A 57,671-nucleotide genomic window follows, 5' to 3' on the forward strand; every position below is an offset into this window, starting at 1 on the left:
AAAGCCTCGATCGCGAGTGCGGTCAGCGGGCCGACCCCCGGCATTGTCTGCAGCCGCTGCGCCGTGACCGTCCGCGTCGCCAACTTCTTGAGCTGCTCTGCCTTGGCATCGATCCGCTCCGTCTTGTAGGCGATCTGATCAATGAGACTCCGACATTCCTCGCGGACCAGTTCTGGTAGATCGCTGTTCGGATCTTCGAGGATTGCGTCAATGCGTTTAAGTTGTTCGATTCCTTGCGGGATGATATGGCCGAATTCGTAGAGAACAGAACGCAGCGCATTCACCAGATCGGTGCGCTGATGAACAAGGCGCTTCCGAGCCCGAAAGAGCACTGCCCTGGCCTGCTGTTCTTCCGATTTCGGCTCGACGAAGCGCATCTCGGGGCGCTGTGCCGCGATCACGATTGCTTCGGCATCAGCCGCGTCGTTCTTTTGGCGTTTCACAAAAGGCTTCACATATTGCGGAGCGATCAGTTTCACTTCATGGCCGAGCTTGACCATCTCCCGTGCCCAATAGTGGGCGCTGCCACAGGCTTCCATCACCACCACTGCCGATGGGTGGCCCGCCATGAACTTCCGAAACTGAAGCCGCGACAGTTTCTTTCGAAATTTCAAGTGTCCCGCCATTGACGCCCCGTGGAGCTGAAACACATTCTTGGCTAGATCCACTCCGATCACCGTATCCATCAATTTGCCGTCCTCTTCGCTTCGGGGTTCAAACACTGCGTTCTTGGCACATTACGATGCCGTCTGGGGAGGGCGGCAACCATCCCATCTCAATTGATGGACGGTTATGTGGCGGCCGGGCACAAAAGTGATTCCTCCGAATCGGAAAAACCACCGGCATACCGGCCGACCGCGACCACCTGAGGCCTCGAAAAGGCCGCCGCCGCTGGACGGAAACTCCGGTCGGGCTACGCCCTCCCGACGTTCCCGTCCAGTGGCGGCATTCTCATCTGGATTGACGCTGCACTCTCACTTTGATCGCCGCGCCGCACTTATAGCGCGACAATCAGGATGAGAGCGCGTATTGCCTCATGTATTGATGCTCCCGGGTGCGATCGGTTGCCTCATTTATTTTGCTCCCGGCTTGGGTTGAGGAGGAGGCCGGGTGCGGAGATGGCCGGGGTTTCGGAGCGCCCGGCCTCCTCCGCTGGCGTCTGCCACATCATTGGGTTGTTGTGACCTCATGCCCCAGCAGCGTTTCCTCCGTAGGAACGAACAACAACGCGTTCGCTTGCTCGCTGCGCCAGGATTTAAGCCTACGCTGAAGCGTTCGAAGAAGCTTGTTCGGATAGGCTCCAGGATATTCCGCCTGCAACCGGGAGAGCAGTTCGCTACCAGTCCGCCAAGGCTCGGCTTCAAACCATTTTCGCAAATCTAGCGTTGCCCGGATGAGCGGGTCGGGACGCCGCCGGCCTCTTTTCGCTTTCACGATTGGCCGATCCGTCGGTCGCATAGCTCCGTCTTTCCAGGCGGTTCGTAGGCTTGCCAGGAAGAGATCGATCGGTTGCGATGCCGCAGCAGGATGGGCGATTGGCTGCGTATCAGCGAGCGCCGCGAGGCGTTCCTGCGCGCCGCGGATGTCGCGCAACAACGCGACCGGGTCGAGAGCGGCATAGATTTCTTGGAGATGGTGACGAATCGCATCGGGCGTGCGGGCGTCGGCGGCCAAGCGCTGGTGTGGCGTTGCCGGTGCGCTGTATGTCTTACGCACACGAGCACCGTCGCGCTGCTTGGCCATCAGTTTGAATGAGGGTTGGAAGAAGTTCACGAACAGCCGCGCCGATCGATAGAGTTCAGCCAGCAGCTTGGCCGCTTCCAGGCCCTCGAGCCGACGATAGCCGACCATCCTGCGCACGACGGCACCGTTCTTCTGCTCGACGAACGCCTGGTCGTTCTTCCGGTAGGGCCGGCAACGCGTGAAGACGATGTTGGCCGCATCGCAGTAGGCTTTCAGCGTCTCATTCATGAACACCGTATCATTGTCCGTATCGAGGCCGACCAGCGCAAAAGGCAATTGTTTGCGCAATTCCGTCAACACCGTGCTCAACAGTGTTTGTTCGCGCACGATCAGAGGAGCGCACTCCGTCCAGCCGGTAGCAATGTCGGTGAGCACGAGGGTCTGGATGAAGCTGCCGCGCGCCGATAGACCGCTATGCGCTACAAGGTCAGCCTCGACGAACCCCGGCGCCGGATCGTTCCAATCTGCCGACGTCCGTATTGGAATACTGCGACGCAACGAGTGCGTCGCGTGCCGTCGGCGCTTGCGACCTAATCCTTCTCGGACCCGTGCCAACGCGCGGTCGATCGTCGCAGCACTCATTGCCAAAAGTTTGTCGCGGATCTCGGGAGCAAGGTCGAGGTGGCCGTGCCGTTCCATCGCTTCAATCAGCGCAGGCATTAACGCCTTCAGCCGCTTCCCGCAGATCCGGTCTGACGCCTCCCAAAGCAGCACGAGCGCGTTGTGTTCCGCCTCATTATAGATCCGACGTCGCGCCCGTCGGCCTGCGCTTACGTCTTCCTGGCCTCGAAGTAGACGCATCGCATGTTTGCGATGGAATCCGGTGATGTCGACGAACTCGCCTGGAAGCGGCCGAGCTGCTGGCCGCACTCTGTCGATCAGCGCGGCTGTTCGTAAACTTCTTCCAACCCTCGTTCAAACTGTTAGCCAAGCAGCGCGACAGTGCTCGTGTACGCAAGACATACAGCGCGCCGGCAACGCCTCACCAGCGCCTGGCAGCGGACGTCCGCACGCCTGAAGGGTCAGATCGCCGCGGAAAGCCTTGAGCCGGGTGCGATTGCAATCGATATCGCCCGCCGCCATGGCTGCCGGACACAGCAGGTACATGACTGGCGACGCCGGGCGCGTTCAACAACTGGTGCTGCCGGCTTCGGCAGATGCAATATCGTTCGTGCCTTTGGTGTCGGAATCGTCGCCACCGGCGGCTGCGGAGCCTCCGCCAGCATACACTTCGATACGCGGCGACAATGGTCCTCTTATGTCGTCCGAATGGTCTCCACTATGAGCACCCTTGCCGCCAATCCCAATTCGTGCGCGCTGCGCGACGTCGTCGATGCCGAGCAAATCCTCACTGCAATGCGTCGACTCATAAGTCAGCACCGCCACCTTTGCAGACGGGGGAGCTGGCGCAGCCGTTGCGAGCATCGATGCAGACGTCGCTAAGTGCTTGAGCGCCTGCGCTCGGCGTGCGAGAAATCGCTGTGATCCTACTCGAGTGGGCTAAATTTCCATTGTCGCACCCGCAATCCGCCGAATGAGCAAACTTCCGGTTTTTGACATCGTGGTCCTGTACCGGGGTCGTGGTCGAGTAACTCAGCCATTCGGCTTCGCCCTCACAGATCCGGGCGGGCAGACTTCCCGCACCCGGCTCTTCCCGAGCGTAACCCGCGTCATATGCGCGCCTGCGCCCTCGAGTGATGCGTGGAACGGAAAGACGGAAGCGAGCCGTCAGGGTCTCGAACTCCGGCCATCTCTTGCGCGAGATGATCGGCTTTGCTGCCCAGCGGCTGATGGAGCTGGAAGTCGAAGGCCAGGTCGGTGCAGCCTACGGCGAGAAGAACCCCGAGCGTCTGGCCCAGCGCAACGGTGAGCTTCGACCGGACCTGGGAGACCTGGCCGGCACGGTCGAGCTTCGCATCCCAAGCTGCGCAAGGGCTCCTACTTCCCGGGTTTCCTGGAGCCGCGCCGGATGGCCGAGAAGGCGCTCACCGCCGTGGTCTGTCGATTCCGAGGTCATCGCGCGCACCGTACCGATTTGATGGCGCGCGGAGTTCCGAAATGATCGCGCGCTTCGTTGCGGTCATGGGCGCATCCAGCTTGTCATTCCCGCTAGCGACGTGGACCGAGCAGCTCGGCGACTGGATCGCGGGAAACGACGCGGCCTACAGCTTTTTTGGTGACGCGACGCAACTGCTGGTGCCCACAACGCCAAGATCGCGGTGATCGAGGCCTGCCTCTGTGACCCCATAGTCGACCGCAGCTACAGCGATATGGCGCAGCATTCCGGCACGGCCGCCTCGCCCGAGAGATAAGGCAAAGGTCGAGGCCTGCGGTGGGAATCATCGAGCGTTGGCTGCTGCGGCGGTTGCGCAACCGAACTTTTTACAGCCTGGCCGAACTCAACCGCGCGATCGCCTAGTGGCTGGCCAAGCTCAATGACGAACGGGTACTGCGTCAGTATGGCCGCATACGGCGCCAGCTTTCGAGGAAATTGATGCGCCAATTCTCAAACCGCTTCCGGGCCAGCCGTGGGTCCATGCCGAATGGCGGGTCGGGCTCGACTATCACGTCGAGATCGAACAACACCATATTCGGTGCCCTATCGCTTCGCCCGCCGCTGAGTTAGACTAGAAGCGCGGATCAGCGCACGAACGATTGAACCCTCCTTGGAGGCGAGCGTGCATATGCGTGGCAGTGGCAACGGGCGGCACACGACGATCAGCGCCACATGCCCTCCAGCCACCGGCGCTATGCGAGTGGACGCCGGCAAAGATCTGCAGGGAGGGAGGCCGGTCCGGCCCGATACTGCGCTAGTCGACCGGATCATCGAGGACCTGAAGCGAAAGATCTTAACCATGCCCGCCAACAGTTATACTGGCTGACTCGTTCTGCTCGCTACGAATTCATGAGAATCTCCGCAGCCAGCTCGCCGAGCGCCACGTCAGTCGTGGGCCGTAGCGGAGCGCTTTTGGTACAGCCAGCATACCCTGAGCGGAAAGCAGCGGATCGATGTAGGCTAGCGCACCTCCTATTGCGACATCCCGCACGATGAGGGTAAACGAGGTCACCGCGTAGATGCCCTCGCACGCGACGACCGTTCCAATGGCGTCCCGGATTTCCGCGCCTCATGTGCTCGGCTGTCCACAATACCGGCCGATGCCTCGCCTTGCGTGAAAGCCTGGAGCTGGGGTACGGAGCTGCGACGTGTCGCAATGATATTGTCATTTGCAGCCGCAATTATTTTGAAGGCCGGCGCCATATTTGCCCAAAGACCCACCATTTCCTTCGGCAGAGGCGCGAACGAGCAGCGCTGGAGCGGCCGATCGACTGGAGAGCATTCAGGGAGCAGGGCGCAGGCCTCGGATAGAGGATGACCAAAGAGCTGAGAAGCTGACGGCTCCGGGGCCGTGATGGTAGTCCCGATCGACAGGCGCGCCGTTAGCTTGTTTTGGTTGTGCAGGGCCTCTTCCGAGGCCCTGCGATCCGGCGCCCGCCAGGATCAGATGCTCTCAGATTGTGCGCATCGGACGACAACCTTGCAGCATTGCTGCGCGATAGCCACGCTAGTCGCTGCTCCCCGCCTACCCGACCTGCTACATTGACTCAAGCGTCAACTGGAAGGCCGCGAAGATGAAGAGGACTACAAACACAAGCGCAAACAATCTGCTTTCCAGTTCCGAAAAGGACGTGGTGATCGAAATGCGGCATGCTATGCATCGCGAGCCGGAGCTTTCCAACAACGAGTGGAAAACTCAACAGCGGATCCGCGAAACGCTTGAACGGTTTGGGCTGTTCGATGCGAAGACCTTTCACAAAACCGGCCTTTACGTCGACATCCACGGTTTAGCCTCCGGGCCGCAGCGCTCCGTCGCCATACGGGGCGACATCGATGCCTTGCCGATCCAGGAAACCCGGGACGACTTGTCCTATCAGTCCCGGGTCCCAGGTCATATGCATGCGTGCGGTCATGACCTGCATGCGTCGATCGCTATGGGTACCGCACTTGCGTTTCATCGGATGCGAGAGAGCTTTTCTGGCAAGCTTCGCGTGTTTTTCCAGCCCGCCGAGGAGGCGGAGCCACTCGGCGGACGATCAGTGGCTGAGCAGGGCCTGCTTAGCGGCTTCCACGCTGCTGTTGGGTTCCACGTCAAAACTGATTTGCCCGCGGGGATGTTCGGCGCACGCCCAGGCGCTGTGACACAATCCGCCGATCAGTTCGCGATCACACTTATCGGGACCATGGCCCACGGCGCGAGGCCGCATGCGGGCGTGGATGCAATTGCGATGGCCGGGGCATTCATCAATGAGGTCCAAAAGGTCGTGTCGCGGGAAATGCCCTTCGATGACGGGGCGATCGTCACAATCGGGACGATTGCAGGTGGCGAAGCCACAAATATCATTTGCCCGTCAGTTACGATGACCGGAACTATCAGAACAAGCCGTTGTGAGCGGAGAGAGCTCCTGGTTCAGCGCGTGCGAGAAATAGCTGAAGGGGTCGCGACGATGCACCGCGGGAAAGCGGAGTTCTCCCACAAATTCGGTGAACCGCCGGTCATTAACAACGACGTGATGGTTGACAGGTTTCGGCGGCTGGTGGTCGAGACCGTGGGCAAAGACAAGTTTTCCGACCTGAAGTCGTCGAGCGCAGGCGGCGGCAGCGACGATTTCGGATTCTACTCCGCGTGCGTGCCCTCGATCTACTTCTGGTTTGGCAGCAAGGAGCAAGGCAACGAGTCCGGCGTGCACACGCCAACTTTCGGAGCCTCGGACGATCTGCTCGTTCCGACAGCTGAGCTCGCGATCAGGTACTGCTTGGAGATGCTGAATTCGTAGCGGCGCCGATGTACGATCCCGCCACAAATGACACGAAAAGATCCGCCGGCCCGCCCTCGATCCACGCGAGAGAACGACCCACTCTTTCCAGAAGGAGTTTGCACATGGCAATGCCTAAGGCTTCGCAAGCATTCGCCCGCGGCGGGTATCTGCGGAGATTATCCGCCGTCAAGTCGGAGATAGAGCGGCGAAGGTCGAAGCGGTGGTCACGGCTCCGGCTAACATCATATATCTCTCCGGATACACTTCGAGGTCGGGCTATGTTCCGCGGGGGCTGGTCGTGACTTTAACGGATGAGTAGCCGACCTTCCTGACGCGCAGAATGGTCTGGCCGGCGGCGATCCATCAGATGTTTGTCGATCGCAGTCGTGTCACTGGTTATTCGGAGGCGCTCATCGCTACCCCGAACGGGAGGAGACCATCGACTTCATCTTGGACGATGGCGTCGGCCGCAAATGGACCGGTCTGGAAGAACGGCTCTTGCCCGCTGACAGTTAAGAAGTTCAAATCTCGCTCGACAGGCGCGAACATCGTCTACTGCACTAACGCCGTGACCCGGATCCGCGGCGTGAAATCGGACTCGGAATTCGCGATGATGCGGGAAGCTACCGCTATTTCCGACGCCGGCATGCTCAAAGCGAGAGACGTTATCCGCTCAGGCGCGCGCGAGGCCAATGAATCCGCCGAGGTCATTGCAACATTGGTGCGCAGCGCTAACGGCAAGCCCAGCACGGATTTTGCGGGCCTCTTCTTTGCGCTGCGCACGCATCTCCACGTGTCACATTCGCTGGACCGAAGACGTCTTCCAGACGGGCTCGCAGAGCAATTTCGAGTTCAGCGGCGGGCGTCATGGCTAGACCTCTCCGCTGATGCGCACGATGTCGCGATCGGTAAGCCGTCGGATCACATACGCCGGTTGCATGAAGGGAACGTTGCCAGGTTGGAAGCTGCACTTGCCGCCGCCAAACCCGGCAGGACCTGCAGCGACGTCGCCATAGCTTTCAACTCCAACTTGAAAACGCGATGGCTTGGTGAAGGAGTCTCGGTGCGGCTACGCCGTCGCGATAGATTGGACGGAACCTACAGCTAGCTTGAAGGACGGCGATAACACGGTCCTCAAGCCGAATACGACATTTCACCTCATGCTTGAAAACTGGATCGATGAAGACGTGGTTATGTGATCAGCGAAACCTTCCGCATACCGACGTTGCAGGTGAACCATTCACGAAGTTGCCGCGCGAGCTATTCGAACTCTGACGCGCAATCCGCTGCGGCCTCAGCGATTCCAGGCCTGCCGCTAGTGCGTTAAGGTCTCTCAAAGGAGAACAATGGGCCACTCTCGCTCGCAGCACTCGCCTTCTTGCACGAGGACACCGGTTTTCAACACTAGGCGTCCGCAGATAGGTGGCCCGGTCGCGGTGCTGATTGCGCCGAGCCGTAGTCCATCGCAATATCCCGGGCTCGCGCCTGCGCTCGTCATCACCAAGACCGAAGGTGGACGCGATCGTCACAATCGGAAAGGCCGCTTTCGAGCGATCATTGACAGCCGCTCCATGATGCTCACAATCTCTGAGCGTATCGTTGCCATTCGATCGGCGAGCCCTGGCGGCATGCGCGCGTTGCTGGGCAACTGTTCCGCCATAAATATCCGCCGGGATTCATGCAGCTTTTGCGTGGAGCGGGACAGAGGGGATGTTTCGCCCAGAGCCCCGTGGAGGAACCGAAGGCCGTTAAATACGTGAAAATCGCTGTGCGAAACTTCCTTTGGATCGATGTGTCGGCTGCCACTGTGCCGATTGCGGCGCCAGGAATAGCAAACCATCACCATCTCGCGCACTCTGCTGGAATTGTGCGCAAGAACGCCGAGGTTGCTGAATTTCTGCGTCGTTCGCCGGTCCCTTCTCAATTTCACCGCGTGGTTCCGATTAGAAGTGGTTCAGCAAAAGCGGAGATTGCAAGATGCAAGTCGGTGTTCCCAAGGAAATCAAAACACACGAATATCGCGTGGGCCTGACCCCTGGAGCTGTCCGGGAATATGTGGCTGCCGGCCACCAAGTATTGGTGGAGGCCAATGCCGGCGCTGGCATCGGGGCAAGCGACGAGGAATACCGGAAGGCCGGTGCAACAATCGCCGCGGCTGCTCGGGAGGTGTTTGCATCGAGCGAGATGGTAGTCAAGGTCAAGGAGCCGCAGCCGTCCGAATGGGTCCAGCTCCGAGAGAATCAGATCCTCTTCACCTATCTGCATCTGGCGCCCGATCCGGAGCAGGCAAAAGGACTGCTGAAATCGGGTTGCACAGCGATCGCCTATGAAACCGTCACCGACTCGAACGGGGGCTTGCCGTTGCTTGCGCCAATGAGCGAAGTCGCGGGCCGGCTCACGATCGAGGCTGCCGGCGCGGCCCTAAAACGGTACAGCGGCGGGCGGGGGTTATTGATCGGCGGCGTGCCTGGCGTTCAGCCCGCTCGTATCGTTGTCATCGGTGGCGGTGTCGTCGGTACGCATGCCGCCCGAATGGCAGCCGGTTTGGGTGCGGAAGTCACCGTCATCGACCGTTCGATCAACCGCCTTCGCGAACTGGACGAGCTATTCGAGGGCCGCGTCCGCACCAGGTACTCGACCATCGACAGCGTTGAAGAGGAAGTCTCTGCCGCAGACGTCGTTATTGGCGCCGTGCTCGTCCCAGGAGCCAGTGCACCGAAGCTGGTGTCGCGCAAGATGCTGAGCTCGATGAAGCAAGGCTCTGTGGTCGTTGACGTCGCGATCGATCAAGGCGGTTGCTTTGAGACGTCGCGTGCCACCACCCATGCTGATCCAACCTACGAAGTCGACGGCGTGATCCACTATTGCGTTGCCAACATGCCCGGTGCAGTCCCGCTTACCTCAAGTCAGGCCCTCAACAACGCAACTTTGCCTTTTGGCTTGGCTTTGGCAAACAAGGGCTTTGCGGCCGTGCTTGAAAATCCGCACTTGCGCGCTGGCCTGAACGTCTATCGGGGCCGGTTGACCTACAAGGCAGTGGCAGAGAGTCTCGGCCTACCATTTTCACCGATCGAACAGGCTGCGGCCTGATCTCCCAGGCCCCCTAGGGGCGTTTCCTCCCTAACTTGAAGGGGCCACCCTTGGAGTGGCCCCTCCTTTTTTTGCTTTCAAGCACCATTCTGGCACGTAATTCGACCAAGCCCACTGGGGCGAGTTCGTTAGGCCTGTTTTGGGTTGAAGAGGATTGTGAGAAGTCAGAATTGTCAGAGCTTTCGGTATGGTTCTCATTCTTTCACGAGTGCTCAAAACAGCTGGACCGTCGGGACGTCGCGATCAAAGATCGCTTATCTGTCCGGTGGCATTTCGATTGGAACTGCAAACCCCGATTTTACGCGGTCCATGATGACCATGGTTTTGAACCCCTTAATATCGGGGTTCTCGTAAAAGAAGCGTCTGGTGAAAAGCTCGTAGTCCTCCATCGTGCGAGCCGTTATGTACAGAACGAAGTCTGCATCGCCCGTGACATAGAAGCCATTTACGACTTCACTCGACGTTTTGATGGCCTTCTTGAATTTGTCGATGATATCGGAGCGCTCCCGCTCGAGATTCACGAGGACAAGCATCTGAATCGGCCTTCCCACTGCTCTTGCCGAGACGATGGACACATCCGACTCAATGATTCCTTCCGAACGGAGCCTCTTCAACCTTCTCTGACACGCCGTGGGGGAAAGCCCCGCCATTTCGCCAATGACCTCGGACGTGAGGCGATTGTTTTTTTGCACGATCTCCAGGATGCGTGCATCTATCCGATCGTAACGCATAGCGGTTGTCTCCAGCCCTAAGCTGCGTTTCGTCGCAAGGCATCAATGCTTTGCAGGAATTCATCCCGCGCACCGAAAATGCGACGCAAATCTGTTTGCGTCACTAGTATCCTGATTACTCCAGCAATTTCAATAAGTGACGGCGCGGGAGTTTCAAAATGGGTGTTCAAGGCTTTCGGCACAGACGCCCGGAGTGGGGTGGCCTCGCTATGCGGCACCTTCGAACTCTCAGACGACGAGACTTTTTAGCGGGGGCAGCGTTCATCGACGGCAAGTGGACGGACGGCGGGCAGAAGGACGCGGTTGTCGACCCCGCGACGGGGGAGGAAATCGCGGAAGCTGCCCGTTGCTCGGCGGCCGACATGGAGCTGGCAATCGGAGCAGCAGAGAAGTCGTTTGTTGCATGGAGGCGTCTGCTGCCCACCGAGCGAGGAGTGATCCTCAAATCTTGGGCGTCCCTGATCCGCGGCCATTCAGAGGATCTCGCCGTTCTTATGACCAGCGAGCAAGGAAAGCCTCTGGCGGAGGCACGCTACGAGATCACATATGGCGCGGGCTTTCTGGAATGGTTTGCCGCTGAAGGCGAGCGCACCTATGGCGAGACCATTCCGAGTCACAAAGCGGGAAGCCTGCTTCATGTGCGAATGCAGCCAATCGGTGTTGCGGCGGCGATCACGCCATGGAATTTTCCAATCGCGATGATCACGAGAAAGGCGGGAGCTGCTCTTGCCGCGGGCTGCCCGATCGTCGTGAAGCCGGCTCCCGAGACGCCATTGTCGGCCCTTGCCCTGGCTAGGTTGGCCGAAGAAGCTGGTATTCCGCGTGGCGTATTTCAGGTGCTTGTCGGTGATTCAATCGAGCTTTCGAAACCACTGTTGCGCGATACGAGGGTGCGAGCTCTTTCGTTTACTGGTTCTACCGAAGTTGGGCGCCTGCTTCTGGCAGAGGCGGCACAAACCGTGAAGAAAGTGTCGCTTGAGCTGGGGGGCCACGCTCCGTGCATCATCTTTGACGACGTCGATGTCGACAAGGCGGTTAAGGGAGCGATGGACGCAAAGTTCACCACTTCGGGCCAGGACTGTCTCGCCGCCAATCGCATCTACGTGCATAGAAAGATCTACCGCGCCTTCGTCGAGGCGTTTGCCACCCCTATTTCTCAGCTCAGAGTCGGGCACGGCCTGGAAACGACAACTGATATAGGGCCGATGACAAAGCTGTCGGTTGCCAACAAATGCAGGGCCCACATCGACGACGCCGCAAAAAAGGGGGCGCGGGTGTTTTGCGCCGACAAGGGCGCAAGTTTGGGTGCAAACTTCGTTCCTCCGACGTTGCTCAGCGATGTCACCGACCACATGCTGATCACGCATGAAGAAACCTTCGGGCCGGTTGCTGCCGTGCTCCCGTTCGATTCTGAGGCGGAGGTTGTATCCAGGGCGAACGCCAGCGAAATGGGGCTGGCTGGATACATCTACACAAACAACCTTCGCCGGGCGCTCCGCCTTTCTGAGCAGATCGAGTGCGGCATGCTCGGAATCAATACAGCTTCCTTTACTGGACCGCCCATTCCGTTCGGAGGCTGGAAGCAGTCCGGACTCGGACGAGAAGGGTCGAAGCACGGTTTAGCAGAGTACATGGAACACAAATACGTCTGTTTCGGCGATTTGGCGGCATAGGAGAACTATATGATTGATATCAAGACCATCGCTGAGCGAGATCGTTCCAGTGTTCTGCATCCCTTCACGCAGCTGAAGGATTTCGCGAGCGGCAAGCTTGGCGATCCCACAATCGTCACAGGTGGTAAAGGGATATCCATTCGGGATGCGGAGGGCCGAACATACATCGATGGCTTTGCCGGTCTCTACTGTGTCAATATCGGCTATGGGCGTACCGAAGTTGCCGAGGCCATCGCAAGGCAGGCCTATCAGCTCGCATATTACCACACGTACGCTGCTCACACGACCGAAGAGCTCGCAAAGCTTTCGCATCGCCTCGTGCAAATGGCACCGGGAAACGCCAGCAAAGTCTTCTACGGACTTTCCGGATCGGATGCCAACGAAACTCAGGCCAAGCTCGTCTGGTATTACAACAATCTGCGTGGTCAGCCGAAGAAGAAGAAGATCATCTCTCGCGAGCGCGGTTATCACGGGTGCTCGGTCATTTCTGGATCAATGACGGGAATGTCGTTCTATCACGATCAAATGGACCTTCCGTTTCCGGGTATTCTGCACACAGGCACTCCCCACCATTATTGGGGCGCTGAGCACGGGGAATCGGAGGAGGCCTTTTCTCGTCGGCGTGCGGCCGAACTCGAAGAGCTAATTGTGCGGGAGGGCGCGGAAACGGTCGGCGCGTTTATTGCCGAGCCTGTCCTTGGTACCGGAGGCATCACACCGCCGCCCAGCGGGTATTGGCGGGAGATTCAGGCCGTACTCAGGCGGTATGACGTTCTTCTCATCGCCGATGAGGTGATCTGTGGATTCGGGCGAACCGGGGCCGACTTTGGCAGTACTCTATACGGGATGGAGCCGGATCTCGTAACGGTCGCCAAGGGGCTCACCTCGGGCTACATGCCGCTCTCGGCAGCCATCGTGGGGGAGAAGGTTTACTCTGTTATGGAGGGGGCCGCCGATCGCGTTGGCGCATTCTCACACGGTTACACCTACTCGGGTCATCCGATCGCTGCCGCCGCCGCCAACGCAGTGCTCGATATCGTTGAAAAGGAGCAGCTCAGCAATCGCGCCAGGGTGGTCGGCGCGCACTTTCAAAAGCGGCTTAAGGAAAGGTTCGCTCAATTGGAGATCGCTGGCGAAGTTCGCGGCGTCGGCTTGCTCGGCGCTATCGAGTTTGTCGCGGACCGTCACACGAAGCGACGGTTCGACGCCCAGCTCAAAGTCGGCGCCCGCATCTCGAAGGCTGCTCGCGAGCGGGGACTTATTGCTCGGGCAATGCCGCATGGCGATATTCTGGGTTTTGCTCCGCCTCTTGTCGTCTCGGAAGGCGAGATTGATGAGATTGTCGAGCTTGCCTATCAGGCAACCAGGCAAGTCATTGACGAACTCGCCAGGGAGCCCGCAAGCGTTTAGAAACTCCGCATTCCACGCCCGGCACGTGTCGCACATCGGGCGCGCTTCATGAGTGAAGGTCATCCTCACCGTGAGGCGACCCGATCCGTTCTGAGCTAACTCAAGTAGCACCGGGCCGCCGCGGCAAATGCCCAGTTACACGGACTTTGTCAATCCTAGGAACTACGTCCGAATGGGGCAGGTCGCGCGCCCTAACGACCCAATGGTGGTGCGGAAGGTGCTGGCAAACGCGAGCGGAGAGATCTTCTCGCCCTTCGACTGGGCGCAAGCCATTTATCGCACCTCTGGCGGCGGTGGCCCTTCAGTTCATCTGAAGAAGGAGAGCAGGTGACTCTGTGGTATTCCTCCGTTGCGGGCCGTCTTGTTTGACGGACGCGAACGCTGCAGGTCCTACGGGTAATCCTGGGAGAAGCACTATGCCGATTTCGAGGGGCGGAGGTGATCACATCGGCCGAGCGGCGGCGCCGGTGGTCGCAGGATGAGAAGGAACGGCTTGTTGCAGCACTGGGCGAGGATGTGACCGAGACGTTGGGAGATCCCGCGCCGGTTCAAGGTCATCGAGACCGTGCGAGAGAAGTTCACTTGCCGCGATTGCGAGAAGATCAGCCAGCCGCCGGCACCGTTCCATGCCACGCCGCGCGGCTTCATCGGTCCGCAATTGCTGGCGACGATCCTGTTCGACAGTGGGGTCGAGGACTGGCGCGCCGCTTAACCAGTTTTCCCGGTCATGCACGTTTCCAGCCCCCGCCACATCGCACGCAGCATGCAGATTTCCCGCACTACGCGCTCCCATTTGCTTCATGACAAGGCTTATGGACCTATCATGTTGGAGCAGCTTTTACTTCGGCGGCACTCGCCCGGTAGCCGTTGAACAGCTTCAAGGTGTCGTACAGCCACGAGTTACTCCACTGCTTCCAGCCGAAGCCCTTTTGTTTCCGTGCCTTCGCCAGATGGCGTCTGACCTTCCTCTCTACCCAGTCTCTGATGTAGGGAAGCATTTACTGGAATCGCCTATCCGGAAGTAGTTTACCCATCCTCGGAGCTTTGGATTGATCAGGCTTATCACCCGACTAATCGGTTGCGACCGATAGCTGCCAAACACTTCCTTGAGCCCCCGCAGAAGCGCCGTCCGCTTTTTGAGCTTGGGCGTGTAATACGGCCGCATCACTCCGCGCAGACTGCGGAGATAGCGGAAGTCGATTCCCAGGAAGCCGAAGCTCTCGCCTCGGGCCAGGTCAACTATGCGACTCTTCTCATCATTCACCTCAACCTGTAACTTGGCGAACTCCTCCCGCAAGCGCTTGTTTATAGCGCCGAGCAGCCAGTCATGTCGCTGGTGGGCATAGATCAAGACAACCATATCGTCAGCAAAACGTGCATATTCGATATTGGTGTACTTGCCGCGACGTGTAACTTCACGTGCTCGCTCCAGCATCTTGTCCACCTCATTGAGGTAGAGGTTACTGAGCAAGGGTGAAAATTACGCCGCCTTGCGGAACGCCTTTCTTGCCAGAAGCTTTCAGCACAAGCCGCAGAAGATGCATGACGTCCCCATCATCAACCCGCAGGGCTACCTTCTCCAGAATCCGATCATGCCGGACGTTGTCGAAGTAGGCCCGCAAATCAAGATCGAGAACCCGCGTCTTCCGCTCAGCTATTGCTTTAGCAACTCGCTTGATCGCTTCATGTGTTGTCCGCTTGGGAACGATCCCGGTTGGAAATCCGCCTCGAATACAGGTTCGAGTATGAGCTTGAGCGCCCCTGTACCTCTCTGTCGCGGATAGCCGGAATCGACAGAACGCGGACCTTGGAGCCCCCGTCCTTCGGTATTTCCCGCTTCCTTGATGGAAGTGGCTTATAAGTGCGCTCGATCAGTTCGTCTCGTAATTGCTCGAGCAGAGACTCCACGCCTCGCGCTTCGATGGCTTCGAACGTCACCCCGTTATAGCGCGACAATCAGGATGAGAGCGCGCATTGCCTCGCCTTAATTGTTACCGGATGCTGAGCCGTTGCCTCACGTAAATTGCTCCCCTGGATCGGGAACAAGCGGGGGCGCAGATGGGGTGGCTGAGCATGGCAACGCGGAAGGAACTGACGGCGGCGGCGGGCGCGCGCTATCGGCGTTCGGATCGTGCGAAGAAGGCGCGGATATTAGACGAGTTCGTCGACATCACCGGATTCCATCGCAAACATGCGATGCGTCTACTTCGAGGCCAGGAAGACGTAAGCGCAGGCCGACGGGCGCGACGTCGGATCTATAATGAGGCGGAACACAACGCGCTCTTGCTGCTTTGGGAGGCGTCAGACCGGATCTGCGGGAAGCGGCTGAAGGCGTTAATGCCTGCGCTGATTGAAGCGATGGAACGGCACGGCCACCTCGACCTTGCTCCCGAGATCCGCGACAAACTTTTGGCAATGAGTGCTGCGACGATCGACCGCGCGTTGGCACGGGTCCGAGAAGGATTAGGTCGCAAGCGCCGACGGCACGCGACGCACTCGTTGCGTCGCAGTATTCCAATACGGACGTCGGCAGATTGGAACGATCCGGCGCCGGGGTTCGTCGAGGCTGACCTTGTAGCGCATAGCGGTCTATCGGCGCGCGGCAGCTTCATCCAGACCCTCGTGCTCACCGACATTGCTACCGGCTGGACGGAGTGCGCTCCTCTGATCGTGCGCGAACAAACACTGTTGAGCACGGTGTTGACGGAATTGCGCAAACAATTGCCTTTTGCGCTGATCGGCCTCGATACGGACAATGATACGGTGTTCATGAATGAGACGCTGAAAGCCTACTGCGATGCGGCCAACATCGTCTTCACGCGTTGCCGGCCCTACCGGAAGAACGACCAGGCGTTCGTCGAGCAGAAGAACGGTGCCGTCGTGCGCAGGATGGTCGGCTATCGTCGGCTCGAGGGCCTGGAAGCGGCCAAGCTGCTGGCTGAACTCTATCGATCGGCGCGGCTGTTCGTGAACTTCTTCCAACCCTCATTCAAACTGATGGCCAAGCAGCGCGACGGTGCTCGTGTGCGTAAGACATACAGCGCACCGGCAACGCCACACCAGCGCTTGGCCGCCGACGCCCGCACGCCCGATGCGATTCGTCACCATCTCCAAGAAATCTATGCCGCTCTCGACCCGGTCGCGTTGTTGCGCGACATCCGCGGCGCGCAGGAACGCCTCGCGGCGCTCGCTGATACGCAGCCAATCGCCCATCCTGCTGCGGCATCGCAACCGATCGATCTCTTCCTGGCAAGCCTACGAACCGCCTGGAAAGACGGAGCTATGCGACCGACGGATCGGCCAATCGTGAAAGCGAAAAGAGGCCGGCGGCGTCCCGACCCGCTCATCCGGGCAACGCTAGATTTGCGAAAATGGTTTGAAGCCGAGCCTTGGCGGACTGGTAGCGAACTGCTCTCCCGGTTGCAGGCGGAATATCCTGGAGCCTATCCGAACAAGCTTCTTCGAACGCTTCAGCGTAGGCTTAAATCCTGGCGCAGCGAGCAAGCGAACGCGTTGTTGTTCGTTCCTACGGAGGAAACGCTGCTGGGGCATGAGGTCACAACAACCCAATGATGTGGCAGACGCCAGCGGAGGAGGCCGGGCGCTCCGAAACCCCGGCCATCTCCGCACCCGGCCTCCTCCTCAACCCAAGCCGGGAGCAAAATAAATGAGGCAACCGATCGCACTCGGGAGCATCGATAGGTGAGGCAATACGGAGTCTCACCCTGATCGCCGCCGCGCACCCCGTCTATTCCCGGTGCGCCGTCGTTTTCTTTCGCCATCTCATACGCTGCGCGCAGGGTCTCCATCTTGCACACGTGGACGTATAGACCCCAGAAACGCCAGGACGGTTCAGCCTTCGCCTTGACGTATAGTCTCCGCCTCAGGTCTTGCAAATCGATGGACGCCTTTATCATCTCGTCCTTGCCTTCCTTACGTTAGAGACATCACAAATGGCAGGGACCCTTTGCTCCACGGGAGTTACTCCGCTTCATCGCTACTCCAGTCCCGGCCGCCACCTTCTCATCTTCGGTCGATTTCCCGGGATCTCCGGTTATACGACCTACCTTCTTCCGGCGATTTCTCTCCGGGATGAAGGCTTCTCCAGTTGCTCGGCATGTCCTTGTCACCGTGCTGTCGCTTTCACCCCGCCGAAATGACCCGTCGTGTCAGTTAGCATTCGATGGATCATGCTGCCTTCGCCCCTAAACTGCAGGCTCGACTTTCGGTTTTCAGCATTTTCGAGGCCACAACGCGTTCTCTTTTGATACGGCCCGATGACTCGTGGTCTCCCCAAGGGAGTTTTGTCGATAGGCTTCAAAGGTTCTATTTCTATCTCCTCTGCTACCCACACTACGGGGAGCTAACTTTTTCCCCGGCAGGACTTACTCCTGCTGAACATGCCAGCCTTCGCTGGACGCACAGTTCGGCATGCATATCCCGCTCAACCAAGTGCGAGAGGATCGACCTGCCATTGTCGACGCTCGCTGACCAGGTCGGCCACGGAACCTTCGCCATCATGCCGCTCTTCCAGCTGATCGAGCGTCATGTACTCGCAGTCGAGCGCCTTCATGGCGACGACACCACCATCCGCGTCCTGGCGAAGGGCAAGTGCACGACCCGCCGGAGCTGGAGTTATGGGCGGGATGACCGGCCCTTCGGTGGGCCGGCGCCGCCGGCTGCGGTCTATTACGCCTCACCCGACCGGCGAGGCCAGCATCCCCAGAGGCATCTGGCCGCCTTCGCCGGCATCCTGCAAGCCGATTGCTATAGCGGCTTCGAGCCGTTGTTCGACCCGCAAAGGAAAGCGATGCCGATCACGCCGGCATTCTGCTTCGCGCATGCGCGGCGGGGCTTCTTCGAGTTGGCCGATATCGAGAAGAACGCCAGGGTAGGCAGCAAGGGTAAACCAGCTCCCCGATCGCGCTAAGCCGCTGCTCGACGACATGCACGCCTGGCTGCTGCGCGAGCGAGAAACCCTCTCGCGCTCCTCCGAGGTCCTGAAGCCCACGAATTACATGCCAGGCGCTGAGCCGACTTTGCCCGCTTCCTCGACGATGGCAGGATCTGCCTCAGCAACAACGCCGCCAAAAGAGCGTTGCGCGGCATCGCCTTGGGAAGGCGCAATTGGACCTTCGCCGGCAGCCTGCGCGGCGCCGAACGCGCCGCCATCATGCTGACGATGATCACCACCTGTCGTCTTAACGATGTCGATCCCAAAGCCCGGCTCTCCGACGTCCTCGCCCGGATCGCCGATCTTCCCGCTTCGCGTCTGCGCGAACTGCTGCCTGGGAATGGAAGCTCCCGCGCCAAGCCGACTAACTGTAACCGGCATGAGCTCCCACGACCGCAGTGATCATTGAGCGCGGGCGTAGCGGATCGGCATCCAGTATTGCCGCAAGGCTTCGACCGCCGCGGGAATATCGGCGTGGGCGTTACGCAGAAATTTCTTGGTCTCGCGGCCGCTTCGTGGTGGTCCAAGCAGCGGTCGGCCCTGATCGTCGCGACAGTGCAGCAGGATAGGTAGAAGTAGGCCGTGATTGACGTTGCCGGTGTCCAGCAACGGTGCCCACGCCAATAGCTTGAGCCGCATCGCGGCGTAGAAGCCTTGGCACCATGGTCGCGGATCCACGTCTCCACTGGGTTTACGCCGGTGCATCGGCGCGAACCTGTCGGGTGCGGTCGAGAGGGTGTTGCTGATGTCGTTGTGACGCAGGGCGACAGCCGATATGGCTGCAAACTCCGGGGTGCCGCTGTGGTTGAAGGCATCGGCATCGATGGCGAGCAGCGGGCAGATCCAGTCGAGTGGGCTCATCGACACCGGTCCGGCCACGATTGCGGCGACGTAGCCGTCGAGCATGGGGAGATTGGTGGCGGCAGGTTGCTGATCGACCCGAGCCTGCAGCCATCGCTCGAGCTCCTCAAGTGGCATCTCGGCTGCGGCCATTGACGACGCTGCTTTATGACGACGCGGGCTCATGCCGCGGCCTGTGCGGTGCGCTGGCGCGCCGCCTTCCAGTGCCAGGCGAGCAGTTCGTGCAGTTGATGGCTCTTGGTTCCACCGGAGACGATGCGCTCCAGCACGTCGGTCAGATAGGCTTGCGGATCGAGCTCATGGAGCTTTGCGGTGTTCACGAGCGACGCGAGGATGGCCCAGCTCTCGGCACCACCTTCGCTACCGCTGAACAAGGCGTTGCGTCTTCCCATGGCAATCGGGCGCATGGAACGCTCGACCGTGTTGGAATCGACCTCGACGCGGCCGTCGCTGAGAAACAGCGTCAGTCCGTCCCAGTGATTGAGCGCATAGTTGATCGCCTCTGTCAGCTTCGATTGGGAAAACAGCTGACCTACCATCTCAATCAGTCGCGCATTGAGCGCCACCATCAACGGGGCGCTCCTGGTGCGGCGGGCGGCCAGCCGCTGCTCCGCACTGCTGCCGCGGATCTCTGCCTCGATCGCATAGACCGCCTGCAGCCGTTCAATCACGTCGCGCGCGAATGGCGACTGCGTGGACTTGTACACCTCGACGAATTTGCGTCGAGCATGGGCGAGACAAAAGGCGAGCTGGATCGCGCCGCCATGACGGCGGGCCAGCGCCTTGTAGGCGGCATAACCGTCCACCTGCAGAACGCCGCAAAAGCCCATCAACTGTCCGGCGATCTCCTCGGTGCCGCGGCCGTCGGCGAATACGTAGGTAACCGCCGGCGGCGAGGGGCCACCCCATGGCCGGTCATCCATAGCATGCGCCCAGAACTGGCAGATGCGGGGACGATGTCGTCCTGGATCAAGCACCGGCATCGGCGTCTCGTCGCAGAACACGCGCGGCGCAGCCTGAATGATCCGCAGCTGCAGCTCATAAAGGCTCCTGAGCCACAAGGCGGTACGTTTGACCCAACCGCGAGTGTCGCGCGGTCAAGATGGATGCCGTGGCCGGCCAGGATCTGAACTTGCCGGTACAGCGGCAAATACCGGGCGAACTTCGAGACCACCACATGGCTCACGAGGGCCGTCGACGCCATGCCGCCCTCAATCAGGCGCGGCAGCACTTTGGCTTGGACCACGCCATCGGTGCAGCCGCGGCAGCCGTATTTGGGACGGATCGTGCGCAGCACGCGCAGGAGCGCCGGGATCACTCCAACACCTCGCTGACGTCCTCGCCGATCTTGTGAAGCTGGCCCTGGCAGCACGGGCAGGCCGTCACCTCCGGCTCCAGGACCTGCTCACAGCGCGGCAGATGCTTGGGCAACGCGCCGATGTTGCGGCGCGCCTTCTTACGTAGCTTATCGGACGGCTTCACCGCAGGTGCATCGTCGTTGGCAGCTGCCGGCGGCGTGACACTGGTCTCAAGATCGTCAAGCTCAAGCTCAAGCTGCTCGGCCACGAGCGTGGCAAGCCGTTCCGAGCGCTTCCCGAAGATCATCTCCTTGAGCGTCTGCATCGCAACACGCAGCTTCTCGTTCTCGGCGTCGAGCGCGAGCACCATCTCTGTTAGAGCGGCGGGATCAGTCGAGAGGACGTCCGGGCGAATCGCCATAAATGGACCATACATCCGCGCGGCGCAGGCTCCAGCGAAATCCTCTCCTCTCAGCCGACAACGGCCGGCTGCTTCACCGGCTTGGGCGAGACGCGCGTCCACTCGAGTCCGTCGAGCAGCATCGCGAGCTGTGTCGCAGTCAGATGCACCACGCCTTCGCGGATCGGCGGCCAGGTGAAGTGCCCCTGGTGCAACCACTTCGTCATCAGCACCATGCCGCTGCCGTCCCACGCCAGAAGCTTCACTCTGTCCGTGCGTTTGCTGCGGAACACGAAGACGTCCCCACAACACGGATTCGCACGCAGCGCTTCGCTCACCAGTGCCGACAGCGTATGCACCGACTTGCGGAAATCGACCGGCTGTGTCGCCAGCACCACCTTGAGGTCAGAGCGTAGCGCAATCACCGGATACCCCGAAGCGCCGCCAGCACGGTCGACAGCGTCGCCAGCTCAACGTCCGGCTCGACCCGGATGCGCGCCCCGTTCACCTCGATCTCGACAACTCCGCAAACCTTGGCCGGCGGCGCGGCGATCTCCAAAGGCCTCGTCTGTAGCCCGGAAATACGTTCATGCTCGCCCGCTGTCCCGCGATCGATCCCCGGACCAATTTGGATTGGCACGAAGTTCGGTGCCTTGCCCCCCACCGCCGCCGCAACTTGGCGGCGCCACACCGTAAGCAGCCCGCGCGAAACGCCATTGCGCCGCGCAACCTCGGAGATGTTCGCACCCTCCTCAAAGCTCTCCGCCACGATCCGGGCCTTCTCCTCGCTCGTCCACCGACGCCGTCGGCGCTCCCCGGTGATCACTGAGCGTGCTGCCGGTTTGATGGACACCCCGTTAAGCTAATCCCACCTTGCGCTCCATCTCGACCGAGCTGATATAGCCGATGGCCGAGTGTCCGCGGTGTTCGTTGTACAACAACGTTTGAGAACGGCCACAGGACCGTTCTTCGCGAGGTTCTTTATCGGCATCATCCATGGTTTGGGCGCCGAGTTTGCGTTCATGGAGCCGTCGACAAGGCTTTGATGTTGTTTTTCGCTGCACCTTGGACGGATCGCAAGGAGATCGTTGGCTGGAAGTGCCAGCAGGGATGTTCGACCGGACGGCATGCCCTGACGCCGAGCTTTTGACAGCTCAACCGTTTGTCAGCATCGATGCGCTTGCGGCGCTTTCTGCGCTTCTCGATCTGGCGTTGAAGGATCGAACGCCATCAGCTGCCCTGCTTTCTGGCGCATCCAGAGGCTCTCACGGTCAGAATCGGGGAGCGACTCATGTCACGCCAGACGGCAATGCCAGGGAGCGGATACCGACACAATCAACAACCGCGGCCGCAGCAGATGGATCTGTTCGGGAGCGGCCTGTCGAGCGGCGCCACCGGTGCGCCCACATGGTCGGAGCTTCCGGCGGAAGCGCAGGCGGCCCTTACGAGTCTGATGACGCAGTTGATCCTCGACCATGCCGCGACGACAGCGACGCCGCGCGCGAAGGAGGTCGGTCATGATCTCTGACAAGGTCAGGCCTCATCATCTGGAGAAGGGGATACTTTACGTGCGTCAATCCTCAGCACATCAGGTGCTACACAATCGCGAGAGCGGCGCGTTGCAATACGCCATGCGGGACCGACTGACGGCACTCGGATGGTCAGAGGTTGAAGTGATCGATGATGATCTCGGTCGCTCAGCCGCCGGCGGCGTACAACGCGCCGGCTTCGAGCGGATGGTAGCGGAGGTTTGCCTCGGTAAAGTTGGTGCGGTTTGCGCCCGCGAAGTCTCGCGCTTCGCTCGCAACAGACGGGATTGGCAGCAACTCATCGAGATGTGCCGCGTGGTCGATACCGTTCTGATCGATCAGGAGACGATCTACGCGCCAAGGCACGGTAACGATCGCCTGTTGCTCGGGCTCAAGGGCAGCCTCAACGAGTACGAGCTGGATCTGTTGCGCCAGCGCTCGCTCTCGGCCCGCTACGAGAAGGCGCGCCGGGGCGAGTTGGTTGTGGCAGCGCCCGTCGGCTTCGTGAAGGCCGGCGACCGTTATGAGAAAGATCCGGATCGGCGTGTCCAGGAGCGATCAAGCTGGTGTTCGACAAGGTCGAGGAACTCGGCAGCGCGCGACCGTTCTGCTGGCTCCACGAGTACAATCTCGATCTGCCGGTGAAGCGGACCAACGGCGCAACGGCCTGGCGGCGACCGAGCTACTCCGCCATCCACCGGATCATTGAGAACCCGGTCTACGGCGGCGCCTATGCCTATGGTAAGACGGCTGTCGCGGCGGGATACAGCGCCGTGGGTGTGAGCGTGAAGATCCGCCGCAGGCGCGGAGCGAATGGCTGGCGCTGAAGCCCAACACCCACGACGGGTATGTGAGCTGGGAGAGGTTCGAGGCGATCCGCACCATGGTCAGCAGCAACGCTCCCACCGGTCGGCATCACGGCGCGCCCAAGCATGGTGACGCGCTGCTGGCCGGTCTGATCCGGTGCAAGCGCTGCGGTCGCAAGCTCACACTCCGGTACTCCGGCATGAACCACCATATCCCGCGCTATAGCTGTAGCCGCGCCTGGATGGACAATGGCGGCCCTCACTGCATCGGCTTCGGCGGACTGCCCGTCGATGATGCAATCGAGGAAGCACTGCTTGGCGTCATCGGTCCGGGCGCTATCGCCGCCGCAACCGCTGCCGCCAAGGAAGCCAGGGGAACGGCGCGATCAGGTGCGCGATGCTCTCAGTCGCGATCTCGAAGCGGCGCGCTATGCCGCCGACCAGGCTTTTCCGGCAATACGATGCCGCTGACCCCGCGAGCCGGCTGGTGGCGGGCGAGCTTGGAGCGCGCTGGAACAGGACGCTCGCTCACGCAGCGGAGGTCGAGGGCAAAATCGCCACGCATAATGCGGCGATGCCTGCCCCCATTGCTGATCCAGCCTCGCTCGGCGTTCTGGCCTCGAACCTCAGAACGGTCTGGGATGCGCCGACGACGGATGCTCGCCTCAAGAAGCGCATTGTGCGCACCCTCATCCATGAGGTCGTAGCCGATATCGATGATGCGGCCTCCGAGATCGTCCTCGTCGTCCACTGGGTTGGCGGCGTTCACAGCGAGATACGCCTGCCCAAGCGTGAGCAAGCGCGCTATGAGGCCACTCGGGCTCGTCGGCGATATGAGGCTGTCGATCCCGACAATCGCCTGGTCGCCGGCGAGCTGGAGCGACGTTGGAATGAACGTCTGCTGGCCGTCCGCGCGCTCGAGGAAGAGCGCGGTGCACTGTTGGCCAAGCCGGAGAGTCCTCTGAGCGAGGCGGATCGCGAGCGGCTGCTTGCGCTTGGCTCCGATTTGGAGCGGGCCTGGAACAGTCCTGGGGCGACGCCTGCCACGCGCAAGGGGATCATCCGAACCTTAATCCACGAAATCGTTGTATGCGTCGGCGATGCGGCAATTGAGCTTGTGATCCACTGGCAGGGCGGCGATCACACAGCGCTAGAGACCAGAAAGAACCGCACGGGCCAACACCGCTGGAGCACATCCGCAGATGTCATCGATCTCCTGCGTGTTCTGGCACGCCAGATGCCCGACGGCACGATCGCGGCGGTCCTCGACCGAGCGGCAAGTCGACGGGGCACGGTAACAGCTGGACCCGCGCCCGCGTTCGTCACTTGCGCAACCAGCAAGCTATCGCACCCTACCGGGAAGGCGAACGCATGGAGAGAGGAGAAATTACTCTGGATGAAGCCGCCGCTGCGTTGACGGTCAGCCCATCGACGGTTCGCCGTCTGATCGCGGAGCGAAGCTTGCCCGCGCACCAGCTGTGCAAGGGCGCACCCTGGGTGATCAAGGCGCCTGATCTGGAGCACCCCGAGGTCAGGAACGCCGCGCAGGCGCGGCGCTTCCGGCGCCCGTCGTCTGGCGATCTCCGCCAAAGAGAGCTTGAACTATAATGGCATAACGAGGTGGGCAGTATGAATCGGACTCGGGCGGCCCGAACAGGAGCAAATTGGCACCCTTACCCAACCAGCTGTCACCGGCGGCGAGCGCCATCACCTGCGCCTTGGAGATCATCGGCACGGCCTCGAAGTCGAAGCCGCCGAAGGTCTTCCCAGCAGACAGCCGCGCCTCGACGAGATGGCGCTCGGTGAGCCGGCGACCGCGTTCGGCGATCTCGTGCTCGGCAATGGTGGCGAGGAAGCGGGCCGCTGGCCAACCTTCCTTGTCGGACTGCTCGGCAAATTGCGCCCACAGCACCTTGATGGCCGGGAGGCGGAGCTCGTTGAGCAACAGATTGAGGCGCGCGGTATCAACGGTATTGGCTACGCTCATGCGGCACCTCCGATCTCGGCAGTACCGATGAGGCATTCGTAGGTGGCAAGGGGGTGCGAGCTGCACCACGACGTTCGGCAGGTGGGCGGGTCAGGAGCGAAGTGAGCGCGCAGCCGGTTAGGTTCAGGCAGTCGGCCGGCCTCGAGGTCGGCGGTGAGCTGATCGGCGAGTTCGGTCTCGCAGCCGCGTTCATGAGCGAGCGCGAGGAGATCGACCATGATCCGGCAGGCTTTTTTGTCCGGCAAGCGTTCGCGCAACCGATCGAAGGTCTTCCAATAGGCATCGCGCGGGAACAGCCGATCTCGGTAGACCAGATTGAGAAGCGCCATCGGCTTGCGCCGCAGGGAATGGATCACGTGCCGATAATCTCGAGACGATCATCGTAAAGGCGCACCCGCAGCCGGTGACCGATCAGGCGCGATGGCACCGTGTAGAACACCTTGCGCAGGGTGAAGCCGCCGGACGATGTCACGCGGACGATCACCTCTTCGTAGTCGGAGGTGCGCCGATCGGGCAGCTCCTGCAACACCACGCGCTCGCTATCGATCCGCTTGGCGTTGCGGGCATTGCGGCGGCTGACGATCTCGTCGATGAAGCCGCGATAGGTGGCAAGATCGTCGAAGTCGACAGTTCCGCGCAGCAGCAAGGCATCCGCGATTGCTCGCTTCAGATGACCGTGGGGCCCTTCGATCGAATCATTCTCGTGAGCAACGCCTCGATTGTTGCGGGAATGCCCCATGCCGTAATGGGCACAAAGGGCCTCGTATCGCTGCGTCAGATCATCCCGAGCATGGCAATCGAGATTGCGGAATGCGGCCGACAGGCTGTCGGTCCGATGCTCCCGCGGCGCCCCACCGAGCGACCAGAGGGCATTCTGCAGGCCTTCGGCCAGGGCAACGAAGCTCTCACCGCCAAGCACGACGTGGGCGTGCGCGAACCCGCAATAGGCCAAACGGACGTGATAGAGACGATGATCCAGCGGTGCGCCGATTTGTCGCCAGTGATGCGTCGCCTGGTGGGCGCTCGCTTCGCCGATCTCCGCCGCCTCGAAGAACGGATCCGCGAATTGACACAGGAGATCGAAGCGGTTGCCGATCGAGAGGACGTCACCCGCCGGCTGATGACAATTCCTGGTATCGGCGCATTGGGTGCGACCGCCGTACTTGCCGCGATCGGTGATGGGCTGCAGTTTCGCAAGGCCCGCGACCTTGCTGCCTGGCTGGGGTTAGTGCCCAGGCAATACTCGAGCGGCGGAAAACAGACGTTGCTTGGCGTCAGCAAACGCGGCAACCGTTATCTGAGAAAGCTTTTGGTGCAGGGCGCGCGATCCTGCTTCCGGCATTTGGACCGGACGCGCGATCGCCTAGGAAGCTGGCTCGACGGGCTCCAGGCTCGGATGCATCCGAACAAGGCCGTTGTCGCTCTAGCCGCCAAGATGGCCCGCATTGTGTGGGTGGTCTTGAACAAGCCCGGAGCACTCTACGAACGCAGAGATCCTGCCTTGCCTGACGCTTCTGGCTTCGATTGCAAGGCTCGGGAACAGTGATGACGAAACAGTGGATCAACATGCCGTAAGCCCTGTGCAAAAAAGCGGGCTTCCTGCCCGAACTATTTATTGGGAACGGCGTGCGCGGATCTCATCATGGCGTGGCTGCAACAGCAGTCCACTCGCGAGAGGCCGGATACATTTATGCAACTGGAAGCGCTGCATCGCGAATCCGTGCCAGATGGTCGGCTCGAGGACACGCCTGATCAATCAGACGCGGGCTTTCTGCCTCGAGTACGGTGTACCTTTGCGTCAGGGTGCCGGAATATTCAATCTCGAGTTGCCGCGCGTTTGAATGACGAAGGAAACGCGCTTGAAGATCCACTTGGTCCTCCTCCTTCACGGCAACGAAGCGCATTGTCGGTCGCGTAGCGGCCTCAGCGATCGCCTCGGCGTCGATGATATCGTTCTTGTTTGACTTCACGTAGGGCTTCACGAATTGCACGGGGATCAGGCGCACCTTGTGACCAAGTGCCTGTATCTTCCGGGCGAGCCACTGTGGACCGACGCAGGATTCCATGCCAACTATGCTTGGTTGTGCGCGCGCAAAGAACTGAAGAAGGGTGTCCCCTCGAAAGCGAAATTTCTGAACAGGTGTGCCGTCGCAGCTCAGGCCAACGACGTGGAATAGGTTCTTGCCAATGTCGATTCCATAGACAGCCGCGGGTCGCGGCAAATTGCGATCGGCCATGATACTCTCCTCTTTAGTCTGCCCTTCCTATGATGAGGGAGGAGGACGGGGCGGTCCATCCCATTAATGGTGACGCCCGCGGGCAAGCGGAAAGCTGTCGCGTATCTCATGGTTGCCCACGGGATGAGCGAACGGCGGGCGTGTAAAGCCATCGGCTGCTGCCGCATGACCATCAGATATCTGACAATCCGGGCGGACGATGCCGTCCTACGGCAGCGCATGCGGGCGATCGCCCACGAACGCCGTCGTTTTTGTTTGTCGGCGCCTGCACGTGCTGCTCAACCGGGAGGGCTACCTGGTCAAACCACAAGAAGCTGTTCCGGGGAAGAGAGGCTTGCGGTACGCCGCCGCGGCGGCCGCAAGCGGGCCGCCCTTGGGACCCGGGCGCCAATGACGGTGCCGATGGCCCGCAACGATCGCTGGTTGCTCGACTTCGTGTCGGATCAGCTGACCTGCGGCCGCCGCTTCAGCGTCCTCACCGTGGTCGATGACTGCACCCGCGAGTGCTTGGCGCTAGTCGCCGATACCTCGCTCTCCGGCATCCGCGTGGCGCGGGAACTGGACCGGCTGATGTTCGAGCGCGGCGAGCCCAGGATGGTGGTCAGCGACAACGGCACCGAGCTCACCAGCAACGCCATCCTGACATGGGCCGATCAAAGCCCCGTCGGTTGGCATTACATCGCGCCGGGCAAGCCCATGCAGAATGCGTTCATCGAGCGCTTCAATGGCCGGCTGCGGGACGAACTGCTCAACGAGACGCTGTTCACGTCACTGGCGCAGGCCCTCGTCGCGCTCGGATGCGGGCGGGCCCACTACAACGACGCACGACCACACTCTCAGCTCGGATGGAAAACGCCGTCCGAGTTCGCCGACACCTGCCATCCGCGACGGGATCTGGCGCTGTGCGTTATGCCGAAGGCTCTGCGCCAGCTCCCGTCGCTCCCCCAACTGGGCAAATCCAACGACCGGGGCGAACTCAGGGCTGGATAAAACTTGGGGCAAGGTCAGCACGTGCGGATGCAGGTCAATGTGTTGGGTGCCGAGCGTCGGCGGCGATGGAGTTACGACGAGAAGGTCCGTCTGTCGAGGAGACGTTTGCAGGCCGGCGAGACGGTCTGCGGCGTCGCGCGCCGGCATGGGGTGGCTCACGACTTCCAGCTCTTCGAACGTCAGCGCCAACTGCGCTTGCGGGTAAATCCGCGCACCGTCGTCGGTTTGCCACAGCCTCTTCCGCCGCCAGCTCGTCCCCGGTGGCGTCAGATCTGACGCTTTAGCTTGGCGATCTGCAACTTCTGCTGCGCAATCAGTGCCTCGCATAGCTTGCTGTTCCGGCAGGCGCGCCAAGCCGCCTGGGCGGTGATGCGGTGCCAGCTCTGGTTCCTGTCGAGATCACACGTGCACCGGCATCGATCAGCACGTCGCAACTGGCGTCTTCGCCTCCTAAGCAACGCGCAACGGCTGGAATCATCGAGATCGAGCTTAGCGGCGGCTGTCGTGTTCGCGTTGATCGCGACGAGCTGCAGCGGGTTTTTGAGCTTCTGCGACGACGATGATCCCGCTCCCGAGCGGCGTCAGGGTATGGATCGCGACTGGCCACACCGACATGCGTCGGGCCATGCAAAGTTTGGCGCTTGCGGTTCAGGAAAGCTTGGAGCGCGATCCCCATGCCGGCGATCTCTATATCTTATGGGGCCGCCGCGGCCTTCTGGTCAAGATTCTCTCGCATGACGGCTTGGGCATGTCGCTCTATGCCAAGCGCCTGGATCACGGCAGGTTCATCTGGCCGTCGACGTCGGTCGGCGCGGTGTCGATCTCGGCAGCGCAAATGGCTTACATGCTCGAGGGCATCGACTGGTGGACTCCCCAACTGAGCTGGCGGCCGCAGAGCGGGGGCTAATCCAGGAAAATCCTCATATTGCCGACATTTGGGAGTCCCAATGCATTCAATCTGTGATTCACTGCGTCGCATGAATGCGGATCGCGACGCCGCTCCGGATGACGTTGCCGCCCTGAAGGCGGCGCCGGCAGCCGAGCGCGCTAAGGGTACGGAGATCGCCGCCGAGCTCGCGGTCGCCCGTGCGAAAGCGTCGGAAGACGCGCCGAGTGGCCAGACCTTCCCGGAGCACCTGAACTCAGGACTGGATAACACTTGGGGGCGAGGTCACGATAAATGTCAGTGGCTAGTTTGATGATGTTGTCGCAGCCGCTACCGCCGGGAATGTCCGAAGTTTTGTGTAAGCGATTTCTGTGAAGGTGGGTTTTGCGTTTGAGACATTGAAAGCTGGCATCGACGGCATGGCCGATAATTCTGCTTGGCCGGACCGAGCGGTCAAGCCCCGAAGCCGCGCAGCGGCGCGCCGCAGGCGCGGGGCTTGACGGCGAAGGTTCGGTCCAAACGATCATGGTCGGCGCCGTGATGTCGGTTGTGATCATCAGCGCGCTGTTCCGGGAAACCGCGCGCCGAAGTGGATGGCGAACTGCCCCATCGCGGCAGTCCATTCAACCGGTCGCCGCCAATAAACGCCAGCGTTCCTGAGGGCGAGATACAACAGCTTGAGCGCCGCCTCGTCGGTCGGGAAGCTGCCGCGGGTCTTGATGATCTTGCGCAGCGAACGATGTAGCGCCTCGACCCCGTTTGTCGTGTAGATCATCTTTCGGATGCCAGGCGCGAAGGCGAAGAACGGCACTACGTGCTCCCACGCTTTGCGCCAGATCTGGCCAATGGCGGGATAGCGCTTGCCCCATTCGGCCTCGAACTCGGCAAGCCTCAGCGCCGCCGCGTCGGCACTCTCAGCCCGATAGATCGCCTTTCGAGGGCAGGATCGCCTTGCGGTCCTTCCAGGAGACGAAGGCAAGGCTGTTACGGATCAGGTGCACGATGCAGGTCTGCACCAGCGTCTGCGGGTAGACCGATGTGATCGCCTCGGGAAACCCCTTCAGCTCGTCGACGACGGCAATCAGGATATCGTTGACGCCGCGCGCCTTGAGTTCGTTGACGACCCGCAGCCAGAATTTGGCGCCCTCGGTCTGCTCGATCCAGAGCCCGAGCGTCCTTCTCGCCATCGGCATTGTAGGCGAGCGCAACGTAGACCGCCTTGTTCTTGACCAGCCCTTCGTCGCGTATCTTGACCCGCAGCGCGTCAAAAAAGACGATTGGGTACACGGCGTCGAGCGGCCGGCTCTGGCATTCCCGGACCTCATCGAGGACGGCGTCGGCCACCCGGCTAATGAGATCGGGCGAGACCTCGGCGCCTTAGAGCTCGGCCAGGTGGCCCTGGATCTCCCGCACCGTCATGCCGCGGGCATAGAGGCTCAGGATCTTGTCGTCGAAACCATCGAACCGGGTCTGCCCCTTGGCGGTCAACTGCGGCTCGAAGCTGCCGGCCCGATCGCGAGGCACGGTAATCTCGATCTCGCCATCCTCCGTCAGGATCGTCTTCGAGCTTGTCCCGTTGCGGCTGTTGCCTGAGCCCCGGCCGGCAGGATCACCCTTCTCGTAGCCCAAATGCTCGGTCAGCTCGGCTCCAAGTGCGCGCTCGATCAAGGCCTTCTTGAGCTGCTTGAACAGCCCATTCTCGCCGGTCAGGTTTTCGGGCTTGCTGTAGTTCGCAAGAAGCTGGTCCAGCAGTTCAGGGGTAATCGTCGTATCGGTGGTCATGTGAGTCTCCAATTAAGGTAAACTCACAGAAACCTCCTTACACATCGTTCCGGACACCCTCCTACCGCCCCGCTCGCAGAGGAGGTCCGTAACGCACAGAGCCGTGGCACGAGCCACTATCGGTCGCAGCTATTTTATCAGACAAGACTCTGCATAAGAGTCGTTGAGGTCCGCGATCGCCTTGCGGATGGCCCCGTTGAGTTCGTCAAGCGAGAAGAAGCGCCGGTTCCGCAGCCGCGCCAGCACAAACCGCTGGACGATCTGCACCGCCACTTCCACCTTCGCCTTGTCGCGTGGTTTGCGCGGACGCGTGGGCAGGATCGCGGTGCCGTAGTGCTCGGCCAGCTCCTGGTAGGTGCGGTTGATGCCCGGCTCATAGCGACAGGTGGCGGTGACGCCGGCCTTCAGATTGTCGCAGACGATCGCCTTCGGCACGCCGCCGATCGCGCGCAACGTATTGGCGTGCAGCCCGATCCAGTCGGCCAGCCCTTCCGACCAACGCGCCTCGGCAAAGGTGTAGTTGGATGCTCCTAGCACCGCGACGAAGACATGGGCCAGCCGCTGCGCGCCGGTCGCGGCGTCGAACACCGGCACCGTGTCGCCCGCGAAGTCGACGAACAGCTTCTCTCCAGGCCCATGCGTCTGCCGCATGGTCGGCGAGATCGCCTCGCTCCATTCCCGGTAGAGATCGCAAAACCGGCTGTAGCCATAGCCGTCGGCGTGCTCCGCGCGATATTCCTCCCACAACAGGAGCAACGTCACGCTGCGCCGCTTCAGCTCCCGGTGCACCGCCTTCCAGTCGGGCAACGGCCGCGCCGGCTTCTCCTCGAATGTCGGCGGCGTGAACAGCCGGCGCTCGAGTTCGCCGTCGTCCATCCCTTCCGGCACCGGCCAGGTGATGCCGATCACGGCAGCCCGCCGCAGATACTCGCCAACCGTCGATCGGCTGATGCCGACCGTGACGGCGATCTGCCGCTCGCTCACGCCAAGGGCGTGCCGCAGTCTCAAAACTTCTCGAACCTTCCGCATCGGCGCTCTCTCGGCGGGCATCAGACCTTCCCTTGCTTGGTCGCAAAGGTGGGCTGGTCCGCGATTCGATCGCCGTCTTCGAGAGCGTCAGGCGGTCTCAACAGGGTGGCCGGCTTCGATCGGAATGGGTGGCCGACTTCCGTCGGAATCGGTGGCCGGATTGCGTCGGAATACTGGAGGGTTCAAATAGGTCCCGCGTCGCAGATCTCGCCGCAAGTCCAGCGCGGGACCTATTTGAAGCTGGATTGAACGAAGCCGCGTCTTGTGAGCGAGGACCTATGGGGGCTCGATCTAGGCGCCGGTAGGCGCGATTGACCCGATGTCGGGCCCGCGAGCGAGTGTGGCCGCAGATTGCCGTTGATATTGGCAGCAGAGGATGCCGGCGTCGATAGCGTCGAACGGCGCGTCAAGCCCAAGCGGCTGACTATCGCCCGTTCGCCGCGCGTTGTGAGCGTGCTTGATCGTTCCGACGGAGAACGTCGGCATGGCGATGCCTGCAGTGGGAGCGAACAAGTCGAGGTAGTCGGTCATGATGTATCGCAGCGAGGTGCTGCGCGTCGCGGCGTTTGCGCACGCGGCACAGGCCCAATCTCGACCATGCGGCCTCCGCAGATGGGGCACAAGTCGAGGCGGTGACCAATGAGGATGGCGCAGCGCTCACGATAGTCGACAGCTTCGGCAGGCGGAGGCGGCTCTGGCGCCTTTAGCGCCGCTCGGATGCGCGCGAGTTTGGCGACGCGGCAGGCGTTCGCCAGGAAGCCAAAATGACGGATGCGGCGAAACCCCTTCGGCAATACGTGGAGCAGAAAGCGACGAAGGAACTCCTCAGTGTCGAGCGTCATCACTTTGGATCTGTTGCCAGCGCGATAATCCTTCCACCGGAAGCGGACGTGGCCCTGGTCACAGGTAAGGAGCCGGCCGTTGGCGATTGCAACGCGATGGGTGTAGCGCCCGAGATAGGCCAGAACCTGTTCTGGTCCGCCGAAGGGACGCTTGGCGTAGACGACCCACTCGACCTTGCGGAGGGCGGTTAGATGGCGGGCGAATGCCGCTGGCTCGACGAGGTGCGCGAGATGGCCGAAGAACTGGAGCTTGGTGCCATTGAACGCCGCCTGCAGGCGCTCCAGGAACAGCCGACGATACAATCGTGACAGGACGCGAACGGGAAGGAAGAAGCCGGGGCGACAATGAACCCAGCTTCCATCAGGGGCGATCCCGCCGCCTGGCACGAGGCAATGGGCATGCGGATGATGCGTCAGGGTCTGGCCCCAGGTATGGAGAATGGCGATCATCCCGGTCTCGGCACCGAGATGCTTCGGGTCGGCGCTGATGAGACGGATCGTCTCGGCTGCTGCCTTGAGCAGGATGTCGTAGACCGCCGTCTTGTTCTGCAGCGCGATGGCGGCCACCGGCGCCGGCACGGTGAAGACGACATGGAAATAGGGGACCGGCAGCAGGTCGGCCTGGCGCTCGGCGAGCCATTGGGCGCGCGCGAGCGCTTGGCACTTTGGACAGTGCCGATCGCGACAGCTGTTATAGGCGACGCGGACCAGGCCGCAGTCGTCGCACCGCTCGACGTGGCCGCCGAGCGTCGCTGTGCGACACGCCTCGATGGCCGCCATCACACGGCGCTGATCGGAGGACAGCCGAGGACCCTGCGCGGCACGGAAGGCGCCGCCGTGGCGGCGGAGGATGTCCGCCACCTCGAGCACGGGGCGCATATGCGCAGCTCAGTCGGGTGGGATCACCCTGACGGAGAGTCCATCGAATGGGCTGGTCGTGCGGGCGAGCAGGTTGGTCGCAACCTGAGCGTAGCGCGCGGTCGATCCCAGGTCGGCATGTCCGAGCAGAACTTGAATGATGCGAATGTCGATCCCGCTTTCCAGGAGATGGGTCGCAAACGAGTGCCGGAGCGTATGGACAGTAATCGGCTTGGCAAGCCGAGCGCGGCGGCGGGCGGCGCGGCAGGCCGCCTGGACGCAGCGGACGCTGACATGTTCACTTGGGTCTTGGCCTGGAAATAGCCACAGCCCCGGTCGGGCTCGCATCCAGTACGTACGCAGAATCTCCAGCAGTCGCGGAGAAAGCATCGCGTAACGATCCCTGCCGCCCTTACCGTTCTCGATGTGGATCAACATTCGCTTGCTGTCGATCGAGCTCACCTTCAGGCGGACGACTTCACTAACCCGTAAGCCAGCCGCATAAGCCGTCGCCAGCACGACGCGATTGCGCACCCCTGTAACCGCGTCCAGGAAGCGCTCGATCTCTTCGGCACTAAGCACGAGCGGGAGCTTGTCGGGCTTCTGGCCACCAATGATCCGCTCGAATGCCTCCGTCTGCCCGAGTGTGACGCCGTAGAAGAACCGCAGCGCGCAGGCCACCTGATTGATGTGGGACCACGAGCGCTTTTGGCCGATGAGATGTAGTTGGTAGGCGCGGACCTGCTCGAAACTCAACCGGTCCGGGGCATAGCCGAAATGGCGGCTAAACTTTGCGATCGCATAGATATAGGATTGTTGAGTCGACGGCGACAGATTGCGGACCGTCATGTCCTCGATCATGCGCTGCCGAAGAGGGCTCATCGTAGCCATCTGGGTCTCCTGTCTTGAGAGGGGTGGTGCGAAGACCAACATCCTCTCAGACAGGACACCTCAGTTCAGCAGGTTTGCCCCCTACTGCCGCGTAGCGGGTTCGTTCAATCAGTGGCCGGCTTGCATCGGATTACGCATGCTGGGGCCGGCAGCCATGGCGACGGGCGACGTCTGTGACAACCGCCCCCAGCTCGAGGCTTTCCGCGGCAATCTGTGCCTTCAATTCATCCGGCCACCGCTTGCGACCTGCGCCAGCGAACACTTCAATACGCGGTGACAACGGTCGTCTTATGGTAAGCGCGAATTTCTCCGCACCTTTTGCTTTTGAGTGCCGTGATGCATGAGGTGTCCACCAAAATAGGTGGACACTGAACCTCCTCCGAATGAGTGGACACCTGTAGTAGGCTCGTTGAGCCCGGAGGTGTCGAATGGAACGTCAACGTCGGTCGTTTACCGAGGATTACAAGCGTCGGGCCGCCGAACTGGTCGCGTCGAGCGGTCGCTCGATCGGGTCGGTTGCTAAGGAGCTCGGTCTGCGGGATTCGGTGCTGCGACGGTGGGTAGATAAGCTCCGGCAGGAGCCGGGATCGGCGGCGTGGCGACCCACCACGCAGGCGACGCCGATGCCGGCGGACCAGGCTTCGGAGATCGCCCGCCTACGTCAGGAGAACGAACGGCTGCGCATGGAGCGCGACATTTTAAAAAACTGTCCAGCGTCGTGGCGCGCCTGCGCGGAATAGAAACAGCCTTGTGCTATCCTTTAGCTCGGAGGGTAGCGGCCGTCAGCTTATTGGAGGCGCTGTCCCCGTTAAAAAACGTGGTCCATGGGCGCATGCGGACTTGAGAGTGGTGACGCCGTTTCGACGGCGATCCCGATTAGGAAGATGACAAATTGGCATAGCCCTGACCCTCCAGCCCATCATCGGACGGAGGAGTTGCGATGCCTAACAGGACAACCGACCGCGGCCCGGACCTAAAGCTGGTCAACCTCGGCGCGGCCCTATCGATATCGGATCAAAGATGCACATGGCCGCGGTAAACCCGGCCTGCACCGACAAGCCAGTGCGTGCATTCGGCACATTCACGCAAGACCTGCATGAACTGGCGGACTGGTTCAAGATGTGCGGCGTGACCAGTGTCGCGATGGAATCCACTGGGGTCTATTGGATCCCAGTCTACGAGATCTTAGAACAGCGCGGGTTTGAGGTCATTCTGGTCAACGCGCGGTACGCCAAGAATGTACCTGGCCGTAAAACCGATCTCAGCGATGCCGCTTGGTTACGCCAGCTCCACTCCTATGGCCTGTTACGGGGCAGCTTCCGACCCGATGCCGAGATCGCAACGTTGCGAGCCTATCTACGCCAGCGCGAGCGGCTCGTGGAATATGCTGCCGCCCATATCCAACATATGCAAAAGGCTCTGATGGAGATGAACCTGCAGCTCCATCATGTTGTGTCGGATATCACCGGCGCGACCGGCATGCGGATTATCCGAGCCATTGTTGCAGGCGAACGCAATCCCGACGTCCCGGCAACCTATCGGGACGTGCGCTGCCACTCATCGATCGAGACGATCCGCGCAGCGCTCGTAGGCAATGACCGCCACGAACATGTTTTCGCGTTAGCTCAATCACTGGAGCTCTACGACGTTTATCAGGCAAAGATGCTCGACTGTGATCGCAAGCTCGAAGTCCTGATCAGTGCATTGAACACCAAAGGAGCAAGACCGGTCGGAAACCTAGCCAAGCCGCGCGTAAAGACCAAGCAGGTCAACACCCCCACCTTCGATGTCAGGACCGCACTGTACAGAGTGCGGGGCGTCGATTTGACTGAGATCCACGGGTTGGGTCCGTCGCTCGCATTGAAGCTCATTGGCGAGTGCGGTATCGATCTAACGGCATGGCCGAGCGCCAAACACTTCACTTCCTGGCTCTGCCTCGCACCCGGCAACAAGATCTCCGGCGGCAAGGTGCTGTCTTCGCGCACACGGAGATCTTCAAGTCGCGCAGCTGCGTTGTTGCGTTTGGCAGCCACAACCGTGGGGCGGAGCGAGACAGCGCTGGGAGCATTCTATCGCCGGTTGTCAGCACGTGCGGGTAAATCGAAGGCGGTGACGGCGACGGCTCGCAAGATTGCGGTTTTATTCTACAACACACTCCGGCACGGCATGAGCTACAAGGATCCTGGCGCCGACCAATATGAGCAGCAATATCGTAGCCGCGTCCTCGCCAACCTACAGCGCCGGGCGAAATCGCTAGGCTTCGTGTTGCAGGCCATCCCGGGCGACGCCAATCCGGCTGTTTCTTAGGAAGTCGATCGCGATCTTCGTCGGAACCCGGACATGAGCTTCCGCTTCATCGAAGACCATCGCGAGACCTATCCGGTCCGCCTGATGTGCGCCGTGCTCGAGGTCTCGCCGGCCGGCTATTACGCCCGGCGCGAGCGCCCGGTGAGCGAGCGGGCAAAATCAAATGCCACGCTCCGGGCAGCGATCCGGCTGGTCCATCAAGACAGCAGCGGACGCTACGGCAGCCCCCGCGTCCATGCCGCCCTGCGGGCGCAGGGCCGTGGTCCCAGTCGCGGTCGAATTGAACGGATGATGCGTCGGTACGGTATTCGCGCCATCATGGCACCGCCGCGCCGTGTGCGCACCACCGACAGCCGCCACGGTCTGCCGATCGCACCGAACCTGATCGCGCGGGACTTCACCGCGGAAGACCCGAACCGGGTCTGGCTCGCCGATATCACCTATATTCCGACCGCTGAAGGTTGGCTGTATCTGGCGGCCGTCATGGACCTGTTCAGCCGAAAGATCGTCGGCTGGGCCATGCGGGATCATATGCAGGTCGAACTTGCATCTGCCGCCCTGACGATGGCGATCCAGCAGCAACTCGCGCTCAAGTCCAGAGCGATATCTTCGCCTTCATCGAGGGCTTCTACAACCGAACCAGGCTCCATTCCGCCATCGGATATATCCCCCCGATCGAAATGGAGCTAAAAGCCGCTTAACCCGTCCACTTTTTCGAGGGAAGATCAGGATCGCTTATTATGGGCAATACACCCGCTCAGCGCTTTATCCGTTGGCGCGCTACATCAACCAGACGTTAGGTATTTGGTTGAAGCGAAAGTACAAGCGCTTCCATCACCGTTTAGGACGCGCGCGTCTCTTCCTGGAGAAGATCGTGCGTGAGAACCGCAGGCTCTTTGTGCATTGGCAACTCGGCGGTGGCGGCAAGCTTGCCTGATGGGAGCCGGGTGAGGCGAGAGTCTCACGCCCGGTTCTGCGAGAGGCTGGAGGTGAAATCCCTCCGGCCTACTCACCCCACCATCCGGATCCTGGCGAAGGGCAAATGCACGACCGGCCGGATCTGGACGTATGTGCGGGATGACCGGCCGTTCGCCGGGCCTGCGCCGCCGGCGGCGGTCTATTATGCCTCGGGCAACCGACGGGGCGAACATCCTCAGAGGCATCTGGCCGCCTTCGCCGGCATTCTGCAGGCGGATTGCTATGGCGGCTTCGAGCCGTTGTTCGATCCAAAAAGGAAAGCAATGCCGATCACTCCGGCATTTTGCCTGGCCCATGCGCGGCGGGGATTCTTCGAGCTGGCTGACATCGAGAAAGCCGCCCGGGAAGGCAAGGGCAAACCGGTCTCCCCGATCGCGCTGGAGGCGGTCAGGCGTCTTGACGCCCTGTTCGAGATCGAGCGCGCCATCAACGGCCGTGGTGCCGACGAGCGGCGTGCTGTGCGCCAGGAGCGGAGCAAGCCGCTGCTCGACGACATGCACGCCTGGCTGCTCCGCGAGCGAGAAAGCCTCTCCCGCTCCGCCGAGGTCCTGAAGCCCATGAACTACATGCTCAAGCGCTGGGACGGCTTCGTCCGCTTCCTCGACGATGGCAGGATCTGCTTGATCAACAATTGCGCTGAGCGTGCATTGAGAGGCATTGCCTTGGGAAGGCGCAACTGGACCTTCGCTGGCAGCCAACGTGGCGCCGACCGTGCCGCTATCATGCTGACGATGATCACGACCTGTCGCCTCAACGACGTCGATCCCAAGGCTTGGCTCGCCGACGTCCTCGCCCGGATCGCCGATCTTCCCACCTCGCGTCTGCGCGAACTGCTGCCCTGGGAATGGAAGCTCCTTCACCAAGCCGGCAAGTCCGCCGATCAGCAAGCCGCCTGACCTTCACGCAACGCCATCGTAGAACTCGCCGTGCTCGCGCGCATGCGTCAATCAGGCGGCCTTCGTCGTATGCGTACGCTCCTCAAGCGGTGGAATTGGTGAAAGCTCCTGTCGCGGCTTAGCCCCGGCGGATACCGACAGGCTTGGCACCACGATCGATGATTTCGGCGCGAAAGCCGTCGCCGTCGTACCCTTTGTCACCAATGAGGGCAGACATCGGTGGCGCGAGTTCCAAAAGGGCCGGCGCTGCGGCTATATCTGCATCCTGGCCTGGAGTGAGATGAAATGCGCAAGGTCTGCAGTCAGGGTCGCTCAGCGCATGGATTTTCGTGGTCCGCCCACCGCGCGAGTGGCCGATCGCTTGTTCATGCTCCCCCCCTTTTCCGCCGCTCGCCGAGCGATGCGCTTGATCGAGGTGGAGTCGATGGATAAAGTCACGCCGTCCTTGCCACAGCGGGCGAGCGCTTCAAAGATCGCCTGCCAATGTCCACGCTTGGCCGAGCGATTGAACCGATTGTAGATCGTTGTGTAAGGACCGTAGTCGGGCGGACAATCGCGCCAGCGTGCGCCGCACTGAAGCATGTGAATGATACCGCTGATGATGCGCCGATCGTCATCGCGCGCCGGGCCGGTCTGGTTCATCGGCAGATGCGGCTCTATCTGAGCCCACTGCTTGTCGTTAAGCCAAAACAGCCCTTTGCGCATCGAAGTCCCCCGTGCCGAATCAACTCGGTGCGAGGGAATCAGAACCGGCTAATTAGGTACAGACCCTAAATCCAAAGATCAAATCGCTCAAGCGGCGCGCTGCACGGGGGTCCGTCAGTGGCGAACAAAACACGCTTGCTTAGATCCATAATGATGGCGGAAAGGGTACTATTCGGATACTGCGTATCCTGGTTCGGGTGACAGCAAATGGATGCCGGGTAAGAGAAATGGTCTTTGAGGCCCAACAAAATATGATCCACATCCACCTGCCCGAGCCTTGAGCGCAGATGTCGACCAAAGCGACGGGACCGAAACGGACTGTCGGGCACAAAGCGCTCCCATTCTGAAGGTATTCGTGTTCCCGGCTCAAAATGATTTGCGTGTGAAATTACCCCATCCTCAGGATAAATGTACCGTTTGTCATTGGGGGAGCTCTCAATGTTGATAATCTCGCCATCAGCATGGCCAATCAGGTAGTTCATAGAGATGTTTCGATCAGCGCGGATAATCGCGCTTATCGCGCGGTCGAATGTCGGCGCCTGAAGGATGGACCGGCACCTCAGCTTAAACGGGGCGGTCATGAGTGCCGAGCCATCAATAGGCGAAACCAAGCTGTTGCAGACTAGCCCGATCCCAGCTTCATTCAGTCCCGCTATGGGGCCGGCGCAGCCTGCTTCGAAGATGCCCAGCCATTGCGGGTTAGCGGGCGTCACTACTTTGCCTACAAAAAGGGTGCCCCGAACTGCCGCTTGCCCATCGATCGTTTGCGCCAGCATTGTTGTATTTTGCGCGGTTACCTCGGGCATTAATCCGGCAGACGTGCAGCCATCCAAAATCCCATACGATAGATCGGCGGCTCGACGTGCCATCAGGCGTAGCCAAATCTCATGCCGGACGTTAAGCATCACAACCGTATAGAGGGGCATAAAGGCAGCGTCGGCAATTCCCCTCAGCTCTTCAACGTAGTCGGGTCGTAGATCTTCAAGGAAGCGCAACCAACCAGTTGCTTCAGCTTGAATTTGCGCAAGATTAGTTCCGTTAGCGCAAAAGCGTTTTAAATAAAAGTCAGCATTGGCCGCGATTTCCGATCGCATCAGCTCTCCTTGCTGCTGTCCCCTTTCGCGGGGTATCGCAGTAAAGACGGTAAGCTTAAGACTCATTGAAAGATCTCCTTGCATTGGTATGTCCGCTTCTACGCGGTGGGCGGAGCGACGCGATAACTCGGATCGAAGTCGTGAGCCTTGTACGGTGACCCGGATGGTGTATAGAGATCCGATGGAGAGGCTGCTGGTAGCTGAAGTGCTTGGCACGCTCATTAACTCACAAGCGTATGGCATCTAGTCTAGAGAGCGGCAATCGGTGGGGCGTTAGCTCAAGACCTTCGTCGCCGGTATTGTTCCGGCCCGCAGCCCGCAAATGCAACGACGTTAGACGATCAGTTCAGGTCCGGCGTTACGTCTAACAATTGCTTAAGTTCATAGCCTGTCATCCAGAACAGCCAATCGTTAGCGACGATATTCTCTTGCACCAGGTGAATGTCTGCTCCGCCTGGTTCATTGTGAACCGGATCATAGACGTTCTTATCCAACGACCACCGCCCAGCTAGGCCACAGAGAAAGTCGGGAGCCCACATCGCAAGACTGACGCCACGCATAGTCCCCGTCATGATCTTGAGCAGGCCCGAGCCCCTGAAGTCGGGGCGGATCCAGATATCCCCGTGGTACACCACTTTACCTGTAATGCTGCGCGCCATCTGAGCAGTACAAACGCAGCGATCTTCAGGATGTGCATCTATCGTCGGATTCGCATAGAAGAACTTCAGCGTTTCGAGGTGTGCTGCAAGGGTGGTTTGCGACAGGTCATAGAAGCGCGCGGCCTCGACGAGCGCCACTTTGTTTTCCTTATCAAAACCCACAAGCCAATACCCTTCGCCCGTTCGAATCGGTGAGCGGTCTGGCCGAAAGATGGGATAAGTATTGGGTTTGTCTGCTAGCGAGGCTGTGATCGCGATGTACTCGTTGAAATCACACCCAATGGAAAGCCTGATGCCCATTTTCGCGGCCGCGTCATCGTAAACCTGGAGAAAGCGCAGCAAGGGATTCAAGGTGTATGTCATATTTGTTAGTCCTCTGTGTGAGGCTGGTTGTATCCTTTTATCGATCCTCACTGCTCGGCCGCAAGAGATTCCTGCCTATCTACTCTTGTAGGGTGAGTGATCTAGGCCGACCGCTCGTAGCTAGGAAACGTTCTCTTCCTGGATTGCCTAAGGAAAACCATGCTGTGAAAGCGACGGCCGTGCGGACGGCATGTCCTATCGTTAGGAGCAATAGGATTGAGGCGACGCCGATCCTATGCCAGGATCATGCGTAAACTCGGCGTGAGCCGCAACGAGCTGTTCGCACAGATCGACAAGCCGGCGCTCAACGCCCTGCCGCCGATGCCATATCAGTATGCCGAGTGGAAGAAGTGCCGAGTCGCGCCCGACTATCACGTCGAGATCGCCGGTCACTACTACTCGGTGCCCTCGCGTCTGATCCGCGAAGAGCTCGAGGCGCGCGTCACCGACAGGACGGTCGAGATCCTGCACAAGGGCAGCCGGGTTGCCAGCCACGCCCGCTCTGACGTACCCCAATGCCACACCACGATCCCGGAGCACATGCCGAGCGCGCACCGGCGTTATGCCGAATGGACCCCGGCGCGGATCAAGCGAGAAGCCGCCAAGATCGGCCCTGCCACGATCGCTCTCGTCGAAGCAATCATGAAAGCCAAACCACACCCCGAGCAGGGCTTCCGGGCTTGTCTCGGCATTTTGCGGCTCGCGCGCAGCTACGGCTCGGCCCGCATCGAGGCCGCCTGCCAGCGTGGCAACGACATCGGCGCGACCACCTACGGCTCGATCAAGTCGATCCTGCAGCACGGGCTCGATCGCGCCTACGCCAACGAGAGACCGCCAGACGGCCCACCGATCCGACACGGCAATATCCGCGGCACCGATTACTACCAGTGAAGAAAGGAGAGACGATGTTGACACATCCCACCCACGACCGCCTCGTCGCGCTCGGGCTTACCGGCATGGCGAAGGCCCTCGACGAACAGCAGCGACAACCCGACATTGCCGCGCTGGCCTTCGAGGAGCGCCTCGCACTGCTCGTCGACCGTGAAGCGACCGAGCGCGAGAACAAGCGGCTGGTTGCTCGGTTGCGGTTCGCAAGTCTCCGGCAGAACGCCGTCGTCGAGGATATCGACATGAAGGCGCCGCGCGGGCTCGACAAGCCGCTGTTCCAAAAGCTCGTCGCTGGCGAGTGGATCGACCGGCATCAGAACCTGCTCATCATCGACCCGACCGGCGTCGGCAAGAGCTGGATTGCTTGCGCCTTGGGCCACAAGGCCTGCCGGGACAACCGCTCCGTGCTTTATCAACGGCTGCCGCGGCTGTTCGAGGCGCTCACTCTCGCGCGGGGCGACGGCCGCCACGCTCGCCTGCTCAGGACCCTGGCGCGCGTCGAGCTTCTGGTCCTCGACGACTGGGGACTTGCCCCGATGACTGCCGAGCAGCAACGCGACCTGTTGGAGATGATGGAGGATCGCCATGGCCGCGGCTCGACCTTGGTGACAAGCCAGCTCCCGGTCGAGCATTGGCACGAGCTCATCGGCAACCCAACCATTGCCGACGCTATCCTCGATCGCCTCGTACACAACGCCCACAGGCTCAATCTCAAGGGCGAGAGCCTGCGCAAAGCCGCCGCCAAGCGTCAGACGCTTGACGACGAGCCCGCCAACTGACCTGATGACGACGTCGTCGCGAGACCCCGCCTCGGCAGGCGGCCGGGATCATCGGAATCCACGGCCGGCTTCAATCGGTACAGGCGGCCGGCTTCGCCCGGAATCCGCGGCCGACTTCGTCGGAATACGCACCCAGCAGGTGCACGACTGGCGACGCCGGGCACGTTTGGGCCAGTTGGTGCTGCCGACTTCGGAGACGCTGTCGTTCGTGCCGGTGGTATCGGAATCGGCGCTACCGGCGGCCGCAGAGCCGACCAGGTCGCCGGAAGCAGCCATTGTGACGGTTGAGCTCCAGGGAGCACGCGTGGAGGTGCGGGGGGCGCCTGGCCTTGCTGTGTTGAGCGACGTGTTCTTAGCGCTTCGACGGACACGTTCATGCTGACGCCGCCCGCGAGCCTCATGCTTTACGTGGCGACGCAACCTGTAGACTTCAGAAAAGGTGCGGAGGGCTTGGCGCTGTTGGCGAAGGAGACGCTGGGCCATGACCCGATGAAGGGTGTGCCGGTGGTGTTCCGTGCGATGCGCTCTAACCGGGTGAAGATCGTCGTCTGGGATGGCAGCGGCCTTGTGATGTACTGGAAGCGGCTCGATGGCAGCGGCTTCAAATGGCCTCACATTGTGGCCGGCGTGATGCGGATGAATGCCGCCCAGCTGTCGGTGCTTCTGGCTGGCATGGATTGGACGCGCATGCATGCGCCTCGCGACGCACCGCCGAAAGCACTTGCGTAAAGATACAAATCTTCGCTGCATCGGGGCGCGAAGCATGGCAGACTCGGGGCAATGAGTGATTTGCCTGATGAACTGCCGAGCGATCCGGCCGAGTTGCGGGTCTTTGCCGCGGCTCTGCTGGATCGCTGCGCCAGGCTCGAGCGGTTGCTCAAGCTTGCAAAAGATGCGCAGTTCGGTCGGTCCTCGGAAAAGCTGGACGCTGATCAGCTGCAGTTTGTTCTGGAGGATATCGATCAGGCCGTCGCCGCCCTCGAAGCAGCCGAAGATCGCCCCAATCCCAGAGTTTGCGAGAAGAGAGCTGCCGCGCGCAGAGCCAACAGGGTTTAACTTCCGTGGCATTTGCCGCGCATCGTCGAAATCCTGATGCCAGCGGAGACCAGTTGCCCGTGTTGTAACGGCGACCTCTTCGAGATCAGTCACGATGAGAGTCAGAGGCTCGATGTCGTTCCGGCGCAGTATCGCGTCATCGTAACCCGCCGGCCCAAGCTGGCCTGCCGCGCCTGTCACGGCGTCGTCCTCCAGCAGGCTGCGCCCGAGCGACTGATCAGGGGAGGATTGCCCACCGAGCGGCTGGTCGCGCATGTGATCGACGCCAAGTATCATTGGCATTTGCCGCTTTACCGCCAGGCGCAGATGTTGGCGACCCACGGAATAGCGCTGGATCGTTCCACGCTCGCCTTCTGGGTCGGCTATGCGGCCCAGGAATTGAAGGCATCGTCTGCGCCAGCTTCTGCTCGCCTCCTCGAAGCTCTGTGTCGATGAGACTCCCGCACCGGTGTTAGATCCGGGGCGCGGCAGGACGAAAACTGGCTACTTCTGGGCGCTGTCACGCGATGACAGGCCCTGGGCCGGACCTGACCCACCTGGGTGGTTTACGCTTATGCACCGGGCCGTGGAGCCGTCCGGCTTGAGGCTGCTCGAAGGCTATCGCGGCATCATCCACTGCGACGGAGCTTACAAGACGATGATCCGAGAGAGGCGTGCGGACGCCCTGTCCGGGACGCTCGCCTTCTGGTCGCATCTGCGGCGCCAGTTTGTGAAGATCGAGCGCGAGGCTTCGCCGGCGCCAGCTCCGGTTGCCCGCCAGGCTCTTGAACGCATCGCCCAGCTTTACGCAGTCGAGAAGGCCCTCCGCGGCCGATCGGATGCGGAGGGCTGTGCCGGCAGGCAGGCGCATGCTCGGCCTCTCGCTACAGCCTTGAAGCAGTGGGTTGAGGCCAAGCTTGATCACCTTGCACCGAAGAGCGACACGGCGAAGGCCTTGCGTTACGCGCTCCGTCATTGGAGCGGCCTGACACTCTACCTTGATGACGGGCGCATCGAGATGGACACGAATGCTGTCGAGCGTGCGATGCGGCCGATCAAGCTCAACGCCAAGAACTCTCTTTTTGCCGGGTGCGACGAGGGCGCCGAGGATTGGGCAGTCCTGGCTTCGTTCATTGAGACAGCCCTATGCCGCGCGCGGCATAGGGCTGTTTATGCCGCCCGCCGAACTATGCCGAGTCGGGTCGTTTTCCCCAGATTTCTGGCTGACCGGCGTTTGGTCGGTTCGGCATAGTTCGTTCTGTGCCTCCGCTTTCAACAGCGGAGAACAGGAAGATGGAAGTTGAAAAGTACTTGGGCAGAAGCCGGCTGTACCGGCGTCTCAGAAGCGGGCCGCACGGACAACTCGTCGAGCGCTACGCCGCTCGTCTCATCGAAGAGAGGCTCGTTCGGCACGGCACGTGGCGTTGCCTCAACGTGGTTGGCGGGCTCCTGAGTTGGATGGCGGGCCGTCGCTACAAGCTGGTCGATCTCGATGAGCAGGTCGTTGAGCGGTACCTCCGGCATCGAGGCGGAAGGCAGTCTATCCAACCCGGTGACCGGGCCGCGCTCAAGCGATGGCTGTCGGTGCTGCGCGAGGAAGGCGTGATCGCGCCGTCGGTGCTGCCGCCTCTCACCCCGCACGAACGGATCTTCAAGGAGTTCGATGCCTACCTGCGATCAGAGCGCGGCTTGGCCCCGAGGTCCATCGTCCGCCATCTCCCGGTCATCCGCAGGTTCCTGCACGAGGTGTGCTCCGGCGGCGCCGCCCTGGGCAAGATCAGCCAAGAGGACGTGATCCGCTACATTGAGCGCCACGCCCAGGATTGGAGCCCGGGAACAGGCAAGGCGATGTGCTGGTCGTTGCGCGCCTTTCTCCGTTACCTCCACCATCGGGGGCTGAACGCGCGCCCGTTGGCGGATTGCGTTCCATCGATGCGGCGATGGAAGCTCGCAACTCTGCCGACCTATCTGCCTGCGGCACAGGTGCGGAAGGCTCTCGACGGTTGCGACCGAGAGACAGTGATGGGACGGCGGGACTACGCCATTCTGTTGTTGCTAGCCAAGCTCGGCCTGCGGGCCGACGAGGTCGCGACGCTCACCCTTGATGATATCGACTGGCGCGCCAGCGAGATACTCGTTCGCGCCAAGGGCCGACAGCGTGCACGGATGCCGATACCGCCAGACGTTGGCGCGGCCATCGTTGCATATCTCCGCAATGGCCGCCCAAAGTCGTCGTGCCGACGATTGTTCGTCCGTACGCTCGCGCCACACGTCGGCTTTGCTTCCGGATGTGCGATCACCATGATCGCCAAGGCCGCTCTCGATCGCGTTGGAATCGAAGGTTGCGCACATCGCGGCGCCCATATCTTCCGACACAGTCTCGCTACCGAGCTTCTCCGATCTGGCGCCACCTTGTCGGAGATCGGACAGTTGCTGCGGCACGAGAACCACGACACTACCCGGATTTACTCGAAGGTCGACATCGATGCGCTGAGAACATTGAGCCTGCCCTGGCCGGGAGGCGTGCAATGACCAATCTGCGCGCCGCACTCGATAAGTACCTGAGCATGCGCAAGGGTTTGGATACAAGTACGAGCACCAGACCCGTCGGCTCGCCGACTTCGTCGCCTTCATGGAGAAGCGCAAGGCGAGGATCATCACGACGAAGCTGGCCATGGAATGGGCAACGCTGCCGCCCGATCGTCATGCATCCTGGGCGCTGCGATTGAGCGACGTGCGCGGGTTCGCGCGCCATGTCGCCAACTTCGACCCGAGAACGGAGGTGCCGCCCGTCGGCATGCTGCCCGGATGGAAGCGCGCCAAGCCCTATGTTTACAGCGACGCGGAGATCGATGCGTTGCTGACGGCAGCGCTGGCTCTGCCACCAGCGGACGGGCTGCGCCGATGGACCTACCATGCCTTGTTCGGGCTGATCGCGGTGACGGGCATGCGTATATCCGAGGCGATGGGCCTGGAGCGTGATGACGTCGACCTCGACGCCGGCGTGCTGACGGTCCGGCTGACCAAGTTCGGCAAGTCGCGGCTCGTGCCATTGCATCCGACGACGAGAACCGCGCTGCGCGACTACGCCCACCGGCGCGATGCGCTGCTCGGGTCACGCTGCGGCTCGACCTTCTTCGTTGCCGAACAGGGAGGCCGCTTGCTGCACCAGTACGTTCATCGCGTCTTCTGGCGATTGTCCAGAGAGATCGGGCTGCGGCGCCCAGGTGATCGTACCGGGCCACGCGTGCATGACTTCCGTCATCGCTTCGCCATCCGGACGCTGCTCAACTGGTATCGCGAAGGCAAGAACGTCGAGCAACAACTCCCAGTGCTCTCCACTTACCTCGGCCACGTCTGCGTGCGCGACACTTACTGGTATCTCTCGGCCTGCCCCGAGTTGATGGAGGAAGCCGCGCGGCGTCTCGATCGGCGATGGGAGGTGACGCCATGAAGCCCGCTTGCAATGTCGCCACGTTGATCGAGCGCTTCTTCACCGAGCGCCTCATGCGCCAGCTCAATGTTAGCGGCAACACGATCGCCTCCTACAGAGACACGTTCCGGCTGCTGTTCATGTTCGCTCGGGTGCAGCTGCGCAAGTCCCCATCGGCCCTGACGCTCGCCGATCTGGATGCAACGTTCATCGGCGCGTTCCTCACCGATCTCGAGGTAACGCGCGGCGCCAGTGCGAAGACGCGTAACCTGCGTCTGACGGCCATCCGATCCTTCTTCAGGTTCGTGTCCTTCGAGGAACCGGCACACAGTGCGCTGATCCAGCGCGTGCTCGCCATACCGAGCAAGCGTCACGACAAGCGAAAGGTGCACTTCCTGACGCGCCCCGAGATCGAGGCGGTTCTCGCAGCGCCCGATCGAACGACGTGGCTTGGCCGCCGCGATCACACCTTGCTGTTAGTCGCGGCCCAGACAGGCTTACGCCTCTCAGAGCTGACTGGCCTTGACCGGGATGCCGTCCACCTCGGGTCTGGCGCACACGTGCGATGCGTCGGTAAAGGGCGGAAGGAGCGGACCACTCCGCTGACCACACTCGCTCGGTGTGCGCTCCAGGCATGGCTCAAGGAACCGTTGCGGAAAGGAGCAACAGCGTTGTTCCCGAACGTGCACGGGGGCCGGCTCAGTGCCGACAGCGTCCAGTCCCTGCTGGGAAAGCATGTTCGTGTCGCTCACAAGAGTTGCCCGTCTTTGAAGGCCAAGAGCGTGTCGCCGCACGTGCTGAGGCACAGCGCTGCGATGGAACTGCTGCAAGCCGGCGTCGACTGTTCTGTGATCGCGCTGTGGCTCGGTCATGAATCGGTCGAGACGACGCAGACGTACCTGCACGCCCACCTCGCCCTCAAGGAAGCTGCCCTGGCGAAGCTCAAGCCGTACGAGCGCGGCAAGCTAACCCGCTTCCAGCCGAACGACCGCCTGCTCGCCTTTCTGGAGGCGCTCTGAACGACCAGACTATGCCGAATGGAATGGGGCTGCCCTGCACGCGATCGGCGGTGCCAGCGTGACAACGGCGTGCCATACCAACTCCGTTCGGCATAGTTCGGCGGGCGGCATAAACCTGTAAGCTCAATGGCGTCAGTGCCGAGCACTGGCTCGCTGATGTTCTCGCCAATCTCGTCAATGGTTGGCCTGCGGCGCGACTGGACGAACTGCTCCCTTGGGCATCGATCTACACGATGCTTCCATACGATCCGAGGCTGGCGGCATGAGCCTGAACACGACCGCGGTCCGGATCAAGGTGACCTCAAGGACGTGAAACCGGAGGTGATGCGTCGCCTCGTCGTACCCGTCACCCTGCGCTTGGATCGGCTGCATCTGTCGCTTCAGGCGGCATTTGGCTGGACGAACAGCCACCTCTTCGAGTTCTTCGCTGGTGAGGTCCGTTGGGGGATTCCAGATCCTCACAACGATTACGCCCACCAGCCCATGGATGCCAGCAAAGCGCGGCCTTGCGATGTCGTTCGCGAGACTGGCGCCAAGACGATCCATTATCTCTATGACTTCGGCGACAGCTGGGACCATGTGATCAAGCTCGAAAAATGGTTCGAGAACACCACGACGGAGGGACTTCCCTTCTTGCTCGAAGCCGCCGGTCGTTGTCCTCCGGAAGACGTCGGCGGTGCGCCGGGTTATGCCGAATACCTTGAAGCCATCAGAGACCCTGCCCATCCGGACCACGAACATATGCGCCTCTGGGGTCCGGCGCGGTTCGATCCCAACATCGTCGACCGGAAGGCGCTCGAAGCCGCCGTCAACGCGCTGTCCGACACATGGAAACCGCGGCGACGCGCGACGCGAACAAAATAGGCGTCAAGGGCCAGTCAAAAGCCGCAGAACTGCGCTTACGGTTAAGGCAACGCAGCCGCGGATAAAATGTCCTCCAAATTTCGTAGTCCGATTCGCGGCGCATTGATCAGAACAGCCATGTTTCCGGGCCTGTGCTGATTCTTCCACATCTTCGTATGCGCTCGCGCAACTTCCTCCCACGGCAGGACCTCGCTCATACTCGGGTCGATTCGGCGATCGAGCACAAAACGGTTCGCAGCATTTGCCTGTTTGAGATTCGCGAAATGAGAACCTTGAATTCGCTTCTGGCGCATCCAGATATAACGGGCATCGAAGGTAAGATTGAAACCTGTTGTGCTGCCGCAAACGACTACCATGCCACCGCGCTTTACGACGATCGTCGAGACGGGGAATGTTTGCTCACCTGGATGCTCGAACACAATATCGATATCGCGCTTTCCAGTAACATCCCAAATTGCCCTTCCAAACCGCCGCACCTCCTTGAGCCAAGGCCCGTATTGAGGTGAATTTACTGCCGGCATAGGGCCCCAGCAATTGAATTCAGTGCGGACTATAACACCCTTTGCACCAAGCGATCTTACATAATCGGCCTTAGTCCGATCGGAAACGACTCCGATTGCATTGGCGCCGCATGCTGTTGCAAGCTGCACTGCAGATACCCCGAGCCCGCCCGTAGCACCCCAAATCAGCACGTAGTCGCCAGCCTTTAGAATGTGCGGCGGGTGTCCGAACAACATCCGGTAAGCCGTTGCAAGCGTTAGCGTGTAGCAACAGGCCTGCTCCCAGCTGAGGTGAGCTGGCTTCGGCATCAATTGCCGTGGCTGCACGCGGCAGAACTGGGCGTAAGAACCATCAGGCGTCTCGTATCCCCAGATCCTCTGGGAAGGTGAGAGGAGCGGTTCGCCACCATTGCAATCCTCATCATCCCCGTCGTCCTGATTGCAGTGGATGACCACCTCGTCCCCAACCCTCCACCGGCGCACCCTTGCTCCTACCGCCCAAACCACTCCAGCCGCATCCGATCCGGCCACATGATAGGAGCATAGGTGCACATCAAAGGGGGACATCGGCGCCCCTAACGCCGCCCACACTCCGTTATAGTTGATGCCTGCAGCAGCGACCATGACCAATACTTCATCCTCGCCGATCGGCCAAGTCGGCACCACTTCTACCAGCATCGAACTCTCTGGCGGCCCGTGGCGCTCGCGCCGTATGGTCCACGCGTACATACGTTCGGGAACGTGTCCGAGGGGCGGCACTTCGCCGACCTTGTACAAATCCTTCTGGCGGGAGGCCTGTCGTGATGTATTGGGGTCCAACTTCAACTCCTCTGCGCTGTGATGTGGTGCGCGGGCAGAGTGCTCTCCGCCTTAGTACAGTCGTCGGCCTGCGCAGCCTCTCCAAGCAAGCAGCAATTAACGTGCCGCCACAGTGAGAGGAGTAGACGGAGGCAAACGCTTAACGTGGACACGATGCAAACGGGACAGCTTCACCTTGCACCAGGATCGTCGACCGCGCCTGTCGAGGCTGCACGAAACGCTTCCATTGGAGACTTCGACTTCTAAGTCTATCTGCCACCATCCTAGCACTACGACGTCGGTAAGTCGGAGTGGACACCTCATCGAACGGTAGACCCATCCAGCCGCTTCGTCGCGGCCACAGTCAGCGTAGAGAGGACCAATCAACCCTTCTGTCATCGCGCATCCCGAACTGACGACCTTGCGACAGAGGAGATCCATGACGGCAACCAATTGTAGCTAGCGACCCTCAAGCCGAGGGCCCACGGGCAGAACAGTGCCTTTTCAGATGCGGGGTTTTGTTCCGTCTCGAGTCCTCTCAAATCCTGCGTCCTGACTTCTCCCAATAAGGATCTTTCAGCAGCCTCTTGAATAACTTGCCAGACTCTTCACGCGGAAGGCTGGTCCGGATCTCGATTATTTTCGGAATCTTGTAGTCCGCCAACACCGTCTTCAACTTCTCGCGGATGTCATGGACTCTAAGCACCTCCCGTCGGCGCGGTTCGATCACCGCCATCAGTGCCTCGCCAAAGTCCGCGTCCGGAACGCCAAACACAGCACAGTCTTGAACGCCCGGTATCATATGGAGAGCCGCTTCGATCTCCGCGGGATAAATGTTGACACCGCCTGAGATTACAACCTCCCGTTTTCGGTCACAAAGAAATACATATCCATCAGCGTCGATATAACCGAGGTCACCGGAAGCAGTGAAACCGTCGTCATCGGCCTCGGCAGAGCTCCCAGGTCGATTGTGGTACTTGAACCGTGGGTACCATACGTTGCGTGAACAGATTTCTCCTATTTGTCCGGCCGACAATTCTCTTCCGTCTGCACCAATCACACGCAGCTGAACGTGCTCTAGCGGCTTGCCGACCGTTCCCGGCTTTGCAAGTGATTCTCGCGAACTCGCAAATGTTACCGCACCGGCCTCCGTCGAGCCGTAGAACTCGCATATAATGGGGCCCCACCAATTTATCATGGCATTCTTCACGATCGGGGGGCAGGGCGCAGCCCCGTGGACTACGTGTCGCAAGGACGCGAGATCATAGCTTCGTCGAATACTGTCGGGCAGCTGCAGAAGGCGAATAAACATAGTCGGCACCATCAAGATGGTGTCGATCCTCTCCGCCTCTATCAGCCGCAACAACTCTTCAGGCTCGAACCGCGGCATCAGCACAAGCGCACCACCGCGGCGGCTGAACCACATTCCAAATAAATTCGGCGCTGAATGATAAAGCGGGCCTGGGAGTAGCGCGCGAGTGCCAGATCCATAGACTATGGCTCGCATTTCCTCCAATCCGATCGCCTGCTCGCTGGTTGGTGGGCTACGACGCACGCCTTTAGGACAACCAGTCGTTCCTGAGGTGTAGATCATCGTCATCGGCTGCCGCGCGGGCGCTCCTGCAAAGAGCGGCTGATCCGCTATCCACTCTTCAAAATCCCGCGCGAAGTGCGGCACTTTGAGGCGCGTCCCTTCAATCTTGTACGCCTCTGCTACTTCGGGCGGCGTCGGAACGCTTAGAATTGGCAATCTGCTAGCGAGATCGGCATCCAACAAATGCAAGAGGTCCGCGTGGCCTATTAGCAAACGTGCTCCACAGTCGGCCAGAATGTACCCGATCTCCTGTCGCTTGAAATGCCAGTTTACAGGTACTGCAAGGGCTTCGGCTCTCATGATCCCATCGGTAACTTCGACGAATGCGATATCATTCCGCATTAAGATGCATACACTGTCCCCTTTCCCAATGCCGAAGCGCTTGAGCCCCCCAGCAACGCGAATTGCGCGATCTGAAACCTCAGAATGACGGCGGCGCCTCTTACCTGAGATAATACCCCGAAATCGTTTAGACGGCTGATACATCGCTCTTCCTTTAGTGGAGAAGGGCGACGTCGACGATCCGGCCGTTGGCTGGACATGCCCGAGACACGTGCCCTGCCTTGCCTCAGAGCAAAGCGCGTGCCGATTTCATACAAATTGGGACAGTGTAGAAACGCAAGAGACACCTCAGCTGCTCTGACAACTACTATGCTTTTTCTGACACTCGTGTTTGTCCGCCGCACGCGGGTACCTTTTCATCCGGCTTCACCACTCTGGAGCCCGCGTCGACATTATGGCAAGGCGCGTCGGCCCCCTTTTCCTGCAACACAAGCTCGCAATCGGAGAACTAAACTCAATCCCATTCGATGTGTTGGAATCGGCTTACTGACCGGCGACGACTTATCTGATGTCGGTCCACAGACTTGGTTGTCCCAATATCGCGATCATGATGATGATGGAGATCGACCTGAAGTCGCTGACGAGGGTCGAAATACAGTGCAGGCTAGCTGCGAACCCGGGTCGTGTTGGCTTTCTTGCAGAGGGCAGAACCAGAAGGAGACGACCACATGGACCTGAAGTCCGAAATGGGAGAAGTGGCGGCGCCCGATTCCCGCATCGAAGCCGGTGATCGCGCGAGGGAAACTGCCCCAAGACGACCAACCATCGGAGTTTTCGCGGCACGGTAAAGGCCAGCGGCGGCCGGTATCGACATGCACCGCATTCGCCGGCCTTCCGGCTCCCCGCGCCTCGGATCAGAGAGATTCAGGCTCGACCGATCCGTACGTCTTGATCGACATTCGCGATGCCGTCGGATTTTAGGGCTCCCCAAGGATCGTTTCGTGTGCGGACACACAGTAGTAGCCTCAAGTCATGCTTTGGGCCGCAGCGCGCCGATGTTGCCGATGCGTCCTGGCCACCCAGCCGCAAGGAGCCATGACTACAAGCTGCATGGCGCCAAATCGCTATTCACGTTTAACATTGCGAGGCAAACGCCGAACTGGCACTGCGAATAACCCGAAAGAAACACCTAGATACTACTCAGTAACTGGTTTCAAGTTATTATTACAGCCGCCTCAGGCTTTGAACCGCAGGAGGTCATGGCCCGAAGCTGACTTGAGGCTTTAATCGTTAGGTTGTTTGGACCACAAAGAGTTGACCGTGACACTCTGCGCGGCTGGTTGGATTGACCGCAAGTGCCAGCCCTGAGTGACCCAGCAGCCCCGCTCTTCCCAACGGGGACTGTCGCAGATGCGACAGCTGTCCGCCTCATGGCGCCTTCCCTTCGGCAAATTCACTCAGACTTTCATTGTGGCACAGGTTTTGAAAGGACTTGCTCATCTGCCGGGACGGTAGAAAACGCCCCAATGACAGAGCACTACCTTACGGCACTTCGGCGCATCCTACACTGCGCACTTAACCTCAAGACTAGCTGGACAGCGTTAGCGATACTTTCTTGGAGAGAGAGACGCACCAGCGCGCGGCGCTCACTATGGCGGCTTCCGTACGTTCATCATGTCTTCTTCCAAACCAACATGCACCTTAGCACGTTGATCGCGTTTTCGTTGTCAACGGACACAGGCTCGCTTGGGCCTACCAATGACGGCACTAGCATCGAACCGGGGCACCGTATCCTGAGGGCTGCGACGCACCTGGTTCTACCTTCTTTACAGAATCAACACCTTTTGCACTCGACGCCCAACATCGCGGGACCGTGGGCTCGAGGCGGGCAGGCGTCTTCACCGAGCACGAAATACACCAAATGAAGCAGCTTTCTGCCTTGCGTCGCAATCCAAGGACACGAACGGTTTTGAGTAGATTCGCTGTCGAGCTCCGTGCGACCGCGGTGTTGGCTTGGCCAATGGCACTGGCGCAGCTTGCTCAGGTCGCAATGATGGCGACGGATCTTGCCTTTGTTGGTCGTCTTGGGCCCCGGGAGCTCGCGGCCGCAGCATTGGCCACCACCCTGTATGTCATAAGCTTCACGTTCGGCGCCGGGTTACTGACGCCGATCGCACCTTTGACGGCACAATCTCTTGCCGGCAAGGGTGCGGCCGATGTGCCGCGTGCACTGCGCATGGGGCTTTGGCTGGCCCTGCTTTTCTCGTTGCCTATTATGGCTGTTTGTACGGCAGGCGAACAAGTTCTGCTCGCCCTCGGTCAGGAACATTGCGCAGCACGGCTATCTCAGCAGTACCTGCTTGGACTCGCGTGGGGCGTGACGCCAGCGCTGTGGTTTCAGGCCATTCGACATTTCATGGGCGCAGTGGGACGGCCGCAACCGATCTTCCGAATTACCCTGGCCGCTATCCCGGTCAACGCGGCCATTGTTTATCTTCTGGGCTTCGGAAAGCTCGGGCTGCCACCACTAGATCTTCTTGGCGTCGGCATTGCGACCGCCCTCGTAAATTGGGGCATGTTCGTAGCAGCTCTATGGCCCGCAATAGCTTGCCGCCCGTTCCGCGACTACCAGGTGCTTGCGCACCTGTGGCACTTCGACTGGCCGCTCCTACGAGCGATCATTTTGATCGGAGCGCCGATCTCGGTAGCAGTCATCATGCAATACGGCGTGTTCGCCGCCGCCGCACTCCTTGTAGGTAGGATCAGCCCGAGCGCGCTTGCCGCTCATCAGATTACGATGCAGATCGCCACAATCGCCTACACGGTGCCCTTCGGCATCAGCATGGCGGCCGCAGTGCGGGTCAGTCATGCGGTCGGGCACAATGACGCCTCCGGTATCAAGCGCGCAGGCCTGGCTGCGATCCTGCTCGGTGTTTTGGCCTCTGCGCTTGTGACGGTTGGGGTCATTGCGACGCGTTTTCGGATCGCCGCGTTTTTCTTAAACAAGTCACTGAACGACACGGACACGGCAATCGGACTGACGTCATCCCTCCTTATGGTTGCCTCAAGCTTTTTCGTAGCTGATGCAGCGCAGGTCATTGCGGGTGGCGGGCTCCGTGGGCTGAAAGACACGGCAAAACCGCTTCTGTTCGCAATCTTTGCGTACTGGCTAATCGGCTTCCCGGTCAGTTTCGCCTTGAGCTGGGTCTTTGGTGCAATTGGAGTCTGGATCGGGTTATCCGCCGGCGCAATTACCTATGCAGGTTTCCTCGTCACCCGTTTTCTGTTGCTGGCAAGTCGCTTTACTGTATAGGCCGCTCCTATGCCTCTTAAACCCAAGGAGAAGATTCCGTGCTCGCGCGTGCCTCCGGGGTGAACTTCATGTTCGGCCTTTAAGCAATGAAACGCTGACTGCAGCAGCATTTTTAGCGTTTCGACGGGAGATACTCTCATTACGAAGGCCGCCTTACGAATCGGAGGAGGCCGCCGGCCACGAAAACAGTCATACAAAAACGGGGTTGCACACCGTCCTCACCATGAGCTTACCATCGGGGCTCCCAGTGACTGAATACATCCGTCACAATCTGAGCCCCGATGGTAAGCTCACGGTGCGGGCGTCGAAACTAGCGGCCGGGATGACGCAGCCGGAACACCAGGACGAATTCCTGTGCGAAGTCCCGGAGGGTGCGAAGTTCGTATGGGATCAGTAAATCGAGGGTGTGAGTGACGCTCGATGTAGATGTGATCTGTACTGCGGCCATATTCCATAGCTCGTGTGGCAGCGAGCGAACGGGGCCTTCGTTCAGAACCGTCGCTCATATAAGAGCGCGTATTCCGCTTTTAAATGACAACGGGCAAATATCCCGGCCTCCTCGGTTGTTGATTTACTCAGCGCAGCGGCAGGGCGCTATTTTCGCGCCGTTGGCGCACGCGCAACAATAGTCCCCTTCCTACAAGGAAAGAGCGATCATGGCTAAAGTCCCTCCATTCCATTCGATCAAACCCTATTCAACGAATGTCTATCATGACAACGACAAGTGCACTGAAGGCAACAACATCGAATGGCAGTATCGCCTTCTGGCGCAGCCGGTCGGCCCCGTTGCGAGCCACTGCATCCGGCTTGCCTGACTTCAACGGTGGTCGTGGTGTACGGCGCAAGCAGTCCCACGCTTCGTGATTATCCAATGCGGCACCGAACAACCTTGTTGGGGAGCACGTCCGCTTCCATCACCATCGGAAGCAATATTCGCGCTTTGGCGGCCTTCTTTCCGGCGATAGTTAGCGCAAAACGCCGACAAGTCGCATCCGATATGGATTCTAGCCTGCCCGAGCCGCCCCTGTCTTCAAAGGCTCGGGTCCTGTCGCAAACGCAACACTATAGCGACCGTATCGCACCACGCTCCTCGGCGGCAGGTATTCTAATAAGTTGGGCAGTTCCGAGGTCTGTTTGGGCGAGCTACGAGATCGGTTTGCCCTTAGCAAGTCGGCACATGCAAGACAACTGTGGGTCCACGCTGCTTCAGGCCAGCCTTTGGCAAGGATTTCGCAGGAGATCCCAGCAGATATTGCCGGATTCGCCAAGAGAGCCGATGCCCATCAATGATGAATTGGCTGCCATGCGTAGTCATCGTAACCGCATTCACCGCTACAGCCAGCTCCTGGAAC

Annotated in this window: 38 protein-coding genes and 20 pseudogenes (1 of these 58 cut by a window edge); 36 read left to right on the forward strand and 22 right to left on the reverse strand. The window is 60.5% G+C overall.

Annotated elements, in window-relative coordinates; all coding sequences use genetic code 11:
- On the reverse strand, positions 1-686 hold the 5' portion of the coding sequence (locus tag X265_RS36470; RefSeq protein ID WP_164934317.1) for an IS110 family RNA-guided transposase. 340 nt of this gene lie to the left of the window's left edge; the window shows 686 of its 1,026 coding nt (coding positions 1-686); the start codon lies at positions 684-686; its stop codon lies beyond the left edge, outside the window.
- 481 nt (positions 687-1,167) lie between these two features.
- A complete protein-coding gene (locus tag X265_RS36475) occupies positions 1,168-2,625 on the reverse strand; it encodes an ISNCY family transposase (protein ID WP_371746383.1) in 1,458 nt (485 codons plus the stop codon).
- On the opposite strand from X265_RS36475, the pseudogene X265_RS36480 reads away from it, so the two are divergent.
- The 7 genes and pseudogenes from X265_RS36480 to ald form a co-directional block, all read left to right on the forward strand.
- Positions 2,586-2,762: pseudogene (locus tag X265_RS36480) on the forward strand (ISNCY family transposase); the annotation flags it as partial. The gene X265_RS36475 and the pseudogene X265_RS36480 overlap by 40 nt on opposite strands.
- Positions 2,692-3,186 carry a transposase gene (locus tag X265_RS42395; protein WP_206733559.1) on the forward strand — a complete coding sequence of 165 codons (495 nt, stop codon included), beginning with the start codon at positions 2,692-2,694 and terminating at the stop codon, positions 3,184-3,186. The pseudogene X265_RS36480 and the gene X265_RS42395, both read left to right, overlap by 71 nt.
- Before the next feature lie 254 nt (positions 3,187-3,440).
- Positions 3,441-3,742: pseudogene (locus X265_RS36490) on the forward strand (transposase); the annotation flags it as partial.
- 71 nt (positions 3,743-3,813) lie between these two features.
- A pseudogene (locus X265_RS41690) lies at positions 3,814-4,542 on the forward strand (Mu transposase domain-containing protein); the annotation flags it as partial.
- An 831-nt stretch (positions 4,543-5,373) separates the two neighbouring features.
- On the forward strand, positions 5,374-6,576 hold the full coding sequence (locus tag X265_RS36495; protein ID WP_128929852.1) for a M20 family metallopeptidase: 1,203 nt from the start codon (positions 5,374-5,376) through the stop codon (positions 6,574-6,576).
- Positions 6,577-6,898: 322 nt separating this feature from the next.
- On the forward strand, positions 6,899-7,666 hold the full coding sequence (locus X265_RS36500) for a M24 family metallopeptidase (protein ID WP_232995624.1): 768 nt from the start codon (positions 6,899-6,901) through the stop codon (positions 7,664-7,666).
- 869 nt (positions 7,667-8,535) lie between these two features.
- Entirely contained in the window at positions 8,536-9,648 is a 1,113-nt protein-coding gene (gene ald, locus X265_RS36505; protein ID WP_128929853.1) for an alanine dehydrogenase, read from the forward strand.
- Between the two features lie 254 nt (positions 9,649-9,902).
- Here the strand turns inward: ald and X265_RS36510 are convergent, their stop codons facing one another.
- Positions 9,903-10,379 (reverse strand): Lrp/AsnC family transcriptional regulator, encoded by a 477-nt coding sequence (locus tag X265_RS36510; protein ID WP_128929854.1) that lies wholly within the window; start codon positions 10,377-10,379, stop codon positions 9,903-9,905.
- A gap of 158 nt (positions 10,380-10,537) precedes the next feature.
- On the opposite strand from X265_RS36510, the gene X265_RS36515 reads away from it, so the two are divergent.
- The 3 genes and pseudogenes from X265_RS36515 to X265_RS40895 all read left to right on the forward strand — a co-directional run.
- On the forward strand, positions 10,538-12,052 hold the full coding sequence (locus X265_RS36515; RefSeq protein ID WP_128929855.1) for an NAD-dependent succinate-semialdehyde dehydrogenase: 1,515 nt from the start codon (positions 10,538-10,540) through the stop codon (positions 12,050-12,052).
- Positions 12,053-12,061: 9 nt separating this feature from the next.
- Positions 12,062-13,462: an aminotransferase gene (locus X265_RS36520; RefSeq protein WP_128929856.1), complete on the forward strand. Its 1,401-nt coding sequence runs from the start codon at positions 12,062-12,064 to the stop codon at positions 13,460-13,462.
- 495 nt (positions 13,463-13,957) lie between these two features.
- A pseudogene (locus tag X265_RS40895) lies at positions 13,958-14,144 on the forward strand (IS66 family transposase zinc-finger binding domain-containing protein); the annotation flags it as partial.
- A gap of 288 nt (positions 14,145-14,432) precedes the next feature.
- Here X265_RS40895 and X265_RS41695 read toward each other — a convergent pair.
- The gene (locus X265_RS41695) at positions 14,433-14,897 is read right to left on the reverse strand and encodes a group II intron maturase-specific domain-containing protein (protein WP_232995625.1); all 465 of its coding nucleotides are present in this window, start codon (positions 14,895-14,897) and stop codon (positions 14,433-14,435) included.
- Between the two features lie 623 nt (positions 14,898-15,520).
- On the opposite strand from X265_RS41695, the gene X265_RS36530 reads away from it, so the two are divergent.
- The gene (locus X265_RS36530) at positions 15,521-17,035 is read left to right on the forward strand and encodes an ISNCY family transposase (protein WP_128955117.1); all 1,515 of its coding nucleotides are present in this window, start codon (positions 15,521-15,523) and stop codon (positions 17,033-17,035) included.
- Positions 17,036-17,918: 883 nt separating this feature from the next.
- Positions 17,919-18,784 (forward strand): annotated as a pseudogene (locus X265_RS36540) (IS66 family transposase); the annotation flags it as partial.
- 34 nt (positions 18,785-18,818) lie between these two features.
- Here X265_RS36540 and X265_RS36545 read toward each other — a convergent pair.
- The 4 genes and pseudogenes from X265_RS36545 to tnpA form a co-directional block, all read right to left on the reverse strand.
- Positions 18,819-19,409: a UPF0149 family protein gene (locus X265_RS36545; protein ID WP_128969528.1), complete on the reverse strand. Its 591-nt coding sequence runs from the start codon at positions 19,407-19,409 to the stop codon at positions 18,819-18,821.
- Positions 19,410-19,438: 29 nt separating this feature from the next.
- Positions 19,439-20,996 (reverse strand): annotated as a pseudogene (tnpC, locus tag X265_RS36550) (IS66 family transposase).
- Between the two features lie 50 nt (positions 20,997-21,046).
- Positions 21,047-21,400 (reverse strand): IS66 family insertion sequence element accessory protein TnpB, encoded by a 354-nt coding sequence (gene tnpB / locus X265_RS36555; protein ID WP_128955119.1) that lies wholly within the window; start codon positions 21,398-21,400, stop codon positions 21,047-21,049.
- Positions 21,397-21,828: an IS66-like element accessory protein TnpA gene (gene tnpA / locus X265_RS42400; protein WP_128955120.1), complete on the reverse strand. Its 432-nt coding sequence runs from the start codon at positions 21,826-21,828 to the stop codon at positions 21,397-21,399. Before tnpA ends, tnpB (X265_RS36555) begins: the two co-directional genes overlap by 4 nt.
- 504 nt (positions 21,829-22,332) lie before the next feature.
- Here tnpA and X265_RS36565 point away from each other — a divergent pair.
- The 3 genes and pseudogenes from X265_RS36565 to X265_RS41705 all read left to right on the forward strand — a co-directional run bounded on the left by X265_RS36565 (position 22,333) and on the right by X265_RS41705 (position 24,918).
- Complete coding sequence (locus X265_RS36565; protein WP_206733234.1) at positions 22,333-22,503, forward strand: hypothetical protein; 171 nt, start codon at positions 22,333-22,335, stop codon at positions 22,501-22,503.
- A pseudogene (locus X265_RS42405) lies at positions 22,493-24,727 on the forward strand (recombinase family protein). The gene X265_RS36565 and the pseudogene X265_RS42405 overlap by 11 nt, the downstream one beginning before the upstream one ends.
- The gene (locus X265_RS41705) at positions 24,682-24,918 is read left to right on the forward strand and encodes a helix-turn-helix domain-containing protein (RefSeq protein WP_232995628.1); all 237 of its coding nucleotides are present in this window, start codon (positions 24,682-24,684) and stop codon (positions 24,916-24,918) included. The pseudogene X265_RS42405 and the gene X265_RS41705 overlap by 46 nt, the downstream one beginning before the upstream one ends.
- Before the next feature lie 34 nt (positions 24,919-24,952).
- On the opposite strand, the pseudogene X265_RS36575 reads toward X265_RS41705, so the two are convergent.
- A pseudogene (locus tag X265_RS36575) lies at positions 24,953-25,297 on the reverse strand (ATP-binding protein); the annotation flags it as partial.
- Positions 25,294-26,285: pseudogene (locus tag X265_RS36580) on the reverse strand (IS21 family transposase); the annotation flags it as partial. The pseudogenes X265_RS36575 and X265_RS36580, both read right to left, overlap by 4 nt.
- On the opposite strand from X265_RS36580, the pseudogene X265_RS41710 reads away from it, so the two are divergent.
- A pseudogene (locus X265_RS41710) lies at positions 26,286-26,843 on the forward strand (IS110 family RNA-guided transposase); the annotation flags it as partial. It lies immediately after the preceding pseudogene.
- A gap of 313 nt (positions 26,844-27,156) precedes the next feature.
- Here the strand turns inward: X265_RS41710 and X265_RS36595 are convergent.
- Positions 27,157-27,534, reverse strand: a pseudogene (locus tag X265_RS36595) (IS110 family transposase); the annotation flags it as partial.
- Between the two features lie 66 nt (positions 27,535-27,600).
- Between X265_RS36595 and X265_RS36600 the strand changes: the two are divergent.
- The 3 genes and pseudogenes from X265_RS36600 to tnpB (X265_RS36610) form a co-directional block, all read left to right on the forward strand.
- Positions 27,601-28,524, forward strand: a pseudogene (locus X265_RS36600) (IS3 family transposase); the annotation flags it as partial.
- A 27-nt stretch (positions 28,525-28,551) separates the two neighbouring features.
- Positions 28,552-28,653: pseudogene (locus X265_RS42410) on the forward strand (hypothetical protein); the annotation flags it as partial.
- Between the two features lie 430 nt (positions 28,654-29,083).
- On the forward strand, positions 29,084-29,431 hold the full coding sequence (tnpB, locus tag X265_RS36610; RefSeq protein ID WP_128929859.1) for an IS66 family insertion sequence element accessory protein TnpB: 348 nt from the start codon (positions 29,084-29,086) through the stop codon (positions 29,429-29,431).
- 535 nt (positions 29,432-29,966) lie between these two features.
- On the opposite strand, the pseudogene X265_RS36620 reads toward tnpB (X265_RS36610), so the two are convergent.
- The 6 genes and pseudogenes from X265_RS36620 to X265_RS36645 all read right to left on the reverse strand — a co-directional run bounded on the left by X265_RS36620 (position 29,967) and on the right by X265_RS36645 (position 35,074).
- Positions 29,967-31,192: pseudogene (locus X265_RS36620) on the reverse strand (IS256 family transposase).
- A 129-nt stretch (positions 31,193-31,321) separates the two neighbouring features.
- Complete coding sequence (istA, locus tag X265_RS36625) at positions 31,322-32,221, reverse strand: IS21 family transposase (protein WP_164934314.1); 900 nt, start codon at positions 32,219-32,221, stop codon at positions 31,322-31,324.
- A 291-nt stretch (positions 32,222-32,512) separates the two neighbouring features.
- Complete coding sequence (locus X265_RS36630) at positions 32,513-32,752, reverse strand: hypothetical protein (protein ID WP_128929832.1); 240 nt, start codon at positions 32,750-32,752, stop codon at positions 32,513-32,515.
- Complete coding sequence (locus X265_RS36635) at positions 32,749-33,942, reverse strand: IS91 family transposase (RefSeq protein ID WP_128929833.1); 1,194 nt, start codon at positions 33,940-33,942, stop codon at positions 32,749-32,751. The genes X265_RS36630 and X265_RS36635 overlap by 4 nt, the downstream gene beginning before the upstream one ends.
- 9 nt (positions 33,943-33,951) lie before the next feature.
- The gene (locus tag X265_RS36640) at positions 33,952-34,812 is read right to left on the reverse strand and encodes a tyrosine-type recombinase/integrase (RefSeq protein WP_164935788.1); all 861 of its coding nucleotides are present in this window, start codon (positions 34,810-34,812) and stop codon (positions 33,952-33,954) included.
- A 130-nt stretch (positions 34,813-34,942) separates the two neighbouring features.
- Entirely contained in the window at positions 34,943-35,074 is a 132-nt protein-coding gene (locus X265_RS36645) for a transposase (protein WP_371746382.1), read from the reverse strand.
- 166 nt (positions 35,075-35,240) lie between these two features.
- On the opposite strand from X265_RS36645, the gene X265_RS36650 reads away from it, so the two are divergent.
- The 5 genes and pseudogenes from X265_RS36650 to tnpC (X265_RS36665) all read left to right on the forward strand — a co-directional run.
- Positions 35,241-35,552 (forward strand): transposase, encoded by a 312-nt coding sequence (locus tag X265_RS36650; RefSeq protein WP_128929863.1) that lies wholly within the window; start codon positions 35,241-35,243, stop codon positions 35,550-35,552.
- 262 nt (positions 35,553-35,814) lie between these two features.
- Entirely contained in the window at positions 35,815-37,119 is a 1,305-nt protein-coding gene (locus X265_RS36655) for an IS110 family RNA-guided transposase (RefSeq protein ID WP_128929864.1), read from the forward strand.
- 30 nt (positions 37,120-37,149) lie between these two features.
- Positions 37,150-37,809 (forward strand): annotated as a pseudogene (locus tag X265_RS36660) (IS3 family transposase); the annotation flags it as partial.
- 82 nt (positions 37,810-37,891) lie between these two features.
- On the forward strand, positions 37,892-38,056 hold the full coding sequence (locus X265_RS40905) for a hypothetical protein (RefSeq protein WP_164934318.1): 165 nt from the start codon (positions 37,892-37,894) through the stop codon (positions 38,054-38,056).
- Positions 38,057-38,135: 79 nt separating this feature from the next.
- Positions 38,136-38,993: pseudogene (gene tnpC, locus X265_RS36665) on the forward strand (IS66 family transposase); the annotation flags it as partial.
- 136 nt (positions 38,994-39,129) lie between these two features.
- Here the strand turns inward: tnpC (X265_RS36665) and X265_RS36670 are convergent.
- The 3 genes and pseudogenes from X265_RS36670 to X265_RS36680 form a co-directional block, all read right to left on the reverse strand.
- Positions 39,130-39,698, reverse strand: a pseudogene (locus X265_RS36670) (IS5 family transposase); the annotation flags it as partial.
- Between the two features lie 65 nt (positions 39,699-39,763).
- Complete coding sequence (locus tag X265_RS36675) at positions 39,764-40,858, reverse strand: C45 family autoproteolytic acyltransferase/hydrolase (RefSeq protein WP_164934298.1); 1,095 nt, start codon at positions 40,856-40,858, stop codon at positions 39,764-39,766.
- 275 nt (positions 40,859-41,133) lie between these two features.
- Positions 41,134-41,814: a hypothetical protein gene (locus tag X265_RS36680; protein WP_128929867.1), complete on the reverse strand. Its 681-nt coding sequence runs from the start codon at positions 41,812-41,814 to the stop codon at positions 41,134-41,136.
- A 216-nt stretch (positions 41,815-42,030) separates the two neighbouring features.
- Between X265_RS36680 and X265_RS36685 the strand changes: the two genes are divergently transcribed.
- From X265_RS36685 to X265_RS36725, 10 genes and pseudogenes are all read left to right on the forward strand, one after another.
- The gene (locus X265_RS36685; protein WP_164939080.1) at positions 42,031-42,705 is read left to right on the forward strand and encodes a transposase; all 675 of its coding nucleotides are present in this window, start codon (positions 42,031-42,033) and stop codon (positions 42,703-42,705) included.
- Positions 42,706-42,719: 14 nt separating this feature from the next.
- On the forward strand, positions 42,720-43,481 hold the full coding sequence (istB, locus tag X265_RS36690) for an IS21-like element helper ATPase IstB (protein ID WP_128929869.1): 762 nt from the start codon (positions 42,720-42,722) through the stop codon (positions 43,479-43,481).
- Positions 43,482-43,856: 375 nt separating this feature from the next.
- Positions 43,857-44,210, forward strand: a complete 354-nt coding sequence (tnpB, locus tag X265_RS36695) for an IS66 family insertion sequence element accessory protein TnpB (protein ID WP_128929870.1) — start codon at positions 43,857-43,859, stop codon at positions 44,208-44,210.
- A gap of 51 nt (positions 44,211-44,261) precedes the next feature.
- Entirely contained in the window at positions 44,262-44,537 is a 276-nt protein-coding gene (locus tag X265_RS41715; RefSeq protein ID WP_232995629.1) for a transposase, read from the forward strand.
- Positions 44,538-44,573: 36 nt separating this feature from the next.
- Positions 44,574-45,768, forward strand: a pseudogene (tnpC, locus tag X265_RS36700) (IS66 family transposase).
- A gap of 41 nt (positions 45,769-45,809) precedes the next feature.
- The gene (locus tag X265_RS36705) at positions 45,810-47,048 is read left to right on the forward strand and encodes a tyrosine-type recombinase/integrase (protein WP_128929871.1); all 1,239 of its coding nucleotides are present in this window, start codon (positions 45,810-45,812) and stop codon (positions 47,046-47,048) included.
- A pseudogene (locus X265_RS36710) lies at positions 47,045-47,970 on the forward strand (tyrosine-type recombinase/integrase). The gene X265_RS36705 and the pseudogene X265_RS36710 overlap by 4 nt, the downstream one beginning before the upstream one ends.
- The gene (locus X265_RS36715) at positions 47,967-48,968 is read left to right on the forward strand and encodes a tyrosine-type recombinase/integrase (RefSeq protein WP_128969530.1); all 1,002 of its coding nucleotides are present in this window, start codon (positions 47,967-47,969) and stop codon (positions 48,966-48,968) included. The pseudogene X265_RS36710 and the gene X265_RS36715 overlap by 4 nt, the downstream one beginning before the upstream one ends.
- A gap of 113 nt (positions 48,969-49,081) precedes the next feature.
- A pseudogene (locus X265_RS36720) lies at positions 49,082-49,234 on the forward strand (transposase domain-containing protein); the annotation flags it as partial.
- Between the two features lie 43 nt (positions 49,235-49,277).
- Positions 49,278-49,832, forward strand: coding sequence for a plasmid pRiA4b ORF-3 family protein (locus tag X265_RS36725; protein ID WP_232995630.1), 555 nt, complete (start codon positions 49,278-49,280; stop codon positions 49,830-49,832).
- Positions 49,833-49,873: 41 nt separating this feature from the next.
- Here X265_RS36725 and ccrA read toward each other — a convergent pair whose 3' ends face one another.
- Together ccrA and X265_RS36735 are read right to left on the reverse strand one after the other, a co-directional pair.
- Positions 49,874-51,151: a crotonyl-CoA carboxylase/reductase gene (gene ccrA / locus X265_RS36730; RefSeq protein ID WP_232995631.1), complete on the reverse strand. Its 1,278-nt coding sequence runs from the start codon at positions 51,149-51,151 to the stop codon at positions 49,874-49,876.
- Between the two features lie 517 nt (positions 51,152-51,668).
- Entirely contained in the window at positions 51,669-53,210 is a 1,542-nt protein-coding gene (locus tag X265_RS36735; protein ID WP_128929873.1) for an acyl-CoA synthetase, read from the reverse strand.
- 1,717 nt (positions 53,211-54,927) lie between these two features.
- Between X265_RS36735 and X265_RS36740 the strand changes: the two genes are divergently transcribed.
- Both X265_RS36740 and X265_RS40910 read left to right on the forward strand, forming a co-directional pair.
- Positions 54,928-56,319, forward strand: coding sequence for an MATE family efflux transporter (locus X265_RS36740; protein ID WP_128929874.1), 1,392 nt, complete (start codon positions 54,928-54,930; stop codon positions 56,317-56,319).
- Between the two features lie 656 nt (positions 56,320-56,975).
- The gene (locus X265_RS40910) at positions 56,976-57,134 is read left to right on the forward strand and encodes a hypothetical protein (protein WP_164934297.1); all 159 of its coding nucleotides are present in this window, start codon (positions 56,976-56,978) and stop codon (positions 57,132-57,134) included.
- Positions 57,135-57,671 lie beyond the last annotated feature (537 nt).

It is taken from the genome of Bradyrhizobium guangdongense, from assembly GCF_004114975.1.
In the GTDB taxonomy this organism is placed as follows: Bacteria; Pseudomonadota; Alphaproteobacteria; order Rhizobiales; family Xanthobacteraceae; genus Bradyrhizobium; species Bradyrhizobium guangdongense.

Bases quoted from the DNA above. Each gene is read 5' to 3' on its own strand.
- X265_RS36630 (WP_128929832.1), bottom strand. From the start codon at position 32,752: ATGACCGACTACCTCGACTTGTTCGCTCCCACTGCAGGCATCGCCATG.
- X265_RS36675 (WP_164934298.1), bottom strand. From the start codon at position 40,858: ATGAGTCTTAAGCTTACCGTCTTTACTGCGATACCCCGCGAAAGGGGA.
- X265_RS36735 (WP_128929873.1), bottom strand. From the start codon at position 53,210: ATGTATCAGCCGTCTAAACGATTTCGGGGTATTATCTCAGGTAAGAGG.
- tnpB (WP_128929859.1), top strand. From the start codon at position 29,084: ATGATCCCGCTCCCGAGCGGCGTCAGGGTATGGATCGCGACTGGCCAC.
- X265_RS36740 (WP_128929874.1), top strand. From the start codon at position 54,928: ATGAAGCAGCTTTCTGCCTTGCGTCGCAATCCAAGGACACGAACGGTT.
- X265_RS36545 (WP_128969528.1), bottom strand. From the start codon at position 19,409: ATGGCCGCAGCCGAGATGCCACTTGAGGAGCTCGAGCGATGGCTGCAG.
- X265_RS36500 (WP_232995624.1), top strand. From the start codon at position 6,899: ATGGTCTGGCCGGCGGCGATCCATCAGATGTTTGTCGATCGCAGTCGT.
- istB (WP_128929869.1), top strand. From the start codon at position 42,720: ATGTTGACACATCCCACCCACGACCGCCTCGTCGCGCTCGGGCTTACC.
- X265_RS41705 (WP_232995628.1), top strand. From the start codon at position 24,682: ATGGAGAGAGGAGAAATTACTCTGGATGAAGCCGCCGCTGCGTTGACG.
- X265_RS36680 (WP_128929867.1), bottom strand. From the start codon at position 41,814: ATGACATACACCTTGAATCCCTTGCTGCGCTTTCTCCAGGTTTACGAT.
- X265_RS36640 (WP_164935788.1), bottom strand. From the start codon at position 34,812: ATGGCTACGATGAGCCCTCTTCGGCAGCGCATGATCGAGGACATGACG.
- X265_RS41695 (WP_232995625.1), bottom strand. From the start codon at position 14,897: ATGCTGGAGCGAGCACGTGAAGTTACACGTCGCGGCAAGTACACCAAT.
- X265_RS41715 (WP_232995629.1), top strand. From the start codon at position 44,262: ATGAGTGATTTGCCTGATGAACTGCCGAGCGATCCGGCCGAGTTGCGG.
- X265_RS40910 (WP_164934297.1), top strand. From the start codon at position 56,976: ATGGCTAAAGTCCCTCCATTCCATTCGATCAAACCCTATTCAACGAAT.
- istA (WP_164934314.1), bottom strand. From the start codon at position 32,221: ATGCGGAAGGTTCGAGAAGTTTTGAGACTGCGGCACGCCCTTGGCGTG.
- X265_RS36520 (WP_128929856.1), top strand. From the start codon at position 12,062: ATGATTGATATCAAGACCATCGCTGAGCGAGATCGTTCCAGTGTTCTG.
- X265_RS36565 (WP_206733234.1), top strand. From the start codon at position 22,333: ATGGATCTGTTCGGGAGCGGCCTGTCGAGCGGCGCCACCGGTGCGCCC.
- X265_RS36530 (WP_128955117.1), top strand. From the start codon at position 15,521: ATGGGGTGGCTGAGCATGGCAACGCGGAAGGAACTGACGGCGGCGGCG.
- X265_RS36515 (WP_128929855.1), top strand. From the start codon at position 10,538: ATGGGTGTTCAAGGCTTTCGGCACAGACGCCCGGAGTGGGGTGGCCTC.
- X265_RS36635 (WP_128929833.1), bottom strand. From the start codon at position 33,942: ATGCGCCCCGTGCTCGAGGTGGCGGACATCCTCCGCCGCCACGGCGGC.
- X265_RS36510 (WP_128929854.1), bottom strand. From the start codon at position 10,379: ATGCGTTACGATCGGATAGATGCACGCATCCTGGAGATCGTGCAAAAA.
- X265_RS36705 (WP_128929871.1), top strand. From the start codon at position 45,810: ATGGAAGTTGAAAAGTACTTGGGCAGAAGCCGGCTGTACCGGCGTCTC.
- X265_RS36650 (WP_128929863.1), top strand. From the start codon at position 35,241: ATGGAACGTCAACGTCGGTCGTTTACCGAGGATTACAAGCGTCGGGCC.
- X265_RS36715 (WP_128969530.1), top strand. From the start codon at position 47,967: ATGAAGCCCGCTTGCAATGTCGCCACGTTGATCGAGCGCTTCTTCACC.
- X265_RS36495 (WP_128929852.1), top strand. From the start codon at position 5,374: ATGAAGAGGACTACAAACACAAGCGCAAACAATCTGCTTTCCAGTTCC.
- tnpB (WP_128929870.1), top strand. From the start codon at position 43,857: ATGCTGACGCCGCCCGCGAGCCTCATGCTTTACGTGGCGACGCAACCT.
- ald (WP_128929853.1), top strand. From the start codon at position 8,536: ATGCAAGTCGGTGTTCCCAAGGAAATCAAAACACACGAATATCGCGTG.